At 68.4% G+C, this 56,294-nt stretch carries 52 protein-coding genes and 1 tRNA gene (1 of these 53 running past the window's edge); 19 read left to right on the forward strand and 34 right to left on the reverse strand.

Going from position 1 to position 56,294, the window contains the following annotated elements:
- Window positions 1-143 precede the first annotated feature (143 nt).
- The 7 genes from GIY56_RS13515 (at window position 144) to cysW (ending at window position 8,436) form a co-directional block, all read left to right on the forward strand.
- Entirely contained in the window at window positions 144-1,208 is a 1,065-nt protein-coding gene (locus GIY56_RS13515; protein WP_328288548.1) for a capsular polysaccharide export protein, LipB/KpsS family, read from the forward strand.
- 140 nt (window positions 1,209-1,348) lie between these two features.
- Complete coding sequence (locus GIY56_RS13520) at window positions 1,349-2,449, forward strand: polysaccharide biosynthesis/export family protein (RefSeq protein WP_456238462.1); 1,101 nt, start codon at window positions 1,349-1,351, stop codon at window positions 2,447-2,449.
- A 7-nt stretch (window positions 2,450-2,456) separates the two neighbouring features.
- Window positions 2,457-4,457 (forward strand): capsular polysaccharide biosynthesis protein, encoded by a 2,001-nt coding sequence (locus GIY56_RS13525; protein WP_154765385.1) that lies wholly within the window; start codon window positions 2,457-2,459, stop codon window positions 4,455-4,457.
- 205 nt (window positions 4,458-4,662) lie between these two features.
- Window positions 4,663-5,760: a sulfate/molybdate ABC transporter ATP-binding protein gene (locus GIY56_RS13530; protein ID WP_154765386.1), complete on the forward strand. Its 1,098-nt coding sequence runs from the start codon at window positions 4,663-4,665 to the stop codon at window positions 5,758-5,760.
- A complete protein-coding gene (locus tag GIY56_RS13535; RefSeq protein WP_328288549.1) occupies window positions 5,757-6,752 on the forward strand; it encodes a sulfate ABC transporter substrate-binding protein in 996 nt (331 codons plus the stop codon). The genes GIY56_RS13530 and GIY56_RS13535 overlap by 4 nt, the downstream gene beginning before the upstream one ends.
- A complete protein-coding gene (cysT, locus tag GIY56_RS13540) occupies window positions 6,749-7,606 on the forward strand; it encodes a sulfate ABC transporter permease subunit CysT (protein ID WP_154765387.1) in 858 nt (285 codons plus the stop codon). The genes GIY56_RS13535 and cysT overlap by 4 nt, the downstream gene beginning before the upstream one ends.
- A complete protein-coding gene (cysW, locus tag GIY56_RS13545) occupies window positions 7,603-8,436 on the forward strand; it encodes a sulfate ABC transporter permease subunit CysW (protein ID WP_154765388.1) in 834 nt (277 codons plus the stop codon). Before cysT ends, cysW begins: the two co-directional genes overlap by 4 nt.
- Here cysW and GIY56_RS13550 read toward each other — a convergent pair.
- A complete protein-coding gene (locus GIY56_RS13550; RefSeq protein ID WP_154765389.1) occupies window positions 8,433-9,752 on the reverse strand; it encodes a sigma-54-dependent transcriptional regulator in 1,320 nt (439 codons plus the stop codon). The two genes, cysW and GIY56_RS13550, sit on opposite strands and share 4 nt — an antisense overlap.
- Entirely contained in the window at window positions 9,749-11,413 is a 1,665-nt protein-coding gene (locus tag GIY56_RS13555; protein ID WP_230312530.1) for a sensor histidine kinase, read from the reverse strand. The genes GIY56_RS13550 and GIY56_RS13555 overlap by 4 nt, the downstream gene beginning before the upstream one ends.
- A 227-nt stretch (window positions 11,414-11,640) precedes the next feature.
- Here GIY56_RS13555 and GIY56_RS13560 point away from each other — a divergent pair, with 227 nt between their 5' ends.
- Complete coding sequence (locus GIY56_RS13560; protein ID WP_154765391.1) at window positions 11,641-13,011, forward strand: dicarboxylate/amino acid:cation symporter; 1,371 nt, start codon at window positions 11,641-11,643, stop codon at window positions 13,009-13,011.
- A gap of 54 nt (window positions 13,012-13,065) precedes the next feature.
- Here the strand turns inward: GIY56_RS13560 and GIY56_RS13565 are convergent, their stop codons facing one another.
- From GIY56_RS13565 to GIY56_RS13600, 8 genes are all read right to left on the reverse strand, one after another.
- Window positions 13,066-14,028: a 2-hydroxyacid dehydrogenase gene (locus GIY56_RS13565; RefSeq protein ID WP_230312531.1), complete on the reverse strand. Its 963-nt coding sequence runs from the start codon at window positions 14,026-14,028 to the stop codon at window positions 13,066-13,068.
- A gap of 4 nt (window positions 14,029-14,032) precedes the next feature.
- A complete protein-coding gene (gene ggt / locus GIY56_RS13570; RefSeq protein WP_328288550.1) occupies window positions 14,033-15,631 on the reverse strand; it encodes a gamma-glutamyltransferase in 1,599 nt (532 codons plus the stop codon).
- Entirely contained in the window at window positions 15,628-17,226 is a 1,599-nt protein-coding gene (locus GIY56_RS13575) for a GMC family oxidoreductase (RefSeq protein ID WP_154765392.1), read from the reverse strand. Before GIY56_RS13575 ends, ggt begins: the two co-directional genes overlap by 4 nt.
- A 95-nt stretch (window positions 17,227-17,321) precedes the next feature.
- Window positions 17,322-19,562 (reverse strand): FepA family TonB-dependent siderophore receptor, encoded by a 2,241-nt coding sequence (locus tag GIY56_RS13580; RefSeq protein WP_154765393.1) that lies wholly within the window; start codon window positions 19,560-19,562, stop codon window positions 17,322-17,324.
- A 129-nt stretch (window positions 19,563-19,691) separates the two neighbouring features.
- A complete protein-coding gene (locus GIY56_RS13585; protein ID WP_154765394.1) occupies window positions 19,692-20,477 on the reverse strand; it encodes an ABC transporter ATP-binding protein in 786 nt (261 codons plus the stop codon).
- Window positions 20,474-21,529, reverse strand: coding sequence for a FecCD family ABC transporter permease (locus GIY56_RS13590; RefSeq protein ID WP_328288551.1), 1,056 nt, complete (start codon window positions 21,527-21,529; stop codon window positions 20,474-20,476). The genes GIY56_RS13585 and GIY56_RS13590 overlap by 4 nt, the downstream gene beginning before the upstream one ends.
- On the reverse strand, window positions 21,508-22,602 hold the full coding sequence (locus GIY56_RS13595) for an ABC transporter substrate-binding protein (protein WP_154765395.1): 1,095 nt from the start codon (window positions 22,600-22,602) through the stop codon (window positions 21,508-21,510). Before GIY56_RS13595 ends, GIY56_RS13590 begins: the two co-directional genes overlap by 22 nt.
- Before the next feature lie 25 nt (window positions 22,603-22,627).
- Window positions 22,628-24,010 carry a YncE family protein gene (locus GIY56_RS13600; protein ID WP_154765396.1) on the reverse strand — a complete coding sequence of 461 codons (1,383 nt, stop codon included), beginning with the start codon at window positions 24,008-24,010 and terminating at the stop codon, window positions 22,628-22,630.
- Window positions 24,011-24,126: 116 nt separating this feature from the next.
- Here GIY56_RS13600 and GIY56_RS13605 point away from each other — a divergent pair, with 116 nt between their 5' ends.
- Window positions 24,127-24,984, forward strand: coding sequence for an alpha/beta hydrolase (locus tag GIY56_RS13605; protein ID WP_230312532.1), 858 nt, complete (start codon window positions 24,127-24,129; stop codon window positions 24,982-24,984).
- On the opposite strand, the gene GIY56_RS13610 is transcribed toward GIY56_RS13605, so the two are convergent.
- From GIY56_RS13610 to GIY56_RS13620, 3 genes are read right to left on the reverse strand one after another with little or no spacing between them, the layout of a single operon-like run.
- A complete protein-coding gene (locus GIY56_RS13610) occupies window positions 24,927-28,787 on the reverse strand; it encodes a non-ribosomal peptide synthetase (RefSeq protein ID WP_230312533.1) in 3,861 nt (1,286 codons plus the stop codon). The two genes, GIY56_RS13605 and GIY56_RS13610, sit on opposite strands and share 58 nt — an antisense overlap.
- The gene (locus tag GIY56_RS13615; protein WP_154765398.1) at window positions 28,780-29,016 is read right to left on the reverse strand and encodes a phosphopantetheine-binding protein; all 237 of its coding nucleotides are present in this window, start codon (window positions 29,014-29,016) and stop codon (window positions 28,780-28,782) included. Before GIY56_RS13615 ends, GIY56_RS13610 begins: the two co-directional genes overlap by 8 nt.
- Window positions 29,013-30,635 (reverse strand): (2,3-dihydroxybenzoyl)adenylate synthase, encoded by a 1,623-nt coding sequence (locus tag GIY56_RS13620; protein WP_328288552.1) that lies wholly within the window; start codon window positions 30,633-30,635, stop codon window positions 29,013-29,015. The genes GIY56_RS13615 and GIY56_RS13620 overlap by 4 nt, the downstream gene beginning before the upstream one ends.
- A 182-nt stretch (window positions 30,636-30,817) precedes the next feature.
- Between GIY56_RS13620 and GIY56_RS13625 the strand changes: the two genes are divergently transcribed.
- The 5 genes from GIY56_RS13625 (at window position 30,818) to GIY56_RS13645 (ending at window position 34,725) form a co-directional block, all read left to right on the forward strand.
- The gene (locus tag GIY56_RS13625; protein ID WP_154765399.1) at window positions 30,818-31,384 is read left to right on the forward strand and encodes a cytochrome b; all 567 of its coding nucleotides are present in this window, start codon (window positions 30,818-30,820) and stop codon (window positions 31,382-31,384) included.
- A 4-nt stretch (window positions 31,385-31,388) separates the two neighbouring features.
- On the forward strand, window positions 31,389-31,931 hold the full coding sequence (locus GIY56_RS13630) for a TRAP transporter small permease (protein WP_154765400.1): 543 nt from the start codon (window positions 31,389-31,391) through the stop codon (window positions 31,929-31,931).
- Window positions 31,928-33,187: a TRAP transporter large permease gene (locus tag GIY56_RS13635; RefSeq protein ID WP_154765401.1), complete on the forward strand. Its 1,260-nt coding sequence runs from the start codon at window positions 31,928-31,930 to the stop codon at window positions 33,185-33,187. The genes GIY56_RS13630 and GIY56_RS13635 overlap by 4 nt, the downstream gene beginning before the upstream one ends.
- A 3-nt stretch (window positions 33,188-33,190) precedes the next feature.
- The gene (locus GIY56_RS13640; RefSeq protein WP_154765402.1) at window positions 33,191-34,159 is read left to right on the forward strand and encodes a TRAP transporter substrate-binding protein; all 969 of its coding nucleotides are present in this window, start codon (window positions 33,191-33,193) and stop codon (window positions 34,157-34,159) included.
- Between the two features lie 86 nt (window positions 34,160-34,245).
- A complete protein-coding gene (locus GIY56_RS13645) occupies window positions 34,246-34,725 on the forward strand; it encodes a DUF1236 domain-containing protein (protein ID WP_154765403.1) in 480 nt (159 codons plus the stop codon).
- Between the two features lie 56 nt (window positions 34,726-34,781).
- Here the strand turns inward: GIY56_RS13645 and GIY56_RS13650 are convergent.
- The 8 genes from GIY56_RS13650 to GIY56_RS13685 all read right to left on the reverse strand — a co-directional run bounded on the left by GIY56_RS13650 (window position 34,782) and on the right by GIY56_RS13685 (window position 40,865).
- Window positions 34,782-34,858, reverse strand: a tRNA-Arg gene (locus GIY56_RS13650).
- A gap of 40 nt (window positions 34,859-34,898) precedes the next feature.
- On the reverse strand, window positions 34,899-35,234 hold the full coding sequence (locus GIY56_RS13655; RefSeq protein WP_154765404.1) for an MliC family protein: 336 nt from the start codon (window positions 35,232-35,234) through the stop codon (window positions 34,899-34,901).
- A 7-nt stretch (window positions 35,235-35,241) separates the two neighbouring features.
- Window positions 35,242-35,709, reverse strand: a complete 468-nt coding sequence (locus GIY56_RS13660; RefSeq protein ID WP_328288553.1) for a GNAT family N-acetyltransferase — start codon at window positions 35,707-35,709, stop codon at window positions 35,242-35,244.
- A 105-nt stretch (window positions 35,710-35,814) separates the two neighbouring features.
- A complete protein-coding gene (locus GIY56_RS13665) occupies window positions 35,815-36,324 on the reverse strand; it encodes a CarD family transcriptional regulator (protein ID WP_154765405.1) in 510 nt (169 codons plus the stop codon).
- Window positions 36,325-36,660: 336 nt separating this feature from the next.
- Window positions 36,661-36,999, reverse strand: coding sequence for a ferredoxin FdxA (fdxA, locus tag GIY56_RS13670; protein ID WP_154765406.1), 339 nt, complete (start codon window positions 36,997-36,999; stop codon window positions 36,661-36,663).
- Window positions 37,000-37,155: 156 nt separating this feature from the next.
- On the reverse strand, window positions 37,156-37,434 hold the full coding sequence (locus GIY56_RS13675) for an RNA-binding S4 domain-containing protein (protein ID WP_328288554.1): 279 nt from the start codon (window positions 37,432-37,434) through the stop codon (window positions 37,156-37,158).
- Window positions 37,431-40,394 (reverse strand): helicase-related protein, encoded by a 2,964-nt coding sequence (locus tag GIY56_RS13680; protein ID WP_230312534.1) that lies wholly within the window; start codon window positions 40,392-40,394, stop codon window positions 37,431-37,433. Before GIY56_RS13680 ends, GIY56_RS13675 begins: the two co-directional genes overlap by 4 nt.
- Window positions 40,395-40,397: 3 nt before the next feature.
- A complete protein-coding gene (locus tag GIY56_RS13685) occupies window positions 40,398-40,865 on the reverse strand; it encodes a tetratricopeptide repeat protein (protein WP_230312535.1) in 468 nt (155 codons plus the stop codon).
- Window positions 40,866-41,052: 187 nt separating this feature from the next.
- Between GIY56_RS13685 and GIY56_RS13690 the strand changes: the two genes are divergently transcribed.
- Both GIY56_RS13690 and GIY56_RS13695 read left to right on the forward strand, forming a co-directional pair.
- Entirely contained in the window at window positions 41,053-41,337 is a 285-nt protein-coding gene (locus tag GIY56_RS13690; protein ID WP_154765407.1) for an SCP2 sterol-binding domain-containing protein, read from the forward strand.
- Window positions 41,338-41,343: 6 nt separating this feature from the next.
- Window positions 41,344-42,300 (forward strand): alpha/beta fold hydrolase, encoded by a 957-nt coding sequence (locus GIY56_RS13695; RefSeq protein WP_154765408.1) that lies wholly within the window; start codon window positions 41,344-41,346, stop codon window positions 42,298-42,300.
- Here GIY56_RS13695 and GIY56_RS13700 read toward each other — a convergent pair.
- The 7 genes from GIY56_RS13700 to GIY56_RS13730 all read right to left on the reverse strand — a co-directional run bounded on the left by GIY56_RS13700 (window position 42,297) and on the right by GIY56_RS13730 (window position 48,207).
- Window positions 42,297-43,238, reverse strand: a complete 942-nt coding sequence (locus tag GIY56_RS13700; RefSeq protein WP_154765409.1) for a hemolysin family protein — start codon at window positions 43,236-43,238, stop codon at window positions 42,297-42,299. The genes GIY56_RS13695 and GIY56_RS13700 overlap by 4 nt on opposite strands.
- A complete protein-coding gene (gene ybeY, locus GIY56_RS13705; RefSeq protein WP_154765410.1) occupies window positions 43,238-43,732 on the reverse strand; it encodes an rRNA maturation RNase YbeY in 495 nt (164 codons plus the stop codon). Before ybeY ends, GIY56_RS13700 begins: the two co-directional genes overlap by 1 nt.
- Window positions 43,725-44,801 (reverse strand): PhoH family protein, encoded by a 1,077-nt coding sequence (locus GIY56_RS13710; protein ID WP_196053635.1) that lies wholly within the window; start codon window positions 44,799-44,801, stop codon window positions 43,725-43,727. Before GIY56_RS13710 ends, ybeY begins: the two co-directional genes overlap by 8 nt.
- A 61-nt stretch (window positions 44,802-44,862) precedes the next feature.
- Window positions 44,863-45,576 carry an ABC transporter ATP-binding protein gene (locus GIY56_RS13715; protein WP_154765411.1) on the reverse strand — a complete coding sequence of 238 codons (714 nt, stop codon included), beginning with the start codon at window positions 45,574-45,576 and terminating at the stop codon, window positions 44,863-44,865.
- Window positions 45,573-46,337: an MlaE family ABC transporter permease gene (locus tag GIY56_RS13720; RefSeq protein ID WP_328288555.1), complete on the reverse strand. Its 765-nt coding sequence runs from the start codon at window positions 46,335-46,337 to the stop codon at window positions 45,573-45,575. The genes GIY56_RS13715 and GIY56_RS13720 overlap by 4 nt, the downstream gene beginning before the upstream one ends.
- The gene (alr, locus tag GIY56_RS13725) at window positions 46,334-47,350 is read right to left on the reverse strand and encodes an alanine racemase (RefSeq protein ID WP_154765413.1); all 1,017 of its coding nucleotides are present in this window, start codon (window positions 47,348-47,350) and stop codon (window positions 46,334-46,336) included. Before alr ends, GIY56_RS13720 begins: the two co-directional genes overlap by 4 nt.
- Before the next feature lie 65 nt (window positions 47,351-47,415).
- A complete protein-coding gene (locus tag GIY56_RS13730) occupies window positions 47,416-48,207 on the reverse strand; it encodes an NAD kinase (protein ID WP_328288556.1) in 792 nt (263 codons plus the stop codon).
- Window positions 48,208-48,326: 119 nt separating this feature from the next.
- Between GIY56_RS13730 and glyA the strand changes: the two genes are divergently transcribed.
- A complete protein-coding gene (gene glyA, locus GIY56_RS13735; protein WP_154765415.1) occupies window positions 48,327-49,622 on the forward strand; it encodes a serine hydroxymethyltransferase in 1,296 nt (431 codons plus the stop codon).
- A gap of 50 nt (window positions 49,623-49,672) precedes the next feature.
- Here the strand turns inward: glyA and GIY56_RS13740 are convergent, their stop codons facing one another.
- Window positions 49,673-50,569 (reverse strand): DMT family transporter, encoded by an 897-nt coding sequence (locus tag GIY56_RS13740; protein WP_230312536.1) that lies wholly within the window; start codon window positions 50,567-50,569, stop codon window positions 49,673-49,675.
- A gap of 39 nt (window positions 50,570-50,608) precedes the next feature.
- Window positions 50,609-51,202 carry a LysE/ArgO family amino acid transporter gene (locus GIY56_RS13745; RefSeq protein ID WP_154765416.1) on the reverse strand — a complete coding sequence of 198 codons (594 nt, stop codon included), beginning with the start codon at window positions 51,200-51,202 and terminating at the stop codon, window positions 50,609-50,611.
- Between the two features lie 81 nt (window positions 51,203-51,283).
- Here GIY56_RS13745 and GIY56_RS13750 point away from each other — a divergent pair, with 81 nt between their 5' ends.
- A complete protein-coding gene (locus GIY56_RS13750; protein WP_154765417.1) occupies window positions 51,284-52,141 on the forward strand; it encodes a LysR family transcriptional regulator ArgP in 858 nt (285 codons plus the stop codon).
- A 95-nt stretch (window positions 52,142-52,236) separates the two neighbouring features.
- Here the strand turns inward: GIY56_RS13750 and GIY56_RS13755 are convergent, their stop codons facing one another.
- From GIY56_RS13755 to GIY56_RS13770, 4 genes are all read right to left on the reverse strand, one after another.
- Window positions 52,237-52,980, reverse strand: a complete 744-nt coding sequence (locus GIY56_RS13755; protein ID WP_154765418.1) for a YebC/PmpR family DNA-binding transcriptional regulator — start codon at window positions 52,978-52,980, stop codon at window positions 52,237-52,239.
- A 141-nt stretch (window positions 52,981-53,121) separates the two neighbouring features.
- The gene (locus GIY56_RS13760) at window positions 53,122-53,346 is read right to left on the reverse strand and encodes a DUF1127 domain-containing protein (RefSeq protein ID WP_154765419.1); all 225 of its coding nucleotides are present in this window, start codon (window positions 53,344-53,346) and stop codon (window positions 53,122-53,124) included.
- 108 nt (window positions 53,347-53,454) lie between these two features.
- Window positions 53,455-55,233, reverse strand: coding sequence for an SLC13 family permease (locus GIY56_RS13765; RefSeq protein WP_154765420.1), 1,779 nt, complete (start codon window positions 55,231-55,233; stop codon window positions 53,455-53,457).
- Window positions 55,234-55,324: 91 nt separating this feature from the next.
- Window positions 55,325-56,140, reverse strand: a complete 816-nt coding sequence (locus GIY56_RS13770) for a TIGR00282 family metallophosphoesterase (RefSeq protein WP_154765421.1) — start codon at window positions 56,138-56,140, stop codon at window positions 55,325-55,327.
- 99 nt (window positions 56,141-56,239) lie between these two features.
- Between GIY56_RS13770 and GIY56_RS13775 the strand changes: the two genes are divergently transcribed.
- On the forward strand, window positions 56,240-56,294 hold the beginning of the coding sequence (locus GIY56_RS13775) for a 2-dehydro-3-deoxygalactonokinase (RefSeq protein ID WP_154765422.1). Its footprint extends 746 nt past the window's final position; the window shows 55 of its 801 coding nt (coding positions 1-55); the start codon lies at window positions 56,240-56,242; its stop codon lies beyond the right edge, outside the window.

The raw sequence follows: 56,294 nt of genomic DNA on the forward strand, positions 1-56,294 counted from the left end.
ATGTGCCATGACTGAGCATATCACCCGCATGGATGTCAGGGAATCCTACAGGTGTTTTCACACGGTCTGATCACCTGCTGCGCCATCAGGGCAGCAGCGCGGAATGGCCCGCCCGTCTTCTGAAGATCATAGCGGAACGGGGCGTGACGGATATCGTGCTTTACGGTGACGTGCGCCCGATCCATGCCGCCGCACGATCCGCCGCGCAGGCGCTCAACCTGCGCTTGCACGTGTTCGAGGAAGGCTATCTGCGCCCCTACTGGATCAGCTACGAACGCGGCGGCTCGAACGGCCATTCGGCGCTGCTGGACATTTCCCTGCCCGAGATGCGCGCCACCCTTCGCGACACCCTGTCCGAGGTGCGGCGCCCGCCGGCCCGCTGGGGCGACATGCGCCACCACAAGTTCTATGGCGCCTTCTATCACTTCCTGGTCCTTGTCGCGAACCGGCGCTATCGCAAGTTCGCCAGCCACCGCGCCTTGACGGTCCGGGACGAGTTCCTGCTGAACCTGCGCCGCCTTGTCCTGACGCCATTCCATTCGCTGACGCGCGCGGTCCAATGGCAGCGGTTCCGGCTGTCGGGCAATCCCTATCTTCTGGTGCCGATGCAATTGGAACATGATTCGAGCGTGCAGGGTCATTCGCCCTTCACCCGAAATCGCCAGTTCGTCGAGGAAGTCGTGGCCGAATTCGCCCGGTCCGCCCCCCGGCATCACCACCTGCTGTTCAAGGCTCATCCGCTGGAGGATGGCCGGGCCAGAAACCGCCGTTCCATCCGCGAGGCCGCGGCCCGGCACGGCGTTTCCGATCGCGTGCATTATTTCCGCGGCGGCAAGCTGGCCGACATGCTGGCCCATGCCCGCGCGGTGATCACGGTCAATTCCACCGCCGCGCAGCAGGCCTTGTGGCGCGGCCTGCCGGTCAAGGCCCTGGGCCGCGCGGTTTATTGCAAGCCGGGGCTGGTGTCGGACCAGCCGCTGTCGGACTTCCTGGCCCAGCCGTCCGCGCCCGACATGGCGTCCTATCGGGTGTTCCGCAACTATCTGCTGCAAACCAGCCAGGTGCCCGGGGGCTTCTATTCCCGCCGTTCGCGCGCCCATGCCCTGCGGCTGGCGGCCGACCTGATCCTTGCCCCCGAGGATCCCTATCAGGCCCTGGCGGCCGGCCGCTTCCAGCGGCGGCAACAGATTTGCGAACTTCTGGACTAGGCTTCATGAAGTGGTGGCATCCAGGGGCAGGCCGGGCTACATTGCCGGCACAACCGGACGGCAAGTCCGGGCTAAAGGAATAGGAGTTTCGAGAGGTGACAGTGAAGCTTTCTCCCGCCCGTTCGGCGGCGGGCCTGGCCATGCGCCTTGTCGTGATCGCGGCGATGGCGCTTGTGGCGGCCTGCAGCCTGCCGCGTTCCGGTCCCAGCAAGAACGAAATCTATTCGGGCGCCGTCGAAAAGGGCGGCAACGCGCATGTGATCTATGTGAACGAACATGTGGCGCGGGCCACGAATTTCGTTCCGTCCTATGGTTTCTCGAACGGCTTCCTGCGCGCCGGGCAGGTCGGCGCGGACGAGATCCGGGCAGGCGACGTGCTGGGTCTGGCGATCTGGGAAAACGTCGATGACGGGCTGCTGACCTCGCTGGGGGCCAGCTCGACCGCGCTGCAGGAAATCCAGGTGGACAGCAGCGGCTATATCTTCGTGCCCTATGCGGGCCGGGTGCAGGCGGCGGGCAACACGCCCGACCAGCTGCGCCAGGTCATCACCGAACGGCTGTCCACGCAGACCCCGGACCCGCAGGTCACGGTGGCCCGCGTGGCGGGCGACGGCGCGACCGTGTCCGTCATGGGCAAGGTCTCGGCGCAGGGCGTCTATCCGATCGAGCGGCCGACGCGGACGCTGTCGGCCATGCTGGCCCGTGCCGGCGGCGTGTCGATCGAACCCGAGATCGCGGTGATCACCGTCAAGCGCGGCAATGACACCGGAAAGGTCTGGCTTACCGATCTCTACTCGAACTCCAGCAACGACATCGCCCTGCGGCCCGGCGACGTGATCCTGGTCGAGGAAGACCAGCGCAGCTTCACCGCGCTTGGCGCCCTTGGCGGACAGACCCGCGTTCCCCTGGGCAACGAGATGATCAATGCGGTCGAGGCCGTGGCGATGGTCGGCGGCCTGAACTCGAACCTGGCCGATCCCACGGGCGTCTTCATCCTGCGCGACGAGCCTGAATCGGTGGCCTCGCGCGTGCTGGGCAAGACGGTTTCCGGAACGCAGCGCATCGCCTATGTGCTGGATCTGACGCGGCCCAACGGGCTATTCCTGGCCCGCGATTTCCTGGTCCGGGACGAGGACACGGTTTATGTGACCGAGGCGCCCTATGTTCAGTGGCAAAAGCGCCTGGCCTCGCTGACCGGGCCGATCAGCACCGCGAACACCGTGTCCAACATCGCGCAGTGACGGGCGGATGACCGACGAACAGGAAGCCGCCGGGGGCAAGAACCGGCGGCTTTTCGCATACAGCCGCGGCTTCTGGCACGCCCCCCGCCTGCGGCGCATCCTGCAACTGGCGGGTTGGGACCTGCGCCTTGGCCTGCCCGGACAGGGCGAGGCCGTCGGCATCTGGGGCGCCAGCCCGACGGCCTGGCGCGGCCGGGCCATCGCGTCACGGCGCGGCGCGGGGCTGGTCACGGTCGAGGACGCCTTCCTGCGCTCCGTCCTGCCCGGACGCGCCAGGGGGCGCACGGCCCGGCGCGGTCCCCTTGGCCTGCTGATCGACCCCTTCGGCCTGCACTTCGACCCGTCCCGCCCCTCGCTGATCGAACGGCTGGTCACCCAGGGCGCGACGGCGGGCCATGAACAGCAGGCCCGCGACGGGATCGCCCGGCTGCGGGCGCTGGATCTGTCGAAATACAACGCCCACCGGCCCGGCCTGCCTGCCCTGGATCCGGGCTATGTCATGGTGATCGACCAGACGCGGGGCGACGCCTCGCTGATGGGCGCGGGGCGCAACCGGTTCCTGGCCATGCTGGCTGCCGCGCGCCACGAACACCCCGGCCGTCCCATCCTGCTGCGCAGCCACCCCGAGACGATCCAGGGCCTGCGCCCCGGCCATCTGGTCGCGGACGACCTGCGGCTCGGCGAGATCCTGTGCGACGCGGACATCTCGCCCTGGCGGCTGCTGGAAAACGCCCATGCCGTTTATGCCGTCAGTTCCCAACTGGGATACGAGGCGATCCTGGCAGGCCACAAGCCCCGCCTGTTCGGCCAGCCCTTCCATGCCGGCTGGGGCCTGTCGCAGGACGAAGCCCCTTTGCCGCCGGGCCGCCGCGGCCCTGCCTCGGTCGAGGCGCTGTTTGCCGCCAGCCACCTTCTGGCGCCGGTCTGGTATGATCCCTGCCGCGACCGCCTGACCGATTTCGACGGTGCCGTCGATCAGCTGGAGGCCGAGGTCAAGGCCTTCCGCCAGGACCGCGACGGCCACCTGGCCCATGGGATGCGGCTGTGGAAACGCCCCTTCATCGCGCGCGCCTTCGGCGATGGCCGGGGGGTGCGGTTCACGAACCGGCCATCGGACCAAGTCACGCTGGCCTGGGCAGGCAAGGCGGATGAGGTTCCGCAGGCGATCCGGGTCGAGGACGGGTTCCTGCGGTCCCGGGGGCTTGGCGCGGCACTGACGCCGCCCTTGTCCCTGATCGCGGACGACAAGGGCATCTATTTCGACCCAAGCCGCGAAAGCCGGTTGGAGCGGCTGATCGCCGACGGCCCGCCGCCCGGCGGGGCGGCCCGGACGGCGCGGCTGATCGCGGCAATCCGCGATGCGGGCCTGTCCAAATACAACCTGTCGGGCAACTATCGCCCCGCCCAGACCACCCGCAAACGCATCCTGGTTCCCGGCCAGGTTCAGGACGACGCCTCGATCCGCCTGGGCGCGGGGGCGGAGCGCACCAACCTGGACCTGCTGCGCCGCGTCCGCCGCGACAATCCCGATGCCCATCTGATCTACAAGCCGCATCCCGATGTCGAGGCGGGCCTGCGCCCCGGCGCCATCCCCGCCGCCGACCTGCGGGGTCTTGCGGACGAGGTCGCAACCGCCGCCGACCCCGTCACGCTGCTGGCCCATGTCGATGAGGTCTGGACCATCACCTCGACCCTGGGGTTCGAGGCGCTGCTGCGCGGCGTGCCCGTCACGGTGCTGGGCGCGCCCTTCTATGCAGGCTGGGGGCTGACCCGCGACCTGGGACCGATCCCGCCGCGCCGCCGCGCGCGCCCGGATCTGGCGGCGCTGGTTCATGCCTGCCTGATCGCCTATCCCCGCTATCGCGACCCGCTCAGCGGCCTGCCCTGCCCGGTCGAGGTCGCGGTGGACCGCCTGAAGGACAGCATCGGCCCGCGCGCCCCGGCGCTGCGCCTGCTGGCCAAGGTCCAGGGCCGCCTGGCCGGTCACAGCTGGCTGTGGCGGCGCTGACGGGCGCAAAAAGGAAAATCGTCGCGTGCCTTGTGTTCGGGCCGAACGCCGGCGGCATGGCGCAGGTCCTCATCGGGCCGTCCTCGGACGGAACGGTCCCTGCATGGAACACCGTTCCTCGGGGCAAGCCCCCGCGAACCAGCCGCGTTCCTTGGCAAGCAAGGGACCGATTGCTAACTGTGACGGGCAAACAGGAAGGCCGCCCATGTCGCTTGTGATCTCGCATCTTGCCCGGCGCTTTGGCGCAACCGCCGTCCTGCGCGGGATCCAGCTTGAGGTTGGCAAGGGCGAACTGGTGGCGCTTCTGGGTCCCTCGGGGTCGGGCAAGACCACGCTGCTGCGCATCATCGCGGGGCTTGATTGGCCGGACGCGGGCGGGTTGTCCTTTGACGGCACCGACTGGCTGGGGAAATCGGCGGCCGAACGCCGCATCGGCTTCGTCTTCCAGCACTACGCCCTGTTCCCGCACATGACGGTCCGCGACAACATCGCCTTCGGCCTGACCGTCCTGCCGCGCGCCCAGCGGCCCGGCAAGGCGCAGATCGCGGCCACCGTGGACGGGCTGTTGCGGTTCCTGCAGATCGACGGCCTGTCCGACCGCTATCCGGCGGAACTGTCGGGCGGGCAGCGCCAGCGGGTGGCCCTGGGCCGCGCCATGGCGATCGAACCCCGCGTGCTGCTGCTGGACGAACCCTTCGGCGCGCTGGACGCCCAGGTCCGCCGCGACCTGCGCCGCTGGCTGCGCGGGGTCCATGACAGCGCGGGCACCACCACCATCTTCGTGACCCACGACCAGGAGGAGGCCTTCGAGCTGGCCGACCGCGTGGTGGTGATGAACGGCGGCGTCGTCGAACAGATCGGCCACCCGGACGAGATCTATGACCACCCCGCGACGCCCTTCGTCGCGCGTTTTCTGGGCCTGACGGTCGAGGTTCCGGTGGCGATGCGCGCGGGCCGGGCGCAGGCGGCGGGCCTGGATCTGGCCGCCCTGCCCCGGCGCGCGCTGCCCGATGGTCCCGCCACGCTGTTCCTGCGCCCCGCCGACATCCAGCCGGTTCCCGACCCCGCCGCCCCCTTCCGCGTGACCGAGACCGCGACGACCGGCGCCCTGCTGCGGCTGGTTGCGGAAAGCGAAGCCGGTTGCCGGATCGAGGCCGAGGTGCCGCGCCGCGAGGCTCGCGGCCTGTCGGTCGGCCAGCCCGTCGGGCTGCGCATCGTCGCGGGCCAGATCTTTCCGGGCGGCGCCCCATCCGCTGCCGCCCCCACTGACGCATCCCGACCCCTCAAAGAGGCCCGCCCGTGAAGACCCGCCTGACCACCGCCCTTGCCCTTGCACTTGGCCTCGCCAGTCCCGTGGCCGCGCAGGACGCGATCCTGAACGTGTCCTATGATGTCGCGCGCGAACTGTTCGCCGAACTGAACCCGGTCTTTGCCGAAAAATGGCAAGCGGAAACCGGCCGGACCGTCACCATCGACCAGTCGCATGGCGGATCGTCGAAACAGGCCCGCGCCATCCTGGAAGGCCTGCCCGCCGATGTCGTGACCTTCAACCAGGTGACGGACATCGACGTGCTGGCCGAAGGCGGTCTGGTGGACGAAAACTGGCGCGAGGCTTTCCCGAACCAGGCATCCCCCTATTACTCGCTGCCCGCCTTTCTGGTGCGCGAGGGGAACCCCAAGGGAATCGACGACTGGGACGATCTGGCGCAGGACGGCGTGCAGGTGATCTTCCCCAACCCCAAGACCAGCGGCAACGCGCGCTATACCTATCTGGCGGCCTATGCCTATGCGCTGGACAAGAACAACGGCGACCAGGCGGCGGCGCAGGAGTTCGTGAAGAAGATCTTCGCCAACGTCCCCGTCTTCGACCAGGGCGGGCGCGCGGCCACCGCGACCTTCGCGGAACGCGGCATCGGCGACGTGCTGATCACCTTCGAGGCCGAGACCGGCGGCATCGCTCGCCAATACGCCGACGCCAAGCTGGAACGGGTCACGCCGTCCCTGTCGGTTCTGGCCGAGTTCCCGGTCGCCGTCGTGACCGAGAACGCCGAAAGCAAGGGCACCGCCGAGGTCTCGAAGGCCTATCTCGACTTCCTCTATTCGCCCGACGCGCAGCGCATCCTGGCCCGGAACTTCAACCGCGTGCATGACGAGGCGATCACCGCCGAATTCGCCGCGAACTTCCCCGCCGTGAAGCTGGTCACGGTCGAGGATGTGTTCGGCGGGTGGGACAAGGTGCAGCAAGAACACTTCGCCGAAGGCGGGATCCTCGATTCCGTGTTCGTGAACCAATGAGCGTTGCGGCGGTCACGGGCTTCCCCGCCGGGCGGCAGAAGCGGGTGCTTCCGGGCTTTGGCCTGACGATGGGGCTGACGCTGACCTATGTCGGCATCATCGTCCTGCTGCCCGTGATCGCCCTGGTGCTGAAGGGGGCGGAAATCGGTCCCGTCCGGTTCTGGGAGATCGTGACCGCCCCCCGCACCCTGGCCGCACTGCGCCTGACCATCACCGCCGCCGCGCTGGCGACGGTCTTCAACGCGGCCTACGGGCTGCTGATGGCCTGGGTGCTGGTGCGTTACCGCTTTCCGGGGCGCAGGCTGCTGGACGCGATGATGGACATTCCCTTCGCCCTGCCCACCGCCGTGGCGGGCCTGGCGCTGACGGCGCTGTTTTCGGAAAACGGCTGGTATGGGCAGGTGCTGGCGCCTGCCGGGTTTCCGGTCGTCTATACCATCTGGGGTGTGGCGGTCGCGATGTCCTTCACCTCGATCCCCTTCGTGGTCCGCACCGTCCAGCCGATCCTGGAGGATCTGGAGCCGGGGCAAGAGGAAGCCGCCCGCACCCTGGGCGCGACGCCGTGGCAAATCTTCACGCGGGTGATCTTTCCGGCGATCCTGCCGGCCTATCTGATCGGCACCACCATCGCCTTCGCCCGGTCGCTGGGCGAGTTCGGCGCGGTGATCTTCATCGCCGGGAACCTGCCGATGAAGACGGAAATCGCCTCGCTTCTGGCCGTGATCCGGCTCGAGGAATACGATTACAACGGCGCCGCCGCCATCGCCCTGACCCTGGTCGCCATCGCCCTGGCGCTGCTGGTCGTGTCGAACTGGCTGCAATCGCGCCTGACCCGGCGCAGGGTTCCGGCATGACGCCCGCTATCGCCCCCGCCGCCCTGGCCCCGCGCCAGGACCGCCGCGCCCAGTGGCTGCTGATCGGGCTTGCCGTTGCGCTGACCCTGTTCATCGTCGTGGTGCCGCTGGTCTATATCTTCTGGCGCGCGCTGTCCGAGGGCTTCGCGGTCTTTGCGCAGAACATCATGGCCCCGGACACGCTGCACGCGATCTGGCTGACATCGGTCGTGGCCGTCATCACGCTGCCCGTCAACCTGGCCATCGGCATTGCCGCCGCCTGGCTGATCGCGCGCTTTACCTTTCCGGGCCGCAAGGCGCTGCTGACGCTGATCGAGCTGCCGTTTTCGATTTCCCCCATCATCGCCGGGGTCTGCTATCTGCTGCTTTATGGACGCCAAGGGCTGCTTGGTCCGGTGCTGGCGGCGGGCGATGTGAAGATCCTGTTCGCGCTGCCCGGCATCATCCTGGTGACGCTATTCGTCACCAGCCCCTTTGTCGCGCGCGAAGTCCTGCCGCTGATGCAGGCGCAGGGGTCGGAACAGGAACAGGCGGCGCTGACGCTGGGCGCGTCGGGCTGGCAGATCTTCCGCCGGGTGACGCTGCCCAATATCCGCTGGGCGCTGCTTTACGGCGCGGTGCTGGCGACGGCGCGGGCCGTGGGCGAATTCGGCGCGGTGTCGGTGGTATCCGGCGCGATCCGGGGGCAGACGAACACCCTGCCCTTGCAGATCGAACTGCTGTTCAACGACCTCAACATCGTCGGCGCCTTCGCCGCCGCGTCCACCCTGACGCTGATCGCGCTTGTGGTGCTGGTGCTGAAAACGGTTCTTGAAGGCCGGACCCGCTAGCGGCGGAAGTCGGTCGGCCTGATGCCGTGCCGCGCCAGCTTGTCATAGAATGTCTTGCGCGGCAGGCGCAGCCGGGCCATGGCCGCCGTGGCATTGCCGCCCGCCAGCCGCAGGGCGTCGCGGATCAGTTCGGCCTCGTAAACCGCGACCAGATCCGACAGGCCCGGCGCCTCGCCGCCTTCCTGCGCGTCGAAGGGCGTCACGCCGATGGCCTGGCTTTCGGCGAAGCCGCGCAGTTCGGGCAGGTTGCCCGGCCAGCCATGCCCCGACAGCCGCGCCTTGACTGCGCCGGTCATCGCGGGCGCGGGCCGGTCCAGCCGCGCGCAGGCCGCCAGCAGGAAATGGCGGTACAGCGCCGGAATATCCTCGCGCCGTTCGGCCAGCGGCGGCACCGGCAGGACGGTGCCGGACAGGCGATAGAACAGCCGCGCGTCGAACGCTCCCTGGGCCAAGCGCGCCGGATCGGCGGCGGTCGAGGCCAGAAGCTGCACATCCATCCCGCGCGGGGCAGCGGCCCCCGCAGGCCAGAACTCTCCCGCCTCGAGGATCGCGGACAGCCGCGCCTGCATGGCGGGCGTCAGCGCATCCACGCGGTCCAGGAACAGCACGCCCCGCTGCGCCCGTTCAAGCTGGCCCGCCTTGCGGGTGCCGCGCGGGGCCGCAGCCTCGCTGCCCAGAAGGTCGGCCTCGAACCGCGCGTCGTCCAGGGCGTCGCAGGCCAGATGCACGAAGGCGCGGGCGCGGCGCGGGCCTTGGCGGTGGATGGCGCGGGCAACGGACAGCCTGCCCGACCCGTCGGGACCGGTCAGCAGGGCGTTCCCCTCGGCCTGGGACACACGGTCCAGCGCGGCGCGCAGATGGACCATGACCTCGCTGCTGCCGGAAAGCTCGGGGAAGCTGTCGGATGCGTCGTGGCTGGCCTGCCGCAATTCGCGGTTCTCCAGCACCAGGGCGCGGGCAGTGGCGGCGCGGTTCAGCGCGGCCAGCAGCACGTCGCGCCCCACGGGCTTGGTCAGGAAATCGTAGGCCCCGGCCTTCAGCGCGGCCACCGCCATCGGCACGTCGCCATGCCCGGTCAGCAGGATCACCGGCAGGTCGGGGTCGATGGCGTGGAGGCGCCCGAACAGTTGCAACCCGTCCATGCCGGGCATCCGCACGTCGGACAGCACCACGCCCGGATAGTCGCGCGTCATGCCGGCCAGCGCATCGGCGGCAAGCCCGAAATCCTCGACCCGGAAGCCCGCCAGTTGCAGGGTCTGGACCTGGGCCGCGCGCAGATCCTCGTCGTCCTCGACCAGCCGGACCAGCCCCGTCATGCCGCCCTCGGCAGGGTCAGGCGGAAGGTGGCGCCCTGCCCCGGCACCGGGTCGTCGGCGGTCAGTTCGCCGCCAAGGTCGCGGGCGATGTCGCGGGAAATGACCAGCCCCAGGCCAAGGCCCTGCGGCTTGCTGGTGGCAAAGGGCGCGAAAAGCTGGTCCCTGACCTGCGGCGGCAAACCGGGACCGTTGTCCGAAACGGTCAGCGTGACGCGGTCGGCGCCCGCTTCGACTCCCAGGCGGATGCCGGGATCGGCGCAGCCTTCCTGCGCCTCGAAGGCGTTGGTCAGCAGGTTCACGAGGATCTGTTCCACCCGCACCTGTTCGCCGGTGACGGCAAGCCCGTCAGGGATCCCGGGCAGGTGGACCGGCATGTCGCCGGCCTTGCGGCGGCTGGCGGTCAGCATCAACGAGGCCTCGATCACCGGGCGCAGGGGAACCGGGCCGATCTGGCCCGTGGCCTTGCGGGCAAAGCCGCGAAGCTGGTCGGTGATCTGGCCGATCCGGTCGGCCATGCGACTGATGCGGGCCAGGTTGTCGCCCGCCGGACCGCCGGGCAGCATCGCCTGGCCGTTTTCCGCCAGCAGGCGGATCGCGGCCAGCGGCTGGTTGATCTCGTGCGCGACGCCCGCCGTGATCTGGCCCATGGTCGCCAGCTTGTTGGCCTGCACCAGATCGGACTGCATTTGCGACAGCCGCTGCTGGGCCATCTGGCGTTCGCGCATCTCCTCGGACAAGTCGCGGGTGCGTTCGGCCACGGCGCGCTCCAGGGTGATGCGATAGGCGCGGTCCGCCTGGGCCTTGCGGGTGGCGCGCAGCCGGGCGCGGCGGGCCTGGTCGGCCAGCGCCATCAGCAGCAGCATCGCCAGACCCGCCGTGCCTGCGGCATAGAGGGCCGTCTGCCGCGCTTCCCGCGTCGGGGCGTGCATGGCCAGGGTCCATCCCGTCCCCCGCACCGGCAGGGTGATCCGCAGGCTGGCGGGCACCACCGGCGGGGTAGTCGTGAAGCGAAGGTCGGCGGCGGTGGTGATGATCACCCGGCCATCCGCTTCGGTCACATGGGTCGCGTTCGGGCTGCGCGCCCAGGCGGCCTCCAGCGCGTCGAATTCCACCTTGACAACCACCACCCCCAGAAGCGCCGCGCCGTCCCGCACGTCATGGGACAGATACAGGCCCGGCTGCCGGCTGACGGTGCCAAGCGCGAATTCCATCGCGGTGGGGTCCGCAAGCCGGAAGTAATCGCGAAAACCGTAATCGTGGCCCACGAAGCTGTCGGGCTGGTTCCAGTTCGACGCGGCAACGGTCCGGCCCGTGGCGTCCAGCAGATACAGGACGGTGCTTTGCGTCTCGGACCGCAACCGTTCCAGCTTGGCCGAGACGGCATCGCGCCGGTCGATCGCCTCGCCGCGAAGCGTGGCCTTGACCATGGCGTCGTCGGCCAGGACCGCGACAACCGCGCGCTGCCGGTCCAGGATGCTTTCCAGCGTCAGCGCGCGCGACTGCGCGGCGGCCAGCCCCTCGTCGCGCAGGCCCTGCAGGGCGTTGGACCGGACGCCCCAAAAGGCCGCGGCGGGAACCAGAACCAGCAAGGCCAAGGCAACGGCAAGGGCCAGCCATCCTGCCAGCCGGGACGAGGGCGGCGAATCGCTGGCTGTCCGCAAGGCATCCTGTTCATCCCGCACGAGTCTGGCGTTCCGGCACTGTGTTTCCCTTTCCACACTAGCAGCTTCGGCCTGTGCGGAAAACCACACATGTCCAGGGCGCCATCGGGCGAAAACAGCCATGTTTTCAGCGCATTGCTGCCATGTGGCAAGAATTTCGGGCAGCTCTGCCCGCAGCGTAGGATGCCCGCCATCGCATCGACACTCAGGCAGGAGGAGGCCTTTCCATGCAGCTGGACCCATCCGCGCATCCCGTGGCCCATCAGAAGCGGCCGTTCTATCGTCACCTGTACTTCCAGGTCGTCATCGCCATCGCGGCGGGCGCCCTGCTGGGCCATTTCTATCCCGAAACGGGCGAGGCGCTGAAGCCGCTGGGCGACGGCTTCATCAAGCTGGTCAAGATGATCATCGCGCCCGTCATCTTCCTGACCATCGTCACCGGCCTTGCAGGCATGGGTTCGCTGCGCGGCGTGGGTTCGGTCGTGGGCAAGGCATTCGCCTATTTCCTGACCTTCTCGACGCTGGCGCTGATCGTGGGCCTGATCGTGGCGAACGTGATCCAGCCGGGCCAGGGCATGAACATCGACCCCGCGTCCCTGGATGCGGGCGCCGTGGCGACCTATACCGAAAAGGCGCATGAAACCTCGCTGGTGGGCTTCGTGATGGGGATCATCCCCGACACGCTGGTGTCAGCCTTTGTCGAAGGCAACATCCTGCAGGTGCTGTTCGTGGCGATCCTGTTCGGCATCGGCCTGATCCTGGTCGGCGACAAGGGCAAGCCCGTGCTGACCTTGCTGGAATCCGCCAGCTTCGCGATCTTCCGCGTGGTGGACATCCTGATGAAGGCCGCCCCCATCGGCGCCTTCGGTGCCTTCGCCTTCACCATCGGCAAATACGGCATCGCGTCGATCATGAACCTGGCGATGCTGGTGGGCACGTTCTACCTGACTTCGGCGCTGTTCGTGATCGTGATCCTGGGCACCGTCTGCATGGTCAACGGCTTTTCCATCTTCCGGCTGATCTCGTATCTCAAGGCCGAGATCCTGCTGGTCCTGGGCACCTCGTCGTCCGAATCCGCCCTGCCCTCGCTGATGGAGAAGATGGAAAAGGCGGGCTGCGCGCGCCCCGTGGTGGGCCTGGTCGTGCCGACCGGCTACAGCTTCAACCTGGACGGCACCAACATCTACATGACGCTGGCCGCGCTGTTCATCGCCCAGGCCACGAACACCGACCTGACGCTGCAACAGCAGGTGCTGCTGCTGGCCGTCGCGATGCTGTCGTCCAAGGGCGCGGCGGGCGTGACGGGCGCGGGCTTCATCACGCTGGCCGCCACGCTGTCGGTGGTGCCGACCGTCCCGGTCGCGGGCATGGCGCTGATCCTGGGCGTGGACCGCTTCATGTCGGAATGCCGGTCCATCACCAACTTCATCGGCAACGCGGTCGCCACGGTCGTCGTCAGCCGCTGGCACGGCGCCCTGGATCGCGAGCGGTTCGATGCCGTGATGGGCGGGCGCGAGCCTGAGGGCCTGGCAGCCCCGGTCACCGGGCTGGCCGTTCACCCGGCGGGCCTGCAACTGGGCGAAAGCAGCGCGGACTGAACGTCGGAAAACGGAACCGGGGCACCGCAGCGATGCGGCGCCCTTTTTCATGCGTCAGACCAGAATGTCGCTGTCGCGCGGGGGCGTTCCGTTCCGGATCGCCAGCAGGTTTTCCATCATCCGCGCCACCGTGGGCGCAAAGCTTTCTGCGTCAAGCGCCCCCAGATGAGGGGTCAGCACCACCCGGTCCAGGCCCAGCAGCGGGTTGTCGGGCGCGATAGGTTCGACGGAAAACACGTCGATGCCGGCCCCGCGCAACCGGCCCCCGCGGATCGCTTGAGCCAAATCCGCTTCCACCAGCACCCCGCCCCGCGCGGCGTTGACCAGGATCGCGTCGCCCTTCATCAGCGCCAGACGGCGGGCGTTGATCAGGCCGCGGGTGCTGTCGTTCAACTCGCAGTTCAGCGTCACCACGTCGGACGATGCCAGCAGGTCATCCAGCGGCGCGAAACGGGCGTTCAGGTCCGCTTCCTCGGCCTGTGGCAGGGGGGTGCGCTTGGTGTAGAGGATCGGGCAGCCGAACCCCCGCAGCAGGCGCGCGAGGGCCTTGCCGATATGGCCCATGCCGACGATGCCCACGGTGCGGCCCGACAGGGTGGCGGCGCGCGACGCGACGGCGCCCTTGGGCCAGCCGCCGTCGCGGATGCCCATGTGGCCGCGCACGATGTTGCGGTTGACGGCCAGGATCAGGCCCAGCGTGGTTTCCGCCACCGCCACCGCGTTGGACCCGGTCGTGCGCAGCACCCGCACACCATGCCTGCGCGCAGCCTCCAGGTCGATGCCGTCATAGCCCACACCCCATTTGTGGACCGCCCGCAGCCCCGGGGTGGCGAACATCGCCTCGGTCACGGGCATGTCGCCGGTGATGGCGAAGCTGGCCCTTTCCAGGGCGGCAAGCTGGTCCTGCGGATCGCGCGACTTGGCGGTTGTCAGAAGCCACCCGGGCGGCAGGAAGGGCCGCAGGCGATCCAGCCGTTCGGGGGTCGAGGGGTCCAGCAGGGCAAGGGTGGTCATCATGGCCTCAGATCACGAAGCGGATGCCGGGGCGGGCCAACCCGCCGCCCTGCGCCATCACCGTGCCGTCGGCGCGCCAGCAGGCAGCGCCCGTCATGGTGCCGTCGGGCGCGAAGCCGATGGCGTTCATGCCGCCGCCGATGGTCTTGACGGGCCGCACCTCATGGCCGCGCGCCCGCATCGCGTCGGCCTGGGCGGCATAGGCGGGTTCCAGTTCCAGGTGATGCCCTTCGGTCCACAGGCGCGGGGCCTCGACCGCCTGTTGCAGGCTCATGCCGTGGTCGATCAGGTTCACGATGGCCTGCATGGCCGAGGGAAAGATCCGCACGCCCCCCGGCAGGCCAAGCGCATAGAGCGGCTGCCCGTCCCGCAGCACCATCATCGGCGCCATGGAGGTGGGCACCCGCTTGCCCGGCGCCACTGACAGCGCGCGCCCCGGCCGGGGGTCATAGTTCAGCATGTAGTTGTTGGGGATGATCCCCGTTCCCGGCACCATGAACCGCGCGCCCCACAGGCCGTTGATCGTGTGCGTGGCGCTGACGATGGTTCCGTCCGCATCCGCCACGGTCACATGCGTGGTGTCGCGGCTTTCATGGGCCATCCGTTGCCGGGCATAGTCCTTGGACGTGAAGCGGTCCACCGGCACATCGACGAAATCGGGATCGCCCGAGGCCGCGCGCCGGTCCTGAAACGCCAGGGCCATTGCCCGCGCCATCAGGTCCATCGCATCGGGGTTGGCAAAGCCCATGGCGCGCAGGTCAAAGGGTTCCAGCATGTTCAGCATCTGGACGATGTGGACGCCCGAGGATGCGGGCGGCGGCGGGCCGACGATGGTGTGGCCGCGATAGGTGCCGAAGATCGCCTGCCGCTGGATAGCCTTGGCCGCCGTCAGATCGGCCAGGGTGACGTGCCCCCCGTCAGCCAGCCGATCCGCCAAGGCGCGGCCCAGATCGCCGCCGTGCAGCGCCGCGTCCCCCTGCGCCTGGATCAGGCGCAGGCTTTCGGCGTAATCGCCCATGACCAGCCGCGACCCCGGCGCCAGCGGTGCGCCCTCTGGCAGGAACATGCGCGCGATCTCTGGGTCGGCGCGTAGGTCGTCCTGATGTTCCCGGATCGCGCCGTGCAGATAGGGGCTGACGGTGAAGCCCCGCGCCGCCGCGCGGATCGCGGGTTCGGCCACGTCGGCCCAGGGCAGCCGCCCATACTGGCGCTGCATCAGGAACCAGCCGCGCAGGTTGCCCGGCACTGCCACCGCCGACGGCCCGACCATGTTCCGCCGTCCCTCGGTGTCCATATAGCGGTCCGGCAGATCCGACACCGGCGTGAACATGTCCGCCCGCGCACCCTGCCCCGCCACCGACAGCGCGTCGATCACCACGTGCCGCCCGTCTGCCAGCCGCAGATGCGCGATGCCGCCGCCCGCGATGCCGACCATCATCGGCTCCACCACCGTCAGCGTCAGCAGCGCGGCGACGGCAGCGTCCACGGCATTGCCGCCGACTGCCAGCATCTCGGCCCCCGCCGCCGTGCCCAGGGGCGCGTTGGTCACGACAACGCCCCGCGAGCCGGAGGCAGGGCGCTTTTCGCAGGCAAAGGGCAGGGTCACGCCCGCGCATCCTCCAGCATCATCCGCGCGGCCTTTTCCGCGATCATCATCACCGGGGCGTTGGTGTTGCCGCTGGTGATCGTCGGCATGACCGACGCATCCGCGATCCGCAGCCGTCCCACCGCGCGCATCCGCAGGCGCGGGTCCACCACCGCGCCGTCGTCCGCGCCCATGCGGCAGGTGCCGACCGGATGGAAGATCGTCGTGCCCACCGCGCCTGCCGCCCGGACCAGATCCTCGTCCGTCTGGAAGGCAATGCCGGGCACGTGCTCGCTGGGATCATAGCGGGTGAAGGCGGGCTGCGCCGCGATCTTGCGGGCCAAGCGGATGGCGCGGACGGCCACGTCCCGGTCGCCGGGCGTGGACAGGTAATTCGGGCGAATGGCGGGATGCGCGCGGAAATCCGGGCCGGTCACATGGACCGACCCCCGGCTTTCGGGACGCAGGTTGCAGACGCTGGCGGTCATGGCCGGGAACGGGTGGACGGGATCGCCGAACTTGTCCAGGCTGACCGGCTGGACGTGAAACTCCAGATCCGCCGTGGCCTTGTCCGGTCCCGACCTTGCGAAAATCCCCAACTGGCTGGGCGCCATGGACATCGGCCCGGACCGCTTCAGCAGGTATTCCAACCCGATGGCGGCCTTGCCCAGCAGCCGGGACGCCTTCTCGTTCAGCGTCGGAACGCCCGTCACCTTGTAGACCAGCCGCAATTGCAGGTGATCCTGAAGGTTCTCGCCCACGCCCGCAACCTCGACCTGCGGCGCGATGCCTGCGGCTTGCAGAACGTCGCCGCGCCCGATGCCCGACTGTTCCAGGATCTGCACGGACCCGATGGCCCCTGCCGCCAGAACCGTTTCTCGCGCGGCCCGCACCTCTTGCCGCTGGCCGCGGTGGTGGAAGACGACGCCCGCGACCTCGCCGTTCTCGATCACCAGGCGCTCGACCTCGGCCCCGGTCAGGACGCGCAGGTTGGGGCGGGACAGGACCGGGCGCAGAAAGGCCTTGGCCGCGCTCCACCGCCAGCCGGCGCGTTGGGTCACGTCGAAATAGCCGCTGCCTTCGTTGTCGCCCCGGTTGAAGTCATCCGTGCGCGGGATGCCCGCCTGTTCGGCGGCCTGCATGAAGGCGTCCAGGACCGCCCAGCGGACGCGCGCGGTTTCCACCCGCAATTCGCCGCCCGCGCCGTGGGCGTCGTCGGCGCCGCGATAGAAATCCTCCTGCGCCTTGAACAGCGGCAGCACGTCGTCCCATGCCCAGCCGGTGCAGCCCATCTGCCGCCAGCCGTCATAATCCGCCGCCTGCCCGCGCATGTAGATCATGCCGTTGATCGAGGACGAGCCGCCGATCACCCGCCCGCGCGGATAGAGCAGCGACCGGCCACCCAGGGCTTCCTCGGCCTGGGTCCTGAAGCCCCAGTCGGTGCGCGGGTTGCCGATGCAATACAGATAGCCCACCGGAATGTGGATCCAGTGGTAGTTGTCGCGGCCCCCCGCCTCCAGCAGCAGGACGCGCGCCTTCGGGTCGGCGGACAGGCGGTTCGCCAGCACGCATCCCGCGCTGCCCGCACCGATGACGATGTAATCGCAGTTTTCCATGCGCGAGAGGATGGCCGCAAAGCCCGGACTACACAAGCGGCCGATGCAACGGCCCGGCCAGAAGGCCGGACCGCACAAGGGTTACAGCCCCAGGATCAGAACGACTTGTTCAGGCTGACATAGAAGGCCCGGCCCGGTTCGTTGAAGGTATTGGCGCTGGATCCGGTGCCTGTCCGCACCACCGTCTTGTCCAGCAGGTTGGTGATGCCCGCGGACACCCGCGCCGTGTCGTTGATCTGCCAGGTGCCGCCCAGGTTCACCAGCGTATAGGGATCGCGGCTTTCCGTGTCGGCATAGTCCTCGTTGGTGATCGAGTTCGAGGACGCGGCCTCGATCTTGCCGTAATGGGTGGCCGACAGGGTCACGGTCAGCGCCTCGGTCGCATACCAGTCCAGCGCGGCGTTGATCGTGTAGTCGGGGACCAGGCTCAGCGGTTCGCCATTGTCCTTTTCCGACTTGATCATCCTGGTGAAGTTCGCGTTGAACGCGAAACGCTCGCCCAGGTCGGTCGAGAAGTTGCCTTCCAGACCCGAGATCACGGCCTTGCCCTCGTTTTCCCAGCGATACAGCCGGTCGGTCGTCGCGCCCGTGTTGTACTGGACGAAGCCCGAGCCGATGCGGTTGTCGTAGTCGTTGTGGAAATAGGTCAGGCTGGCATTGATGCCCTGCGCGCCCGCATAGGCGATGCCGATTTCGGAATTGAGGCTCTTTTCCGCCTCCAGATCCGGGTTGCCCACGACAAGGCAGGGACCCTCGACCTGGATGCCGTCGAACCAGGGGCAGCCGTTGCCGCGGGTGCGGTAAACATAGTTCGGGTTCAACTGGAACAGGTTCGGCGTCTTAAAGGCGCGGGCCACGCCCAGCTTCATCGTCCATGCGTCGCTGAATTCATAGGTCGCGTTCAGCCCGGGCGACCAGGCATCCCCGAACGCATCGCTGTAGTCATAGCGCAGCGCGGGCGTCAGGGTCAGGCGTTCGTTCCATTCGATGTTGCTTTCGGCATAGAACCCGACAAGGTTCTGCTCGCTGTCGGTCTCGCGGTCGGCGGGATCGGCGGGGATGCCCAGAAGCTCGGCCAGGTCTTCGGGCAGGTCGTTCAGGATCGAATTCGGGTCATGCATGAATTCGCCCCGGTATTCGGCGCCCAGGGTCAGGCTGCTGGCCTTGCCGCCCAGGTTCATCGGCATGATCCATTCGGTCTTGGCCGTGATGTTGTCCAGGTCGATCGTGTTGAACCGGAAGGCGTCGTCCTCGCCGTCGCCGTCGGTATCGACGCAAGGGACATAGTTGTCCTCGGGACCGCCGGCCAGGCCGGTGCAGAGGCGGGTGTTGTCCGTCTGCTCCCATTGCAGATAGCTCATCGATTCGCCGAAACCGTATTCGCCGCGATGCGTCGTGGACAGCGTGCGGCGATACATGCGGCTGGTTTCCGATCCGACCAGACTGGCCGCATCCTCGCTGACGGCACCGTTGCGGGTATCGCCTGCATAGATGTTGCCCTGGCGGGAAAGGTCGAACTGCAGATCCAGCTCGTGTCCGGGCGCAACATCCCAGGTCAGCAGCGCGCCGAGGTCCTTGTTCACCACGCCCTCGCGCGCGGCATAGGTTTGCAGCTCTCCGTCGTCGTTCAGTTGCGGCGGGTTCAGGTCGGGGTCGTCGCCGCCGGTTTCGTTGTAGTTGCCGAAGACGCGGAAGGTCAGCCGTTCGCCCGCCGGACCCGCAAGCATGAAGTTGGTGCGCTTGGTGACGCCCTCCTTGTCGTTCTCGGGCTGGTTCCAGTGCAGACCCACCTGGCCGGTAAAGGTCTCGGGCCGCTTGGTGATGATGTTGACCACCCCGCCCGAAGCACCGGATCCATAGCGCGCCGCCGCCGGGCCTCGGATGACCTCGACCCGCTCGATCAGTTCGGCGGGCACCCAGTTCGAATCGCCGCGCGTGTCGCGTTCGCCGCCCCGGCTCATCTTGACGGAGTTGCGCGACAGCACCGGCTTGCCGTCGATCAGGATCAGCGTGTTTTCCGGTCCCATGCCGCGAATGTCGATCTGGCGCTGGTTGCCGCGCTGGCCGGTGGCCGTCGATCCGGTCAGGTTCACGCCCGGCTGCTTGCGCACGACCTCCGCGATGTCGTTGACCACGGGCTGCTTTTCCAGGTCCTCGGCGGTCACTTGGGACACGCCGAGCGCCTGCTTGGCCTGCTCCTCGGCGGTCAGGACGATTTCTTCCAGAACGGTGACTTCGCCGGTTTCCTGGGCGTGGGCGGGCGCGCCGACCAGGCCGGCCGACACCAGAAGCGACAGCGACGTGCCCGAGACAAGCCGCGAACGAAAGGCCGCCATGACAAGGCTCCTTATTTTTCAGGATCAAGGATTTCTGGCTGGCGTTCGCGGGCTTCCCGGGCGCTTCAAGCATCTGCGAGCGGCGCTTGCAATATTCCTGATAAAAATAGTTTCAGTGCCGTCGTGATGTCACAGCCGCGGCCCGCCTTGGACCTCGCCGTCGATCAGGACGGTGATGCGGCCTTGCGAGCAACGCTCGACCCGGGCGCGCACGCCATAGACCCGGGCCAGCAGGTCGGGTGTCAGCACGGTCGCGGGCGGGCCGCTGGAATGCAATTCGCCCCGGTGCAGCAGGACGATGCGGTCCGCCCATTGCGCGGCCATCGCCAGGTCGTGCAGCACGGCCACCACGATCCGGCCTTCCCCTGCCAGCGCGCGCAACTCGCCCAGCAGGCGCACCTGCCGGGCCAGATCCAGCGCGCTGGTCGGTTCGTCCAGCAGCAGCACGCGCGGATCGCGGACGATGGCCTGGGCCAGGCTGACCATCTGGCGCTGCCCGCCGGACAACTGGTCCAGCGGCTCCATCGCCAGATCGGCGATGCCGAGCCGGTCCAGCACGGCCATGGCCTGCGCATCGGCCTTGCGCGTGAAACCGTCGCTGCCCGCCCGCAAGGCGGCGATCACGCTTTCCAGAACGACCAGCGACGACCCGGCGGGAAGCGCCTGCGGCATCACCCCGATCAGCCGGGCACGGCGGCGCAGGGGCATCCGGGCTAGATCCTCGCCCTCCAGCGTGATGCGCCCGCGATAAGGCGCAAGCTGGGCGATGGCCCGCAGCAGCGTGGATTTTCCGGCGGCATTGGGACCGGCCAGGACCGTGACCTCGCCCGGGCATAGTTCCGGCAGCGTCAGGTCGCGCAGGATCGGGCGCGCGCCGTAACGCAGGCTGACATTTTCGATCCGAAGCCCGCTCATCGCCGGGCGCGCCCGCGCAGGATCAGCCAGAAGAACACCGGCAGACCGATCAGCGACGTGACAAGCCCCACGGGCAGCAGCACCCCCGGCACGACCATCTTGGACAGGGTGGATGCCAGCGACATGACCAGCGCGCCGGTCAGGATGCTGGCGGGCAGGAAGAAGCGGTGATCCTCGCCCACCAGCATCCGGGCGATATGCGGCCCGGCCAGGCCCACGAAGCCGATCACGCCCACCAGCGACACGGCGGTCGCGGCCAGCAGGCTGACCCGCAGCAGCGTCCAGCGGCGCAGCGCGTCCACATCGACGCCGAAACTGCGGGCCTGATCCTCGCCCATGCGCAGGGCGGTCAACTGCCAGGCGGCGCGCAGGGAAAACGGGATGCAGGCGGCCAGCACCAGGGCCAACGCCGCCACCCCCTGCCAGGTGGCGGATGCCAGGCTGCCCATGGTCCAGAAGACCAGTTGCTGCAACGCGTCCGCCGAGGCCACGAATTGCAGGATCGACAGGAAGGCCCCGGCGGCGAAGTTCAGCGCGATCCCGAACAGGATCAGCACCTCGGGGCCGCCGCCACGCAGCCGGCCCAGCAGTTGCAGCAGCGCCAGCGCGCCCAGGGCGAACAGGAAGGCATTGGCGGAAATCGACCATTGCGCGGGAAGCCACGGCAGGGTCAGGCCCAGGACGATAGCCGTTGCCGCGCCCAATGCGGCGGCGGCGGAGACGCCCAGCGTAAAGGGTTCGGCCAGCGGGTTTTCCAGCACCGTCTGCATTTCCGCCCCGGACAGGGCGAGCGCCGCACCCACCAGCAGCGCCAGGACCGCGACAGGCAGACGGACCTGCCAGACGATGACGGCGGTTCCGCGCGCGACCTCGCCCCCGGTCAGGGCGCGCAGGGTTTCCGACAGCGGCAGCCCCGCAGGCCCGGTCATCAAATCCAGCACGACGCCAAGCGCCGCGATCAGCGCCATGGCCGCCACCAGAACCGCGCGGCGGCGGTTCTGCCGGTGATAACGGTGCAGCAGGACGCCGCCTATTGCCGGTTGTCGATCCACCACGTTCCGTCCACGGCCACCGGGGAAAAGCGGGTCTCGATCTCGGCCAATGTCGCGGCGGGGTCAAGGTCCGCGAACAGGTCCGGGTGAAAGGTTTTCGCCAGGTATTCGATCAAGGCGATGTGGACGGGCGAGTCGTTGAACAGGTGCCACACCCCCGCCGCATGGCCGTTCCGCACCGCCGTCAGCGAAGAAAAGCCCGGCGCGCCCGTCAGCGCGGCGAAGCTGTCGCGGGCCTGATCCGCGTCCACCCCCGACCCCAGCACCAACCCGCCCCGCGCCGCCATGTGCGGACCGCCGGTGGCGATGTAGAAATCCGGATCCGCGCCGATCAGGTATTCCAGGCTGACATTGCCCTGCACACCCGGCGCGACCTCGGCGGCAAGGTTGCGCCCGCCCGCCGTGGCGATGAAGTCGTGAAACACCCCCTGCCCCACGGTGGAACAGCAGTTCTGCGCCGCCGCATGGACGTGGAAGAACACGCCGGGCCGGGGCGCGTCGCTGGTGGCCAGCCGGTCGCGCACGCGGTCCAGGCGCTCATTGTAGAATCGCGCGAATTCCTCGGCCCGATCCTCGGCCCCGGTCAGCTTGCCCAGGATCCGCAGGCTGGGGATGGAATTTTCCTGCGGGTGGGAAAAGAAATCGACATGAACGACCGGAATGCCCGCCGCCTCGATCTGCGCGCGGGCGCGCTGCATGGCGGGATCGTTCGCGTCCATCAGCGACATCACCAGCAGGTCGGGCTGCAAGGCAATCACGCTTTCGGCGGAAATGCCGCGCGCGCCGCCGCCCACGGTCCGGATGGCGTCGATGGCCGGGAATGTCGCGCGCCAGGCCGCCATGGTCGGCTCGTCCAGGGGCCGCTCCAACCGCCAGCCTGCGACCAGCGACACCGGATCGTCATGGATCAGGCCCAGGACGGACAGGTGCCGCCCCTCGCCCAGGACGATCCGGTCGGCGGGTTCGGGGATCGTCACCTGCCGGTCCAGGATGTCGGTCACGGTGATCTGGGCCAAGGCCGGAAAGCCCAGGCAGGCGCAGGCCATGGCCGTGGCAAGGCGACGAAGACGCATGGGCTTTCCTTTCATCGCGGCAGGATCAGTTGGCGTGGATGCGCCAGACGCGGTCGCCGGCCTCGTCATCCTCGCCGCGTGACTTGTTGACGGCATAGACATTGCCCTTGCCATCGGCGCGCAACTGGTTGGGGAAGCTGCCCGCGTCCAGGTTGGCGACGATCCGGCCTTCGGTATCGACCACGGTAATCGTGCCCGATCCGCGGTTGGCGACAAAGGCGTGGCGGCTGACGGGATCGAACGTGACGTTCAGCGGACCCGCCCCGATGTCCACGTCGTGCAGCACCTCGCCCGTGTCGGCCTTGAGGATCAGCAGGTTGTCGGTCTTCTGCGCGGTGACGAACAGCAGACCGTCCCCCGCGTCATAGGCCGCGCCCGCGGTGCCCTGGGCGCCCTTGATCGCGAACACCTTCACCGCGCCGCTGTTCAGGTCGATGACGGCGGCCTCGGGCGTGTTCAGGCTGGCCGTGACCAGCGTGCCGGTCCTGGCGTCCAGATCGAGGGCCATGGTCCCGAACTCCTCGCCCCGGATGGTGGACGGGACGGTGATCGGGTCCAGCTGTTCCATCATCCTGGTGTCGAAGACCAGGATTTCAGGTCCCATGCTGGTGCTGACATAGGCGCGGCCGCGGTCCCCGTCGATCACCACGTCGCGGGGATGGGGCGCGGCGCCGGGTTCGAACTGCTTGACCAGCGACAGGTCGTCCTGGCGATAGACCGCGACCGTATCCTGGCGGGTGTTCGTCACCCACACGGTGCCGTTCGCGTCATCCACGGCAACGCCATAAACGGCAAAGACGCCATCCGCAGGTGCAGCCTCGGGCGTGACCGAGGCGATGGTTTCCAGCGTGTCCGGGTTCACCTTGACCAGCGCCGACTGCCTGACCGGCGGGCGTCCCACGGCGGATGTCACGAACAGCGCGTCCGATTTCGGGCTGTAGGCCACCTGATACAGCCCGCGCGTCACCGGCTGGCTGAGGATGGCGAACTTGTCCTGCCCCGACACCGGGATTTCGGGCGAGACCTTCAGATCCACCACGGTCGCGGCGGCGGGGTTTTCGCCGATCACAACGATGGGGTGCAGGCCGGTCGCGGCGTCTTCATCCACGGTCACGTCCAGGCTGAAGGTGCCGTCCTGCGCCACGGTCAGCGGGCCGTCGGCGTTCAGCACCGTGGTGCCGCGCATCAGCGTGATCTGCTGGCCGGGGGTCAGGCCCTCTCCTTGGATGGCCACCGTTGTCCCTGCGTAAATGGGCGCGCGGTCGGGCGCGGCGGCGCTGACATCCCCGATGAACCCGTCCGAGGTGGGGGTGAAGATGGTATCGGCCAGCAAGGGGCCGCTTGCCAACAAGGCCAGGATGGAAGCGCCGAACAGGGCGCGGGCATGGCGGCGGTTGGGGATTGCCATAAGGATCTCCTTGGGAACTGGATCGCTTTTGCGGCTTGTCCGTCATGCGGGCTGGCTTCGATCGCGTGCAGCAGTATATTCCCGACGAAGTTTGTCAACCATGGCGGGGCGGGAAAATGGCGGGGGATTGCACGGGAATGCAGGGCGCGGGCCGGGTCGGGCCGGATCATGCCCGGAAAGCCGCTGCATTGCGGATTTTCGGCCAGCCAGTGGCGACGCATCGCCTGTCGCAAATGGCCGTGAACGCGGGTCCGGGCCACCGGCTGTTCCTGGCCGTGCCGCGCGGCGCGCCGCCCGTGGCGGGCTGGCCGATCCTGTATCTGCTGGACGGCAACGCGGCCTTCGATTTCCTGACACCCGACCTGCTGGCCCTGGCGCCGGGACTGATGCTGGCGGGCGTGGGCTATGACACCGACCGGCAGTTCGCGCGCGAACAGCGCACGCTGGACTTCACCGCGCCCGAGGGGCCGGGCGACGGCATCCGCCCCGATCCCGTCCATCCGGGCCGCATGGCGGGGGGTGCCGCGCTGTTCCTGGACCGGCTGACCGGGCCTTTGCGCCAGGCAGCCGAGGCTGCCGCGCCGGTCGATCCCGCGCGGCGGACGCTGTGGGGGCATTCCTTCGGCGGGCTGTTCACGCTCTATGCGCTGCTGACGCGGCCCGGTGCCTTTGCGCGTTACGCCGCGATCAGCCCCTCGATCTGGTGGGACGAAGGCCTGATCCGCCGCGTGGCCGACAGCGCGGGCCGGATGGCCGCGCCGCCGCCGCTGCTGGCCGCGCTTGGCGACCGGGAAAAGCGGTCGGGCAGCGACGGCCCGCCGCCCGATGGTCCCGCGCCCGCGACGATGCGGTTCCTGGCCGACCTGAGGGACAGGCCCGGCTTGTCACCGCAGGTCCATGTCCTGCCGGGCCTGGTTCACATCGAAACCATCGCCGGATCCCTGCCGCTGGTTCTGCCCTTCGCCGCCGCCTGATCCATCCGCGTGGCCAGCATCGGCGCGATCAGGGCCGAGGCTTCCGCCGAGGTCATGGCCGGATGCAGGAACGGCACCGACAGTTCCTCGACATGGGCGGCATGGGGGCGCCACAGGCTTGCGCGCAGGTCGCGGTCCCGATGGTCCAGGCCCGCGCGGATATGGGTCAGCGTGCCGGACCAGGGGCGGTGGTGATGGCCGCGCACCAGGCGGTTCGTGTCGGTGACGGTGCGGACCACGCCGTCCAGCACGGCTTCGGGCAGCGCGCCCAAGGCCGTGTCGCCCGCGCGCAGGAAGGCCACGACCTTGGGCCGCGTGTCCAGATCCCGATGCGCGTCGGGGTCATGGCCCGCGATCGCCAGCAGCGCGCGCAGGGCGGCGACGGGATCGGGTTCGGGTTCATTCCGCCAGACATCGGCGGGATAGCTGTCCAGCGCCGCGACAATTCCTGCCTGCCGCCCGAGCGCCGCCAGTTCGATGGCCACGGCCTGCGCCAGGATGCCGCCCACGGACCAGCCTGCCAGATGCACCGGCCCCTCGGGCGCGACCGCCGCGACCCGCGCCGCATAGTCGCGCGCCAGGTCGTCCAGGCTGTCCGGCAGCGGCACCGTCAGGTCAAGGCCCGGATGCTGCACCCCCCAGACCCGCCGCGCGGGCGCGATCAGCCGCGCGAGGTGGCGATAGCCCCAGGCGATGCCGCCCGCCGGGTGGATCAGGAACAGCGGCGCCGCCGCAGGATCGCCGTCCGCCAGCAGGATCAGGGGGTTCAGCCCGTGGTCCTGACGCGTCGTTTGAAGCGCCGCCGCCAGATGCTCCAGCACCGGGTGTTCAAAGATCGTGCCCAGGCCGGGGTCGTGGCCGGTTTCCTCCTCGATCCGCAGGATCAGGCGGACGGCGGACAGGGAATCGCCGCCAAGGGCGAAGAAATCGGCCTGAATGCCGGGTGGCTGCGGCAGGTGCAGAACCTCGGCGTAAAGCCGCGCCAGCAGCCGTTCGGCATCCGTTTCCGCATCCCGCCCGGCAGCCGAGAATTGCGGCGCGGGCAGCGCCTTGCGGTCCAGCTTGCCGTTCGCGGTGACGGGCAGCGCGTCTAGAAGCACCCAAGCCGACGGGACCATATAGGCGGGCAGCTTGACCGACAGATGCTGGGCCAGCAGCCCCTCGGCCCAAGTCTCGGACGGCACCAGATAGGCGACCAGACGGCGGTCCTCGGCCCGATCCTCTCGCGCCAGGACCACGCATTCGCGGGCAAGGCCGGTGGCCATGATGGCGGCCTCGATCTCGCCGAGCTCGATCCGCAGGCCCCGGATCTTCACCTGGTGGTCGGACCGGCCCAGATAGACCACCGCCCCGTCATGCCGCCTGCGCGCCAGGTCGCCGGTGGCGTAAAGCCGCGCGCCATCGGGACCGATGACGAACCGCTGCGCGGTCAGGTCGTCGCGGCCCAGATAGCCGCGCGCAAGCTGCGCGCCGCCCAGATACAGATGCCCTGCCAGACCCGGCGGGACCGGGCGCATCCGGTCGTCCAAAACGTGCAGGGACGTGTTCCAGACCGGCCAGCCGATGGGCAGCGGGTTCGACGCGTCGTCCGGCCCGGCGGGCCAGAAGCTGACATCCACGGCAGCCTCGGTCGGGCCATAAAGGTTGTGCAGTTCCGCCCGGATGCGGCGGTGAAAGCGGGCGCGTTGGTCGGCGGTCAGTTCCTCGCCCGAGCAGAAGACGCGGCGCAGCGCGATCCCTTCGGACGCGGGCGCGGCCAAGAAGGCCGACAGCATCGAGGGCACGAAATGCAGGGTGGTGATCGCATGACGGCGGATCAGCGCGGCGATGACGGAAGGGTCGCGATGCGCGCCGGGCGGGGCCATGACCAGCTCCGCGCCCGCGATCATGGGCAGGAAGAATTCCCAGACCGACACGTCGAAGGTCGCGGGGGTCTTTTGCAGGATGCGGTCGGTGGCGTCGATGCCATAGTGGTCGCGCATCCACAGCAGGCGGTTGACGATGGCGCGATGCTCGATCACCACGCCCTTGGGTTCGCCGGTGGAGCCGGAGGTGTAGATCACATAGGCCATGTCGCCCGACGCGGGCGGGGTCGGCGGGGTGCCCTTGTCGGGCCATTCGGTCAGCAGGGGCGCGTCGGGCGGGAACAGGCCCGCCAAGTCAGGCTGCGTCACGACCGCGACGGGCTGCGCCATTGACAGGATCCGCGCGATCCGTTCGGGCGGATGATCCGGGTCCAGCGGCAGATAGGCCGCCCCCGCGCGCAGGATCGCCAGCAGGACGACGGGCAGGTCCGGCGACCGTTCCAGCGCCACGGCGACGATGCGGCCCGGTCCTGCCCCATGCTGCGCCAGATGCCCCGCCAAGGCCGCGCTGCGCCGGTCGAGTTTCGCGAAGCTGATGGTGGTATTGCCGAAGGTGACGGCGGGCGCGTCGGGGGTCGCGGCCATCCGCGCCTCGATCAGCGCGACCAGCGTCGTGTCGGGGACCGGGTGGTCGGTCGCGTTGATGGCGGCGGCGGCAGTGATCTCGGCCCGGCTGGCCGTCGGCACCTGCGCCAGGGTCGCAGCGTCCAAGGCGGCGGCAATGAAGTCCGGCAGGCGCGCGGCATGGCCCGCCACGTCCTGCGAGGAATAGAGGGTCGGGTTCGCGTCCACCTCGAACAGCATTCCAGCCTGCGGATCGCCCCGGAAGGTCAGGGTCAGGTCGTCCACCGCCCCCGCCCCCAGGATGTGCAGGCCCACCTGCAAGCCCGCGAAGCGCGGCGCGCGGTCGAAGGGTTGGACATTGACCAGCGGGCCGTAAAGCCTGCGCGACCCGCCGATCAGGCCCAGGTCGCGGCGCAGCTGTTCGCTGCGGTAAAGGCCGTGGCGGCGGGCTTGGCTCATGTCGCGCGCCAAGGCCGCCAGCCAGTCGGCCAGGGGCGCATCCTCGTCTAGGGCGACGCGCTGCGGCAGGACGTTCATCGCCATGCAGGGCAGCCGCGCGATCTTGCGGCCCATGCGCGCCATGAAGGGGACGCCGATCACCGCGCAGCCCCCGGTCCAGCGGGCCAGATAGGCGCCCGCAAGCCCTGTCAGCACGTCGGGCCAGCCGAGGTCGTGGGCGTCCGCAAAGGCAGCAAGCCGGGCCAGCAGCGCCGGGTCAAGCCAGCGGCTTTCGTGCAAGAAATAATGCGCGCTGACGGCGGTGCCGGTGGCGGGACCTGTCGCCTCGGGCAGGTCGCGCAGATGGTCGCGCCACCAGGCGGCGTCCGCCGCGCGCTTGTCGGACGCGCGATAGGCTGCGTCCTCATCGTAAGCACGGTCCAAGGGCGGAAAGGGCAAGGGCGTGGCCCCGCCGGTCACGATGGCCGAGTAATGCTCTCCAATCCGGTTGGTCAGCAGCACCATGCCATAGCCGTCGATGGCGAGGTGGTGGATGCGTTCATAGACCAGCACCCGATCGGGGCCGAGGACAAAGATCGTGAACGCCGCCGCCGGATCGCGCGCCAGATCAAGCGCCCGGTCGCTGTCGGCGCGCATCATCGCCAGCGCCTCGGCCTCGGTCGCGTGAAGGACGGCGGGCGTGATGGGCGCGGGGTCCAGCCACTGTTCCGGCCCGTCCGGCCCCTGGCGGAAGCGCAAGCGCAGCGCCTCGGTTTCCGCAAGCGTCCGGGTCAGCGCCTGGCGCAGCGCGTCGGGATCGACCGGGCCGCGCAGGTCCAGATACTGCCCGGTGTTCAGGATCGGGTTGGCGGGGTCGAGGGTCTGGGCATACCACAGCCCCTCCTGCGCCTTGGTCAGGGGGCGGGCGTCAGGCATCGGCGGCGGGGGCGACGACATGGGTCCACCAGTCGCCCAGGGTCTCGTATTCGGCGAACAGGCTGAAATCGGCACGCAGCCCGGCTTCCTCCCACGCCAGGACCAGCCGCATCAGGCGCAGGGAATCAAGGCCCAGGTCGCCCAGGTGGTCGTCGTCTCGGATGTCGGAGGGGTCCATGTGGATCGCCCGTGCGACATCGGCGCGCATCCGGTCCAGCGTCAGGGTCATGCGGTTTCCTTCAGATAGCGGCTGCGCAACTCCGCGCGCAGCCCGTTGCGGCTGATCTTGCCCACGGCGGTGGTCTGGAATTCGGGCACGAAGACGATCTGGTCGGGCACCTTGAAGTCCGCGACCCCTCGCCCGCGCATGAAGGCCTTGAGTTCCGGCGCGCGGGGACTGGTGCCTTCGGCGGCGATGACGAAGGCGCAGGTCCGTTCGCCCAGGAACTCGTCGGGAATGGACACCACGGCGGCGTCGAAGACGGCGGGGTGGGCCAGCAGGTGATCCTCGATCTCCTCGGCGGAAATCTTCTCGCCCGCGCGGTTGATGTGATCGCCCGCCCGGCCCTGCACGACCAGGTATCCGCCGGGCAGCCGTTTCACGATGTCGCCGGTGCGATAAAAGCCGTCGGGCGTGAAGCTGCGGGCGTTGGCCGAGGGGTCGTCGTGATAGGCGCGGATCGTATAGGGGCCGCGCGTCAGCAGGTGGCCGGGTTCGCCCTCGGGGACCGGGTCGCCGGTGTCGTCCAGGATCAGCACCTCGTCATCGGGGCTGATCGGGCGGCCTTGGGTGGTGACGATGATCTCCTCGGGGTCGTCCAGGCGGGTATAGTTCACCAGCCCCTCGGCCATGCCGAAGACCTGTTGCAGGGTGCAGCCCAGCGTCGGGCGGACGCGGGCCGCGGCCTCGGGGATGAACTTGGCGCCGCCGACTTGCAGGACTTGCAGGGTGGACAGGTCGTGCGGCGTCTTGGCCGCCGCCTGCATCCACAGCAGCGCCAGCGGCGGGACCACGCCGGTGATCGTCACGCCTTCGCGCGCGATCAGGGAAAAGGCGGTTTCGGCGGCCGGGTTCGGCGCCATGACCACGCGGGCACCTGCGTACAGCGCGCCGAAGACGCCCGGGGAACTCATCGGGAAGTTGTGGGCCACGGGCAGCGCGGCCAGATAGACGCTGTCGCCCGTCAGCCCGCAGATCCGCGCGCTTTCGCGGAAGCTGTAGATGTAATCGTCATGCGTCCGGGGGATCAGCTTGGACAGGCCCGTGGACCCGCCCGAGATTTGCAGGAAGGCCACCGCCGAGGGATCGACGGCGGGCAGCGCGGGACCGGGGCGCAGGCTGTCGAAGGGGATGTGATCGCCTGCATCGCCGATGACGATGACATGGGCGATGGCGGGAACCTCGGCCCGAACCAGGTCCGCCAGGGGACGATAGTCGAATCCCTCGTGCCGGTCGGCGATCACCATGGCCTTCGCGCCCGAGCGTCGGGCGAAATGGATCAGCTCGGTCTGGCGATGCGCGGGCAGCGCATAGACCGGGACCAGGCCTGCCAGGAACAGCCCGAAGACGGCGGGAAAGAAGGCCGCGATGTTGGGGATCTGCACGATCACCCGGTCCCCCGGTTGCAAGCCAAGCGCCAAGTATCCCCCCGCCGCCGATTCGGCGCGGGCCAGCAGATCGGCATAGGTCCAGCGGTTTTCGGCATCGACAACCGCCAGCCGGTCGGGATGATCCGCCGCGCGGGCGCGCAGAAAATCCCCGAAGGCCTCGCCCCGCCAATAGCCCTTGGCGCGATAGCGCGCGGCAAGATCGTCGGGCCAGATTTGCTTGGGCATGGAATGGGTCACGGTCTTGCCTTCCGGGGGCGGCTTCGGAGAGCGGCATAAGCCAGTTGACGAAAATCGTCAACTTTCCGCGAAGCAGACTTGGACAGGCGCGGCCAACCGGCTAAAGGACGGGAAAGGCCCGTGGAAAGCCAACACTTTCAGCCATCCGCCGGTCGTCCCCGAACAGATGAACAGGTCAAGCCATGATCCATGCCGCCCCCCGGGTGCCGCTCCGCGATACGCCGCAGGTCTATGGCAAGGTGACGCGCCTTCTGCATTGGACAATGGCGGCGCTGATCCTGTGGCAGTTCCTGGGTATGGGGCTGCGAGCGATCTATGGGCGGCAGGACTGGCTGGCGCCCTTCGTGGGCAGCCATGCGCCGGTCGGCACGGCCTTGTTCGGGCTGGTCGTCCTGCGGGCGCTTTGGGCACTGTCGAACCGCCGCAACCGCCCCGCGCATGACGGCGGGCTTCTGGGAACGGCGGCAACGGCGGGACACGCGCTGCTGTATCTGCTGATGCTTGTCATCCCTGGCCTGGCGCTGCTGCGGGCCTGGGGGTCGGATCGAGTCTTCGCGCCCTTCGGGTTCGAGATCTTCTCGGCCAAGACGCCCCCTGTCGAATGGACCGGCACCCTGGCGGGCGCGCTGCACGGGGAACTTGGGTGGTTCCTGCTGGCGCTGGTCGCGGGCCATGTGCTGATGGTCGGGCTGCACCAGGCCCTGTGGCGCGACGGCACGCTGGCGCGCATGGCCGGGCGGCGGGGCTGACGCCTTGACCCCGGGCAGCGCCTTGCAGCGGCTGAGCCGCGCCGTAATGCGGGCCGAGGCGGCCCTGGGCGGCATCCTTGTCGGCGCGATCCTGCTGCTGCTGCTGGCGAATGTCGTCTCGCGCAGCGCCGGACGCCCGCTGATCTGGACCGATGAGCTGGCCGTGCATCTGATGGTGGTGCTGGCCCTTGTCGGCGCCTCGCTGGGCATCGCGATGAAGGGCCACATGGCCATCGGCCTGCTGCCCGACCGGCTCGGGCCGCGCGGCCGGGCCGGGCTGGCGCTGCTGGCCGACCTGTCAATGCTGGGCTTCCTGCTGGTGATGGCGGGGGTCCTGTGGCGGTGGTTCGACCTGCCGGGCCTGCTGCGGGCGGGATCAGGCGCGGCGCTGGCAGCGGAAAGCTTCAACTTCGTTTATACCGATCCGACCAACACCTTGGGCTTGCGCAAGATCTGGTTCTGGCTGGCCCTGCCCCTCACGTGCGCGACCGCGCTGCTCCACTGCCTGGCCGCGCTGCACCAGGACATCGGGGCACTGCGGGCATGACGGCGGGCCTGTCCTTCCTGGTGCTGCTGGGCCTTGGCGCGCCCATCGCCTTCGCCATGATCGCCACGGCGATGATCCTGATCGCCGAGGGCGGCAATACCGCCCTGCTGCAAGGCTTCGCCCAGCAACTGTTCGCGGGCATCGAAAGCTACGGCCTGCTGTCCCTGCCCCTGTTCATCCTGCTGGGCGAGCTGATGGGCGCGGGCGGCATCGGGCGGCGTCTGCTGGCCCTGGCGCAGGCGATGATGGGACCGGTGCGGGCGGGGCTGGCCCATGTGAACCTGCTGGCGAACCTGATGCTGGCGTCCATCCTGGGATCCACCGTGGCGCAGTTGACGGTCATGGCCCGGCTGGCGGTCCCGGAGATGGAGCGCGCGGGCTATCCCCGCGACGTGGCGGCGACGGTCACGGCGGCGGGCGGGTTGCTGGCGCCGGTGGTGCCGCCGTCGATGAACCTGATCGTCTATGCGACCATCGCGCAGGTGCCGGTGGCGGACATCTTCGTGGCCTCGGTCGTCCCCGGCCTGGCCCTGGCCGCGTCCTTCGCCGCCGTGATCGCCTGGCTGGGCTGGCGCCACGATCTGCCCCGCGTGCCGTCGCAACCCGCGCGTGCCCGGCTGCGGGCCATCGTCGATGCGCTGCCCGCGCTTGTTGTGCCCGCCATTGCCGTGGGGTCCATCCTGGGCGGCATCGCCACCCCGACCGAGGCCGCGGCCGTGGCCTCGGTCGCGGCGATTGTCGTGGGCGGGCTGGTTTACCACGAACTGCGCCTGCGCGACCTGCCTGCGGCGCTGGTGCGCACCGCCGCGACGGCGGGCGCGGTGCTGTATCTGGTGGCCGCGGCGCAGGTGCTGGCCTGGGTGCTGACCTTCGGCAACCTGCCCGCCACGGCCGCAGCCTGGGTGCAGGACATGGCCGGATCCCCGCTGATGTTCCTGATCCTGCTGAACCTGCTGCTGCTGGCGCTCGGCACCGTGCTGGAGCCGATCCCCGCCATCATCCTGACCGCCCCGGTCCTGCTGCCCATCGCGACGGACGTTTACGGCATCGACCCGCTGGCCTTCGGCGTGATCCTGTGCGCGAACCTGGCGCTTGGCCTCTTGTCGCCGCCGGTGGGCGCGGGGCTGTTCACGGCATCCCTGCTGACGGGCGTGCGCGCGGAACGGCTGTCCTGGCTGCTGTTCCCCTTCTTCATCGCCATGCTGGCCGTCCTGGCGGGCATGTCCATCATCGCCGCCCTTCACGCAGGAACCTGACCCATGACTATCCTGAAAGCCGCCGCCTGCCTGCTGTTCCTGGCAAGCCCCCTGTCCGCCGAAACGCTGCGCATCGGCATGGTCACGCCGCCCTCGCACCAGTGGACGCAATCGGCGCAGCACCTGGCCAAAGCCCTGGCTGACGAAACCGAGGGCCGGCTGGACCTGAGCGTCTTCCCCTCGGGCCAGTTGGGCAACGAGGCGCAGATGCTGCAACAGCTGCAATCGGGCGCGCTGGATTTCGCCTTCCTGACCGTGGGCGAACTTGCGAACCGCAACCCCGATTTCGGCATCCTTGTCGCGCCCTATCTGGTGCCCGACGCCGAAACCGCCGCCAAGCTGCTGGAGGGCAAGACCGCCACCGCATTGCAGGACAAGCTGGGCGGGCTTGGGCTGAAGGGACTTGGGCTTGGCATGGCGGGGATGCGGATCGTCCTGGTGTCCGATCCCGTCGCCGAGGGGCAGACCCTGGCGGGCCGCAAGATCCGCACCGTGCCGCTGGCGCAGGAACTGGACTTCTGGACCCGGGCCGGGACGGCGCCGACGCCCCTGCCGCTGCCGGACCTGTTCGACGCCTATGCCAACGGCCAGATCGACGGGATGCAGATCGACCTGGAGGGCACCTGGAACAACCGCTTCCACGACCATTCGGCCGCGATCCTCGACACGCAGCACATGATCTTTCCCATGTTCGCCGTCGCGTCAGGGCGCAAGTGGCAGACCTATAACGACGAGGACCGCGCCCTGATCACCCGCCTGATGGCCGAGACCACAGCCGAGATCCGCGCCGCCTATCCCCGGATCGACGCGGACTATCGCGCCCGGCTGGCCGAGGCGGGTGCGCCGCTGGAAAAGGCCGGTCCCGAGGTCTTCGGGAATGCCGTGGAAAGCTGGTATCGCGAATGGCGCAACCGCACACCACTTCTGGTTGAACTTGAAGCCGAGCGTAACAGCCTGCTGGTGAAGCAATAGGTTACGGGCGATCACCGGTCCGGGCATCGGGGAACTTCCGGGTGCCCTTGGCGCTTGTCTCCCCATATCATGACTGGAGACATCCCATGAAGACGATCATTGGCCTGACCACCGCCGCCACCCTGGCCGCCGGTGCAGCCTTTGCCCAGACGACCGTCATCACGAACCCCGATCCGGTTGTCGTGACGACACCCTCGACCACCGTGCAGCAGGTCCAGACGCAAGACCCCGCCACCACCGGCGGCGGCGCCATGGGCGGGGCGGCCTCGGGCGCGATTGCCGGTGCCGTCGTGGGCGGACCCATCGGCGCGGCGGTCGGCGGGCTTGCCGGTGCCGTCATGGGCGACGTGTCCGAGGACGCGATGACCCCCGAGACCCGCACCTATGTGCTGGAGCATCGGACCGAATCCGTGATACTGGACGGCGGGCCTGCCGTGGGCACGGTGATCCCGGAAACCGCCCCGGTGCAGACCCTGCCGAACACGCAATACCAGTATGTCTATGTGAACGACCGGCCGGTCCTGGTCGAACCCGGCAGCCGCAAGATCATCCATATCTACGAATAAGCCCTGCGTCCCCGGGACGACCGACAGGCTGGCCCTTGCGCCAGCCTGTCGCGTTTTGGCGATCCCGGAAGGAATCGAACCCTCAACCTGCCGATTAGAAGTCGGCTGCTCTATCCAGTTGAGCTACGGGACCACGCGCCGTGTTTTTGCGGGATCGCGCGGCGATGCGCAAGTCACTCGCGCGCCCGGCAGTCCTGGAAAAGCGTCTGGTCCTGCCCGTCCGCCCCGAACGAGATGAACGCCCCGTCGCCCTTGGACCACAACTGATAGGCGTCCGCGCCGTCGCCGCTGCGATAGCGCGCGCCCGAGGCCGAAACGACGTTGCGCATTCCCAGCAGCTTGCCGTCGATCTGCGCCACCGCATAGGCCTGGCCACCATCGGGGTTCACGAAGACCACCGGAACCTCGGCCCCGCGTTCGCAGACATAGGTCACGGGGATCAGGTCGCCGGTTTGCGCAAGCGCCATCGTGGCGGCGCCCGCGAAGGCCGGGATCAGGATGCGGATCATCGTTTCCTCACAAGGCCAGGGTCATGAAGACGCTGTTCGGATCGGGGCGATAGCTGCCGAAGGGCGGGCATTCGGCAAAGCCGCCCCGCGCATAAAGACCCCGCGCGGCGGCAAAGCCCGGCTGCGCCCCGGTTTCCAGCGACAGGCGCGTCAGGCCCAAGCCGCGCGCGTGGTCGATCAGCCGGTCCAGCATCAGGCGCGACAGGCCCGCGCCGCGTGCCTCGGCCAGGACATGCATGGACTTCACCTCTCCATGCGTGCCGTCCAGGCGCTTCAGGGCGGCCATCCCGACCGGCTGGCCCGACCGGCGCAGCACGAAAAAGGCGATGTCGGGCGAGATCAGCGCCTCGCGCGGCATCATGTGGATCGATTCGGGCGGGGTGTCGGCGTGCATCTCGGCGGTGTGGCGCTGGAACAGCAGCGCCAGATCGTCGGTCAGCGGGGATTCGGGGGCAAAGGAAAGGGGTTCCGTCACGGCGACCTCGAGGCAAATGCTGCCGCATCGCTAGCAAGGATCGCGCGGACCGGCAACCGGATGCAAAAAGGGCGGCCGCCGGGCCGCCCTTGCCGGGAAAAGCGATCAGGCCGCGCGCGACAGCAGGACTTCCTCGACGCGCTTCTGGGCCGCGCCTTCGTCCAGGCCGCTGACGGCGGCGACTTCGCGGGTCAGGCGGTCCAGCGCGGCTTCGTAAAGCTGGCGTTCGGAATAGGACTGTTCGCGCTGGTCGTCGTTGCGGTGCAGGTCGCGCACGACCTCGGCGATGGACATCAGGTCGCCCGAGTTGATCTTCTGGTCGTATTCCTGCGCACGGCGCGACCACATGGCGCGCTTGACGCGGGCCTTGCCCTTCAGCGTTTCCAGCGCGCGGTCGATCAGGTCGGGCGTGGACAGGCTGCGCATCCCGATCTCGGACGCGCGGGCGGTCGGGACGCGCAGGGTCATCTTGTCCTTCTCGAACGAGATGACGAACATTTCCAGGCGCAGCCCCGCGACTTCCTGCTCTTCGATCGACACGATCCGGCCCACGCCATGGGCCGGATAGACGACGAAGTCATCGGGGCGGAATTCGTTTTTCTTGGTCTTGGACATCTGGCTTCCTCTGGGTGGTGCCTTCCGGGAAGGACACAAAAGAACCGCAAGCAGCGAAGCCGCCTCCGGTCCATATATCGGTCATGTTGGTGTTCCCGCCCGGCAGAGGGCAAGGAAACGGCAGTGGGGGCGCACATCCTCTGGGCCTCTGACTCCCATCAGATGCGAATGTGACCGGAAGATAGCACAAAAACGGCTTCGGAAAAAGCAATTCGATCGTCGCAGCCATGCGACCGGACGAAAGGCTGATATGCAGCCAGATCAAGGACGTGCGTTCGGGCGCCGGACAGGCCGGTATAACCCGCCCGCTGCAACGTCACGTCACCCAGGACGGGATCAGTCGCCCTCGCCCGGCGCTTCCGAGAAATACTTGTCAAGCTTGCCGGGCACGCCGTCCATTTCGGCAGCGGTCGGCAGCGGGTCCTTCTTCTGGGTGATGACCGGCCAGATTTCCGAATACTTGCGATTGAACTCGACCCAGGGTTCCATCGCCGGTTCGGTATCGGGGCGGATCGCGTCGGCGGGGCATTCGGGTTCGCAGACGCCGCAGTCGATGCATTCGTCGGGATGGATGACCAGCGTGTTCTCGCCCTCGTAGAAGCAGTCCACCGGACAGACCTCGACGCAGTCGGTATATTTGCACATGATGCAATTATCGGTCACGACATAGGTCATCGCACGCTCCACTTCCGTCCGAGGCGCTAGTTACGCCCGGCATCAGGATCATTCAAGGCTGCGGCGGCGGAAAAGACCGCCATCGCGGCAAATCGAGGGGACGGAAAACGGCCGTTCGGGAGGCTTGCCCGCAGCCTGAACGGCAGTCCGGCGCGCCTAACCTTCGGAGCCAAGCTCGTGATACAGGCCCTGCGCCTCGGTGGCGGGACCTCGACGCTGGCCAAGCGCGGTGACTTCCAGCGCCCGGACCTGGCCGAAGGCCGAGACGACCACCCGGTCGCCGGCCCTGACCAGCTTGCCGGGCTTGTTGCAGGGCTGGTCGTTCACCCGCACGCCCCCGGCCTCGATCCGTTCGACGGCAATCGCGCGGGACTTGAAGACCCGCGCGAAGAACAGCCACTTGTCCAGACGCAGCGCGCCCGGGGGTTCGGTCACTTCTTGTCCTTCAAGGCCGCGAGGATTGCGAAGGGGCTGTCGGGATCGGCCTTCTTCTCGGGGCGGGACGAGAAGGTCGCGGGCTTGTTGTGCTGCGGCTTGCCGCCGCCCTTCTTGAAGCCGTCCTTGCCGCGCGGCTTGCCCCCGTCGCCGCGGTCCCGGCCTTCCTGCTTTTCGCGGCGTTCCCGGTTGGGACGGCCGCCGTCCGGGCGGTCCTGGCGTTCTCCCTGGGCAGGGCGTTCGCCGCGGTCAGGCCGTTCGGCACGGGCTTCGCGCGGGGCCTCCTGCGGCGCGGCACCATCGCGGCGCGGGCCGTTGCTGGTGCGGCGGTTCTGCCCGTCGCCCTGGGGACGGCGGTTCGGACGGGGCTTCGGCGCCCAGCGGAAGGTATAGAACACCTCCATCTCGGGCGCGGCTTCCTCGACCGGCTCGCCCGCGGCCTCGGCTTCGGCGCGGCGCTTTTCGGCCTGCTCGGCTTCCCAGCGGGCGCGGGTCTCGGCGGCCAGGACGCTTTCCTCCTCGGTCAGGGGGGCGTCGGATGCCTCGCCCTCGGGGGCGGGCACCACCGCTGGCACCTCGGCCTTGACCTTGGCCCGCTCGCCCTTTTCGGCGGCATAGCCCAGGCCTTCCATCAGGCGCGAGAACTGTTCCAGCGTCATGCCGGTGATCGACAGCATGTCGGGGTTCGCCTCGAACCCGCCGCGCGTGTCCTGGGTGCGCAGCAGATCGGCCAGCCGTTCCAGCATGTCGATGCGGATCGCCCGTTCGCCGGCGGGGCGGTATCCCGACAGGGTGTAGTGCTGTTCCGGCACCTCGGCGATATGCGGGATCGTGACCAGCCCGGGGGGCGGGCTTTCGGGGAAGGTGTCCAGGCCTTCGGCCAGTGACCACAGGACCAGCCGCAGCCGGGTCGGCGCGGGTTTCAGCAGCGCGGGCATGAAGATCGTGAACTGGCCGAAGCGGACGCCATGCTTGCGCAGCGCGCCGCGGGCGTCCTGGTCCAGCTCCTTCACCTCGTTCGCGATGCCTTCGCGCGGCAGGACGCCAAGTGCCTCGACCAGGCGGAAGGCGAAGCCGCGCGCCAGGCCCGTCAGCGCCTCGTCCTTTTGCAGGGTCAGCAGGGGTTCGAACAGCGCCGCGACCTTGCGGTCGATGAAGTGCTGCAAGCGGCGCTTGACCTTCTCGGCGATCTCGGGACCGGCTTCCTCGTCCACGAAGACCTCGACGCCGGGATGCAGGGCATCGGACCCGCGCACCAGCTTGCCGATGGCGGCGGTGCCCCACATCAGCCCGCCCTGCTCGGTATAGTCCAGTTCCGTGTCGGGCGCGTTGTAGAAGCGGTCGGCGCGCAGGTGGAACTCGGGGCGCAGCGCCTCGTAGCTGGCGCGGTTCAGCATCCGGGCCTCGTCCGCCGATCCGGTCTGGTCGGGGCGAAAGCGGAAACCCTCCAGGCGGCCGGCGAATTCGCCCTCGACCATCACTTCGCCCTTGTCGTTCACTTCGGCCACCAGGCTCTCCTTCTGCTTGAGCCGGCGCAGCAGCACCGAGGTGCGCCGGTCCACAAATCGTTGGGTCAGCGCCGCGTGCAACGCGTCCGACAAGCGGTCTTCTACCGCGCGCGTCTCGCCGCGCCAATGGCTTTCGTCCTGCACCCAGCCAGATCGTTGCGCGACATAGGTCCAGGTGCGGATATAGGCCAGCCGCTTGGACAGCGCGTCGATGTCGCCTTGCGTCAGGTCGATCCGCTTGATGGCATTGCCCAGCCAGTCCGACGGGATCGCCCCATCCTGCAGAAAGCCGAAGATTCGCGCCAGCAGCGTCGTGTGTTCGGCGGGCGAGATGCCGCGGAAATCCGGCACGCGGCAGACATCCCACAAAAGCCGCACATCCTGCCCACCCTGCACGCGGTCGCGGATTTCCGGGATCTCGCGCAGGGTTTTGAGCGCCTGCACGTCGTCGGCATCGCGTCCCCGGCCCAGCAGGGCGTGGCCCGAGGGCGCTTCCAGGCTTTCGACCAGCCGGTCCATGGTGCCGAATTGCAAATCCGTGTTGCGCCAGGTCAGCCGCTGGATGGGGGCAAAGCGGTGGTTCTCGATCGCGTCGATCAGGCCCTCGTCCAGGATCTCGGCCTCTCCGGTCACGCCGAAGGTGCCGGATTCGGTGTGCCGCCCGGCCCGGCCCGCGATCTGGCCCATCTCGTGCGGGAACAGGGGGCGGACGCGGCGGCCGTCGAACTTGTGGGTGGCGGAAAAGGCCACGTGCCGGATGTCCAGGTTCAGGCCCATGCCGATGGCGTCGGTGGCGACCAGGTAATCGACCTCGCCCGCCTGATACATGGCGACCTGGGCGTTGCGGGTGCGGGGCGACAGCGCGCCCATGACCACCGCGCAGCCGCCCTTTTGCCGCCGGATCAGCTCGGCCATGGCATAAACGTCATCGACGCTGAACCCCACGATGGCCGACCGCGCGGGCATCCGCGACAGCTTCTTGGACCCCGACCAGGACAGTTGCGACAGCCGGTCGCGCCGCTGGAACTGCACGCCGGGGATCAGTTGGGCGATGGCCGGGCGCATCGTGTCGCTGCCCAGGAACAGCGTTTCGTGCAACCCCCGCATCTTCAGCAGGCGGTCGGTGAAGACATGGCCGCGTTCGGGATCGGCGCAGAGCTGGATCTCGTCGATGGCCACGAAATCGGCGGCGATGTCGGGCATGGCCTCGGTCGTGGCGACCCAGTATTGCACGCGGTCGGGGACGATGCGCTCCTCGCCCGTGACCAGGGCCACGACGGACGGGCCGCGCGCCTTGACGATGCGGTCATACACCTCTCGCGCCAGCAGGCGCAGGGGCAGGCCGATGACGCCGGTGCGGTGCGCCAGCATCCGCTCGATCGCGTAATGCGTTTTCCCGGTGTTGGTCGGGCCAAGGATGGCCGTTACCCGGCCGCGTTCATGGATTGTCATGGCCTAGATATCGGTGCCGCCTTGCTGCCGTTCCAGACGGGCGACACCATCGATCGCCTCTTGCTGGTGGGGATGGATGGTCAGGCTTTCGCGATAGGCCTGAAGCGCGCGTTCGGTTTCGCCCGTTTCCTCCAGCATCACCCCCAGTTGGGTCAGCGCGGGAAAATGGCGGGGTTCCAGTTGCAAGGCACGCGCCAAGTCCTGGAAGGCGGGGCCGAACTGCCCGGCGCTCGCATAGGCGGCGGCACGGGTGTAAAAGCCCGTGGCAAAGTCGGGCGCGTGATCGGTCAGCGCCGTCAGGTGGCCGATGGCCCCGGGGATGTCGCCCCCGTCCAGCGCGTCTTCGCCCCGTTGCAGCAGCAGGTCCATCGCGGCGGATCCGGATTTCGACCATTCGCGCAGGATGTCCGATTCGGCGATGCGCCAGGCTTCGCCCTGGGGTTCGGCCAGGCGGCGGAACAGCGCGTCCATGTCGGGGCCGTCTTGCGCACCCGCCCCGGTTGCCAGGACGAAAGCCGGGACAATCAGGAAAATCGTAATTATTCGGTGGCGGATTGCCGCAACGACATTATGGATAATGTGGCGGACCAGACGCATATCCTGGATCTTAATCAGCCCGGCCGCCGGGCGCCAGTCCCATCGGAAGGGGAAAAAGCGAATGAGCGATGTTGTGAATGCCGCCGTCGAGAAACTGAGCGCGAAGATCGACAGCTTCGGTTCGACCGCGAAATTCGTGATCGAGAACGAAGGCGCGATCATGATCGACGAGAACGGCGTTCGCGCGGGCGACGAGGAGGCCGAGGTGACGCTGTTCGCCAGCCGCGACACGTTTGAAGGCATCCTGAACGGCAGCGTGAACCCCGCCACCGCCTTCATGATGGGCAAGCTGAAGATCGACGGATCCATGGGCGTCGCCATGCAGCTGGGTCAGGCCCTGTCCTGATCCCCGATGCAGGCGCGGCCCGCCCCCTTCAGGCAGTTGCCGGGCGATCCGTCCCGCCCGGCGCAAGCGTTCCGGGTTCAGGCCGATGACGGCGTGACATTGCGGCTGGCCCATTGGGCCGCCAGCGCGGACAGCCGGGGCAGCGTCCTGCTGTTCCCCGGCCGCACCGAATATGTGGAAAAATATGCAGGGATCGCGCAGGCGCTGACCGCTGCGGGTTATGACGTGCTGGCGATCGACTGGCGCGGCCAGGGGCTGTCGGACCGCCTGCTGCCCGATGCGCGGGTTGGCCATGTCGGGCAGTTTGCCGATTATCAGCGCGACGTGGCTCGGATGGTGGAAGCTGCGACGAACATGGGCCTGCCCCGGCCCTGGCACCTGCTGGCCCATTCGATGGGCGGCTGCATCGGGCTGGCGGCGCTGCACGGGGGCTTGCCGGTCGCGTCCGCGGCCTTTTCCGCGCCCATGTGGGGGATCAACCTGCGGCAGATGCCGCATGGCGTGGCCGTGGGCATGGCCTATCTTGCGGGCCGTTTGGGCCGGGGCGCGCGGCCCGCGCCGGGCAGCGGCGGCGCCCTTGGCACCTATGTCCTGGACGAAAGCTTCAGCGCCAACCTGTTGACGACCGATGCCGACGCATGGTGCCGCATGGTGCGCGAGGCTGCCGCCTGGCCCGACCTGACGCTGGGCGGGGCCAGCTTCGACTGGGTGGGCAAGGCGTTGAACGAATGCCTGCGCCTGTCGCGGCTGGACTCGCCCGCCGTTCCCGCGCTGGTCAGTCTGGGCGGTCAGGAAAAGGTCGTCTCGGCCACGGCGATCCGCGACCGGGTGGCCCGCTGGCCGGGTGCCACCCTGCTGGAAATCCCCGAGGTGCGGCACGAGATCATGATGTGCGCCCCCGGCCATCGCGCCGCCTTCCTGTCGGCGGCGCTGTCCCTGTTCGGGGGCGCTGTGGGGCCTTAGGCCTTCCTGTCGGGCAGCACCCGGGGGATATGCATCGGCTCGATCTTCGCGGCCGCGGCTGCTGCGGGCAGGCGCAGGCGCACGGTCTTGATGCGGCGCGGATCGGCATCCACCACCTCGAATTCCGCGCCCGAGGCATGGGGGATCACCTCGCCCTGCGCAGGCAGGTGGCCCGCCAGCACGAAGATCAGCCCGCCAAGGGTGTCGATGTCGTCGTCCTCGTCCTCGCCGGTCAGGGTCAGCCCGGTTTCGGCCTCGACATCGCTGACGGAGGCACGGGCCTGGATCAGCCATTGGCCGGGCTTTTCCAGGACCCACAGGCTGCCCTCGGCCTCGTCATGCTCGTCCTCGATCTCGCCGATGACCTGCTCGATCAGATCCTCGATGGTGACAAGGCCGTCCACGCCGCCATATTCGTCGATGACCAGCGCCATGTGGATGCGTTTCTGCTGCATCTGCTGCAAGAGGACGCCGATGGACATCGACGGCGGCACATACAGCAAGGGCCGCAGCATGGGCCGAAGCTGGAATTCGCCGTTCGCGCCAAAGCCGTGCTTCAACGCCAGATCCTTGAGGTGGATCATGCCCAGGGGGCTGTCCAGCGTCTCGTCATAGACCGGCAGGCGGGAAAAGCCGTGTTCGCGGAACAGCGCGACCAGATCGTCCAGGCTGCTGGTTTCGGGCGCGGCGATCATTTCGGCCTTGGGAACGGCCACGTCGTCCACGCGCATCCGCCGCAGGTTGACCATGCCGGGCACGAGCGTGGCAGGTCTGTCGCTGTCGTCCGCGTCGTCATCCGCGCCCTTCAGGGCATCGAAGAACCGCCCCAGGAAACCGCGCGAACTGGGAAGATCCCGTCCTTCCCCGCCAGTGCCATCCGCCTCGGAGGCGGCATCGGCACCAAGGGGGTGGCCAGGTAATCGGGACTCGGAGTTCATCAGACCTTCTCGTGATAAGGATCGGGGATATTCAGCCGCGCCAGGATCGAACGCTCGGCGGCCTCCATGGTTTCCGCGTCGGCGTCGTTCATGTGGTCATAGCCCAGCAGATGCAGGGTCGCATGGACCAGAAGATGCGTGACATGATTGGCGACCGGCTTGCCCTGCGCCTCGGCCTCGGCCAGGCAGGTGTCATAGGCGATGGCGATGTCGCCCAGTTCATCCTCGTCCGGCAGTTCCGGGGTTTCGCCGGGTTCATGCGGCACATGCTCGACCGAGGGCCAGGACAGCACGTTCGTCGCGCGCGGCTTGCCGCGGAAATCGGCGTTCAGGGCCGCGATGCGGGCGTCGTCGCAGCCCATGACCACGACCTCTCCACTGACGCCGTGCCAGGTCAGCGCGGCCCCGACAGCGCGTTCGGCCAGGGCCTCAAGCCCCAGCCTCTCCCATCGGTCATCCTCGATGACGCAATCGGTGGATATGTCGTCAGGCATCGCCTCGCATCGCCCGGCGGGGGACGTATTGCCCGCGCGGTTCCTCTGATTCGCCGCGCGCCAGGGCCGCGGCATCCTCGGCGTCATACGCCGTGATGATGCGCGCGACAAGCGGGTGGCGCACGACATCCTTGGCGGTGAAATAGCTGAAGCTGATCCCCTTGACCCCGTCCAGGATGCGTTCGGCATCGACAAGGCCCGACAGCATCCCGCGCGGCAGGTCGATCTGGGTGCGGTCGCCGGTGATCACCATGCGCGAACCCTCGCCCAAGCGGGTCAGGAACATTTTCATCTGCATCGAGGTGGCGTTCTGCGCCTCGTCCAGCACCACGAAGGCGTTGGACAGGGTGCGGCCGCGCATGAAGGCCAGGGGCGCGATCTCGATCCGCTTTTCCTCCATCAGCTTCTGCATCTGTTTGGCGGGCAGGAAGTCGTTCAGCGCGTCGTAAAGCGGCTGCATGTAGGGATCGACCTTTTCCTTCATGTCGCCGGGAAGGAAGCCCAGGCGTTCGCCTGCCTCGACCGCCGGGCGCGACAGGATGATCTTGTCCACATGCCCGCCGATCAGCATGGTCACGCCGACCGCGACGGCCAGATAGGTCTTGCCGGTGCCCGCAGGCCCGATGCCGAAGGCCAGTTCGTTCTGGAACAGCGACCGGACATAGGCCTTTTGCGCGTCCGTGCGGGGTTCGACCGACTTCTTGCGGGTGCGCAGTTCGTAATCGCCCGCCGCGAACATCTCGATCTGTTCGGCGGGTGTCGTGGGGGCGGTATCGTCCACGCCCATGCGCAAGGCGGCCTCGACCTCGGCCAGGGACACGGGGCGGCCCTGTTCCAGCCGCGCGTAAAGCCCGCGCAGCAGCAGCGCGGCCTCGGCCTGCGCCTCGGGACCGCCGACCACGGCGACCTGATTGCCGCGCCGCAGGATATGGACGCCAAGCGCCTCCTCGATCCGGGCAAGGTGGCGGTCGTTGGCACCGCACAGGTCGATCAGCAGCCGGTTGTCGGGAAATTCCAGCAGGGTTTCGGTCGAAGGGGTCGCGACGGGGGGCGTAGGCGTAAGGCCCAAATCTTTCTCCTGCTCAGGCGTCTTGATCCAATGGTGGCCCTCCAAGAGGATTCGCACAAGGTCATAGTGGCGGGGTGTTGCCAAGAAACCCCGCCAGGGGCGCGGCGTGATCCATTCCGGAAACCGGACCGTCCCAGACGATGCGGCCGTTTTCCAGCAGCGCCACCCGGTCGCCGATGGCGCGGACCGAATCCATGTCGTGCGTGATGGTGATCGCGGTCGCGCCGGTTTCCCTGACGATCCCCCGGATCAGGCCGTTGATCCGCCGCGCCCGGATGGGGTCCAGGCCGGTGGTCGGCTCGTCGAAAAAGATCACCGCCGGGTCGTCGGCGATGGCGCGGGCCAGCCCCGCGCGCTTGGCCATGCCGCCCGACAGTTCGGCGGGCATCAGGTCGGCGGTTTCCGGCCCCAGGCCGACGCGCGCCAGCTTTTCCACCGCAATGGCGCGGGCCTGCGCGTCGGGCATCCGCTGGCGCAGGCGGAAGGCCACGTTCTGCCAGACGGTCAGGCTGTCGAACAGCGCGGCCCCCTGGAACAGCATCCCGAAGCGGGACAGGAAGGCCGGGCGGGTGGCCGCGTCCAGCGGGCGGCCCTGCCACAGGATCTGCCCGGCATCCGGCGTGGTCAGGCCCAGGATGCATTTCAGCAGGACCGACTTGCCCGTGCCCGACTGGCCGATCACGCACAGGCTTTCGCCCTGCCCCACCGCCAGATCGACGCCGGCCAGCACGGACTTGCCGCCGAAGGATTTGCGCAGCCCCGCAACTTGGATCATTCGAAGAACAGCCCCGTCAGCACGAAGTTCGCGGCCAGGATCCCCACGGCGGCGGCAACCACGGCGGATTTGGTGGCCCGGCCCACGCCCGCCGCGCCGCGCCCGGAATGGATGCCGAACCAGCAGCCGCAGACCGCGACGATCAGCCCGAAGACCGCGCCCTTCAACAGGCCCGACACCACGTCCCAGCGTTCCAGATAGGCCGCCGAGTTCGCCAGATAAGCGGCCGAGTTGAAGCCCAGCGACTGCGTGCCGACCAGCCAGCCGCCCGCGATGCCGATGATGTCGCCCACGCCGACCAGCACGGGCACGGTCAGCACCGCCGCCCACAGGCGCGGCGTGACCAGCCAGCGCATCGGGTCGGTGGACAGCGTGACAAGCGCGTCGATCTGTTCGGTCACCTTCATGGTGCCGATTTCCGCCGCGATGGAACTGGCCACGCGCGCCGCGACCATCAGCCCGCCCAGGACGGGGCCGAGTTCCCGCACCATGCCGATGGCGACGATGGCGGGCACCACGTCGCCGGCCTGGAACCGCGCGCCGCCCGAATGGATCTGCAAGGCCAGCGCCGCGCCGGTGAACAGCGCGGTCAGGCCCACCACCGGCAGCGACAGCCAGCCGATCTGGACCAGTTGCGCCGCGAAGGCGCGGGCATGAAAGGGCCGCAGCCGGAACAGCCCGCGCCCAGTGAACAGCGCCACGGCGCCGATGCCGCGCGTCAGCGACAGGGCGGCGCGGCCGATCAGGCGGACTGGCTTCACCGATAGATCCGGTCGTAGCGGGGACCAAGCGAGGTGAGGATCTCGTATCCGATGGTGCCCGCATGGTCCGCCAGCCGATCCACCGGCTGTTCGGGGCAGATCAGGTCCAGTTCACCCGGCACATCGGCCAGGCCCGTCACATCGGCGGTGATCAGGTCCATGGACACGCGCCCCACGATGGGACAGGCCGTGCCCGCCGCATAAAGGCTGGCCCCCTTGGACGAGATCGAGCGCAGGATCCCGTCGGCATAGCCCGCCGCGACCGTGGCGATGCGGCGCGGGGCGTCAGCCGTCCATGTCGCGCTGTAGCCCACGAACTCGCCCGGCTGCACGGTCCGCGTCTGGATCACCGGCAGGGACAGGCGCAGCACCGACTGGGCATCCGCAAAGGGCAGCGCACCATACAGGCCGATGCCGGGACGGATCAGGTCGAAGTGGTAATCCGGCCCCAGCAGGATCCCTCCGGTGGCGGACAGCGAACGGGGCACGCCGCAATCATCGGTCATGGCGCGGAAGGCCGCCAGTTGCGCGGCATTGGCGGGGTGGCCCGGTTCGTCCGCGCAGGCGAGGTGCGACATGATGAAATCGGGCCTGGCGGCCAGAACCTCGGCCCGGATGGCGGACCATTCGCCGGGTTCCATCCCCAGGCGGTTCATGCCGGTATCCAGCTGGATCGCGAAGGGCTTGCCCGGACGCATGGCGCGGTCGCGGAAGAACTGCTCGGGGCTGTTCAGGACGGGGACCAGGCCCGCCAGATCCGCGCCCTCCATATGCCCGGACAGGACGTTGATGCGGGCGTCGTCCGGCAGATGCGGGCGCAGGGCGCGGCCCTCGCTGGCCAAGGCCACGAAGAAATCACGCGCCCCGGCCTCATACAGCGCGGGCGCCACGCGGGCGGCGCCCAGGCCATAGGCGTCGGCCTTGACCACGGCGCCGGGCCGCGCGCCGGGGGCCTTGGCGGCAAGCGCGGTCCAGTTGGCGACGATGGCTTGCAGGTCGATATGCAGGGTCATGGCGGGCCGGTCCTGAAAGGGTCGCGCCCCTCAAACCAGAAATCGCCCCGCGCTTCCAGCCCGGATCACACGAACTGTTCGCGCAGCAACCGTTCCTCAAGCCCGTGGCCGTTGTCGAACAGCAGCCGGTGGCGCACGTCCTGCGCGCTGCGGATCTGGACGCGCACGACATGGCGAACTGAACGAGAATCCGCGTCGGCCATGACCGGGCGGCGTTCGGGGGTCAGCACCTCGATCTCGACCTCGGCCTTCTTGGGCAGCAGCGCGCCGCGCCAGCGGCGGGGGCGGAAGGGGGCGATGGCGGTCAGGGCCAGAACCTCGGAATCGATCGGCAGGATGGGACCATGCGCGGAATAGTTATAGGCCGTGGACCCCGCCGGCGTGGCGATCAGCGCGCCGTCGCAGACCAGTTCCTCCATCCGCATCCGGCCGTCCACATGGATGCGCAGCTTGGCGGCCTGGGGACCCTCGCGCAAAAGGCTGACCTCGTTGATCGCCAGCGCCTCCTGCACGGACCCGTCGGCGCGGGTCGCGCACATGCGCAGGGGGTTGATGACCGTCTCCTCGGCCGCAGCCAGCCGTTCGGGCAGGCCGTCTTCGACATAGCCGTTCATCAGGAAGCCCACGGTGCCCCGGTTCATCCCATAGACCGGCAGGTCGCGGCCGGTCAGGGCGTGCAGGGTCTGCAGCATGAAGCCGTCGCCGCCAAGCGCCACCACCACATCGCAGCGGTCCAGATCCACCGCGCCATAGCGGTCCGACAGCACCGTCAGCGCCTGTTGCGCGGTCTCGGCCTCGCTGGCGGTGAAGTGGATCCGTGTCGTCATGATGCCCCTGCCCCCATGCGCGGGCAGCATCCGACGCGCCACCGGGCATTGCAAGCCCCGTTGCATTTGTGACTTTTCGCATTGTCACCCTTGGAGTATGAGGGCGCCAAACCGCCGCCCCTTGGCCCGATGATAAGGACGCGAGACCCATGAACGCCCCGACCCGCGAAACCGGATTCTTCACCGAAACGCTGGCCAGCAGCGATCCCGAGATCGCCAAGGCCATCACCCAGGAACTTGGCCGCCAGCGTGACGAGATCGAGCTGATCGCGTCCGAGAACATCGTGTCCAAGGCCGTGCTCGAGGCGCAGGGTTCCGTCCTGACCAACAAATACGCCGAGGGCTATCCGGGCAAGCGCTACTATGGCGGCTGCCAGTATGTCGATATTGCCGAGACCCTGGCGATCGAGCGCGCGAAGAAGCTGTTCGACTGCGACTTTGCCAACGTCCAGCCGAACAGCGGCAGCCAGATGAACCAGGCCGTGTTCCTGGCGCTGCTGCAGCCGGGCGACACCTTCATGGGCCTGGACCTGAACTCGGGCGGGCACCTGACGCATGGCTCGCCCGTGAACATGTCGGGCAAGTGGTTCAACGTGGTCAGCTATGGCGTGCGCCAGCAGGACCAGCTGCTGGACATGGAGGACATTCGTCAGAAGGCCCTGGAAAACAAGCCCAAGCTGATCGTCGCGGGCGGCACGGCATACAGCCGCGTGTGGGACTGGGCCGCCTTCCGCAAGATCGCGGACGAGGTGGGCGCATACCTGATGGTGGACATGGCCCATATCGCGGGCCTGGTCGCGGGCGGGCAGCACCCCTCTCCCCTGCCCCACGCGCATGTCGTGACCACGACGACGCACAAGTCCCTGCGCGGCCCGCGCGGCGGGATGATCCTGACCAACGACGCCGACATCGCGAAAAAGATCAACAGCGCAGTCTTCCCCGGCCTTCAGGGCGGCCCGCTGATGCACGTGATCGCCGCCAAGGCCGTGGCCTTCGGCGAGGCGCTGCAACCCTCGTTCAAGGCCTATGCCGCGCAGGTTGTGAAGAACGCGCAGGCCATGGCGGACGAGTTGATGAAGGGCGGCATCGACATCGTGTCGGGCGGCACCGACAACCACCTGTGCCTGGCCGACCTGCGCCCGAAGGGCGTGACCGGCAAGGCGACCGAGGCAGCCCTGGGCCGCGCCCACATCACCTGCAACAAGAACGGCGTGCCCTTCGATCCCGAAAAGCCCTTCGTCACCTCGGGCATCCGCCTGGGCGCCCCTGCGGGCACCACGCGCGGCTTCGGCGAGGACGAATTCCGCCAGATCGCCCGCTGGATCGTCGAGGTCGTCGATGGCCTGGCCGCCAATGGCGAGGAAGGCAATGCAGAAGTCGAGGCCAAGGTAAAGGCCGAGGTTGCCCAGATGTGCGCACGCTTCCCGCTTTACGCCGGGATGTGACCTGCTGACAGGACCGATGCCCCGCCGCGCACCCGTCGCGGCGGGGTTTTCTATTCGGCGGCGGCAGGGATGGCGGCAACCCGCAGCCGCGCCTCGCGCCAGGTGATATAGGTGATGGCGCCGATCATCATCCCGCCGCCCAGGATCACCCAGCCATCCAGCGGCTCGTGGAAGACGAAGATGCCCAGCAGGCTGGCCCAGATCAGTTGCAGGAAGGTCACGGGCTGCGTCACCGTCAAGGGTGCGGCGGCAAAGGCGCGCGTCATGGTGTAATGACCCGCCGTCGCAAAGACCGCGACCAGCCCCAGCCAGCCGACCTGCCCCCATGTGGGCGGCACCCAGACCGCCCAGGCCAGCGGCGCCAGCCCGACCGACACCGTCAGCGACATCATCGCCACGACCACCGAGGCCGGGACATGCTCGGAAATGCGCTTGGCCACCAGATAGGACGCGCCAAAGGCCAGCGAGGCGACGATCTGCGACAGATGCCCCGGATCCAGGTCGCGCAGCCCGGGCCGCAGCACCACAAGCGCGCCCGCCAGCGCCACGCCAACCGCCGCGACGCGCCGCAGGGCCAGCCTTTCGCCCATGAACAGCGCCGCGCCCACCGTCACGACGATGGGGTTCAGGAAGCCGATGGCCGTCGCCTCGGCCACGGGGATGCGCGACATGGCATAGAACCAGGCGATCACCGCCAGCACATGCAGCGCCCCGCGCAGGCTCAGCAGCCGCCAGATGCGCGGCGAAAAGCCGGACCGCAGTCCCGGGACCAGGACCGGCCCCAGGAAGACCAGCCCGAAGACGAAGCGGATAAAGGCCGACTGCGGCGCGGGCAAAGCGCCGCCCAGCCAGCGGACGATGCCATTCACGGCGACAAAGCACAGACCCGTCGCCAGCATCCAGCCCATGCCCGCAAGGTCGCGGCGCGTTTGCGTGTCGATCTGCATGGCGTGCAGTTGGACCGCTTCACGGGGCGGGTGCAAGGCTCAATCGACGATCAATGTCAGGGCGATGATCCACATGACCATGCCGATCAGAACCTCCAGCACCTGCCAGGCGCGGGGGCGGGCAAAGACCGGGGCAAGCAATCGCGCACCATAGCCAAGCGCGAAGAAGAACAGGAACGATCCCGTCACGGCCCCAAGCCCGAACACCCCCGGCCGGGGCCACTGGGCCGAGATCGCGCCGACCAGCACCACGGTATCCAGCCACACATGCGGGTTGAGCCAGGTCAGCGCCGCGATCACCGCCAGCGTCCTGGGCAGGCTGACAGCGCCGCCTTCGGGCCGCAACGCGCCGCCGCCCTGCCAGGCCGCGCGAAAGGACCGGGCGCCATACCAGATCAGGAAGGCGGCGCCCGCCCATTTCAACCCTGCCAGCAGCCATGGGGCCGCCGATCCGATCCGGGCGATGCCGTTGACGCCCAACAGGATCAGGGCCGCATCGGACAAGGCGCAGAACAGGCAGACCCAAAAGACGTGATGCCGGATCAGCCCCTGCTTCAGCACGAAGGCATTCTGCGCGCCGATGGCGACGATCAGGGACAATCCGGTTCCAAGACCGGCGGCATAGGACATCATGGCGGCACCTCCGGCCACCGCTTTTGCATGATGCAAGGATAAGATAAACTGAAACGGTCTTAACCTGGTGAAGGCGTGCTCATGCTGGACTATCCCGCCCTTGCCGCCGTTGCCGAGATCATCCGGTCCGGCTCTTTCGAGGGTGCGGCTGCTGCCCTGCGCGTGACGCCTTCGGCCATCTCGCAGCGCGTCCGCGCGCTCGAGGATCGCATGGGCACCGTCCTGATCGACCGCGGCCCGCCTGTCGCGGCGACCGCGCAGGGCCTGCGGCTGGCCGCGCATCTGGACCAGGTCCGGCTGCTGGAATCCGGCCTGGCGCTGTCGCAGGACCGCCCGGTGCTGCGCCTGGCGGTCAACGCCGACAGCCTGGCAAGCTGGGCAATGCCCGCGCTGGCCGCCGCGCCGGGCCTTCTGGACCTGACCATCGACGACCAGGACCATGCGCTCGACTGGCTCAAGGGCGGCAGGGTCGTGGCCGCGCTGACCAGCGACAGCCGCGCCGTGACGGGCTGCGACAGCCTGCGGCTTGGCATCCTGCGCTATCGGGCTGTGGCAAGCCCCGGCTTCGTGGCTCGCCATTTCCCGAACGGCGTGACGGCGGAATCCCTGGCCCTCGCCCCCTCGCTTTGCTTCGATGCCAAGGATGCGCTGCAAACCCGCTGGGTCCAGGCGCTGACCGGCAGGCGCGTCGTCCTGCCGATGCACCGCATCCCGACAGCGCATGGCTTTGCCGCGGCGGCGCGCCTTGGCATCGGCTGGGGCATGAACCCCGAACCGATGATCCGCGACGACCTGGACGGCGGCCGCCTGATCGACCTCGCGCCCGGCCTGCCGCTGGACGTGCCGCTTTTCTGGCAGTTCAGCCGCATCACCGCCCCGGCCCTCGCCCCCCTGACCCAGGCCATCATGAAGGCCGCCCGGGCAGCCCTCCTGCCCTGACGGCCCTTTCACCTTTGTCCAAATATCCCGGGGGGAGTCCCGCAGGGACCGGGGGGCTGGCCCCCCGCCACCGTCCCCGACAGGAACCGGCCAGCTTACAGCTGGGCGGCCACCGCGTCGGAGATGTCGAAATTGCCGGTGACGTTCTGCACGTCGTCGTCGTCCTCCAGCGTGTCGATCAGCTTCATCAGCTTCTGCGCCGTTTCCAGATCCGCGATCTCGGTCGGGGCCTGCGGCTTCCAGATCAGCTTCGCGGTCTCGGATTCGCCCAGGGTCGCCTCAAGCGCCTGCGACACCTCGTTCAGCGCGGTGTCGGCGCAATAGATCCAGTGGCCTTCCTCGTCGGTCTCGACATCGTCGGCGCCCGCCTCGATCGCGGCCAGCATCACGGTGTCGGCATCGCCCGCGGACAGCGGATACAGGATCTCGCCCACGCGGTCGAACATGAAGCTGACCGAGCCGGTCTGGCCCAGGTCGCCCCCTGCCTTGGTGAAATAGCTACGCACGTTCGACGCGGTGCGGTTGCGGTTGTCGGTCATCGCCTCGACCACCAGGGCGATGCCGTTGGGACCATAGCCCTCGTACCGGATCTCCTCATAGCTTTCGGCATCGCCGCCCTGGGACTTCTTGATGGCGCGGTCGATCACGTCCTTGGGGACGGAATTCGACTTCGCTTCCTTGACTGCCAGGCGCAGGCGCGGGTTCTTGTCGGGATCGGGATCGCCCATCTTGGCGGCCACGGTAATTTCCTTCGACAGCTTGGAAAACAGCTTCGCCCGGATCTTGTCCTGCCGGCCCTTGCGATGCTGGATGTTGGCCCATTTGGAATGGCCTGCCATGGTTCGGTCGTCCTTCGCGGTTCGTAAGCGGATGGGGGCGCTTTTAGTCCAGCCCGGCGGCGCATCGCAAGGCGCGCCGCACAGAAGAAAGGCGCCCTGTCCGACCGGACGGGCGCCTTGGGCAGATCGGCCGCAGCAGGGTCAGATCGCGGCGGCGGCACCCAGGATCCGGCGGATTTCGCCATCGCGGGTCAAACCGCGGCGTGCCAGTTCCGCATCGCTGATGCCGTTCAGGCGCTCGATCGCGCGGACCCTGGGGCTGGCCCGGGCTATCAGGATCGCGATATTGCCGAAGGCAACGAACGGCGCCGCGAGAAGTCCCCTGAGGGACAGGCGGGGTTTGTCGAAAGTGGACGTGCTGGCCATCTGGAAACTCCTTTGCAACACAAGGCCGTTCCCCCTCTTGCCATGCAATATCGGGGGGAAGCCCGGCCGGAACAATGGCCGATGCTGCATGGCAGCATTGCAGGGGCGTCACAGGGGCCAGAAGAGGGGAATGACCAGGCAGGCGACGATCCCGCACAGGATGTCCAGCGGCACCCCCACGCGCACGAAATCGCTGAACTTGTAGCCGCCGGGACCATAGACCATCATGTGCGTCTGGTATCCGATGGGCGTGGCAAAGGCCACCGTGGCCGAGAACATGACCGCCACCACATAGGGGCGCGGATCGTGGCCCAGCGACTGCGCAAGGGCGATGGCGATGGGCGTCAGCAGCACGGCGACCGCGTTGTTCGACAGGATCTCGGTCATCACCAGGCCCAAGAAATAGATGGCGATCAGCGTGGCGAAGGGCGGCAGGTTGCGCAGGGTCGGGGACACGAAATCCACGATCAGCTGGACGGTGCCGGTATGTTCCAGCGCCTCGCCCACGGCCAGCATGGCAAAGATCATCGCCATGAGGCGGCCATCGACAAAGGAAAAGGCTTCCTCGGCGTCGATGCAGCGCGTCAGCAGGATCACGGCGGCGGCCAGGAAGGACAGCACCTGGATCGGCGCGACATCCAGCGCGGCCAGCGTCACCACCGACAGCAGGCAGACGATAGCGATCGGCGCGCGTTCCCGGCGATAGGCCCGGACCGAGGGGCGCGAGACATCGACCAGCCCCATGTCGGCGGCAAGCCGCGCGATGTCCTCGGGCGCGCCTTCCAGCAGCAGCGTGTCGCCCACGCGGACCACCAGGTCGTCCAGCTGGCGGCCCATGTTCTGGTCGCGCCGGTGCGCCGCCAGCACATAGATGCCGTAACGGCGGCGCAACCGCATGTCGCCCAGGCGGCGCCCGATCAGCTGCGCACCGGGCGAGATCAGCACCTCGACCGTCTCGGTCGCGACCGAACTGAGCTTGTCCACCACCTGCAGGTTCTTGTTGCCCAGGAATTCCAGCAGGTCGGCCATTTCGGACCGCAGCACCACGCGGTCGCCGGGTTCCAGCACGACCTCGGCCAGGTTGCGCCGCAGGGACGCGTCGCCGCGCAGCACGTCGATCAGGCGCACGGCGTCGCGCCGGAACAGGGTGACCTCGACGGCCCTCTGGCCGACAAGGCTCGAATCCTCGGGGATGGCCAGTTCCGTGAAATACTTCATCTCGCGCCGGGACCCCAGGAAGCCCGCCAGCGAGGTCCGGTCGGGCAGCAGCCGTCGTCCCAGCAGCGCGAAATAGGCAACGCCCGCCAGGGTGATGGCGATCCCCACGGGCGCGATCTCGAAGATGGTGAAGGGGGCCAGGCCCTGTTCGCGGGCCACGCCATCGACCAAGAGGTTGGTCGAGGTTCCGATCAGCGTCATCATGCCGCCCAGGATCGTGAAATAGCTGAGCGGGATCAGCAATTTCGACGGGGACAGCTTCAGCCGGCCCGCAAGCTGGATGCAGATGGGGATCATCACCGCCACGACCGGCGTGTTGTTCATCACGGCCGAGGCCATGATGACAAAGGCGAACAGCGCGCAGATCGTGAAGGCGGGATTGGTGACGGCGCGCGCGGTCACGATGCGGGACATGATCTCCAGCGCGCCGGTGCGCAGCAGGCCGCCCATGATCAGGAACATGAAGGCGATGGTCCAGGGGGCCGCGTTCGACAGCACGCCCGCCGCATCCTCGGCGGGAAGCAGGCCCAGGGCCAGCATGGTGGCGGCCGATCCGATGGCCACGACCTCGGGCGGCTGCTTTTCCCGGATGAACTGGACAAAGGTGATCGCGACGATGACCAGCATCGCGACCGCCGCATTCGTTCCGGTCAATTCAAATCCAAGCATGAAGCCCCTGTCGAACGGCGCCGGTCACCGGCAAATCGTCGCGGTCATAGAATTGTTTTCCCCGCAACCGCAAGCGAAAGCGGGATCCGTTTCACACGGGATGCGCTTGCGCCAACCGACCGCCCTCGCGCACGGGTTCGATCCCGGTGGCCAGGCCGCTGCGGTCGTCGGTCACGATCAGGACCCCGGACAGGGTTGCATCCCCCTCGGCCGGGGTGAAGCGGTCGCGGGTCATGCCGGTGATGAAGCGGCGCAAAGGCTCGGTCTTCTCCATGCCGATGACGCTGTCGTAATCGCCGCACATCCCGGCATCCGACTGATAGGCCGTCCCGCGCGGCAGGATCTGCGCGTCCGCCGTGGGCACATGGGTATGGGTGCCCACCACGGCGCTGGCGCGGCCGTCGCAGAAATGCCCGGCCGCCATCTTCTCGCTGGTGGCCTCGGCGTGGAAATCGACAAGGGCGGCCTGGACCATGCCGCCCGGGGGATGGGCGCGCAGGACGGCGTCCAGCGCCGAGAACGGATCGTCATAGGGCCGCGACATGAACACCTGCCCAAGCGCCTGCGTCACCAGCAGCTTGCGCCCGCGCGCGTCTGCGATGATGGCGCTGCCCCGGCCCGGAGCCTCTTTGGCGAAGTTCAGGGGGCGGACGATTCGCGCTTCGCGCTCGATGAAGGTCAGCATGTCCTTCTGGTCGAAGGCGTGGTCGCCCAGCGTCAGGCAATCGGCGCCCGCATCCAGCAGCAGTTGCGCGTGTCCCGCCGTGCAGCCGCGCCCGCCGCTGGCGTTTTCGGCATTCACCACCACCAGGTCGGCCTTCAGCCGCGCGCGCAGCGGCGCCAGCCGCTCGGTTATCGCACGCCGTCCGGCGCGGCCCATCACATCGCCAAGAAAGAGTATCCGCATGAGGGGCTGGTTACGCGTGAAGCCGCCGCGCTTCAAGCGCCGTCTCTGGACAGGGCGGCAGGGCGCGGCCATCTTGCCGCCGCATGACAGGGGGCAGCAATGGATTGGGCAGCGGCAGAACTGGTGACGGGCGAGTTGCGGCTGTGGCTGTTTC

This window comes from Paracoccus lichenicola, from assembly GCF_009708075.1.
Taxonomy (GTDB): Bacteria; Pseudomonadota; Alphaproteobacteria; order Rhodobacterales; family Rhodobacteraceae; genus Paracoccus; species Paracoccus lichenicola.

Excerpts from the sequence above, each read along its gene's own strand:
- GIY56_RS13520 (WP_456238462.1), top strand. The coding sequence starts at position 1,349 with ATGCGCCTTGTCGTGATCGCGGCGATGGCGCTTGTGGCGGCCTGCAGC.
- GIY56_RS13525 (WP_154765385.1), top strand. The coding sequence starts at position 2,457 with ATGACCGACGAACAGGAAGCCGCCGGGGGCAAGAACCGGCGGCTTTTC.
- GIY56_RS13530 (WP_154765386.1), top strand. The coding sequence starts at position 4,663 with ATGTCGCTTGTGATCTCGCATCTTGCCCGGCGCTTTGGCGCAACCGCC.
- cysT (WP_154765387.1), top strand. The coding sequence starts at position 6,749 with ATGAGCGTTGCGGCGGTCACGGGCTTCCCCGCCGGGCGGCAGAAGCGG.
- cysW (WP_154765388.1), top strand. The coding sequence starts at position 7,603 with ATGACGCCCGCTATCGCCCCCGCCGCCCTGGCCCCGCGCCAGGACCGC.
- GIY56_RS13550 (WP_154765389.1), bottom strand. The coding sequence starts at position 9,752 with ATGACGGGGCTGGTCCGGCTGGTCGAGGACGACGAGGATCTGCGCGCG.
- GIY56_RS13560 (WP_154765391.1), top strand. The coding sequence starts at position 11,641 with ATGCAGCTGGACCCATCCGCGCATCCCGTGGCCCATCAGAAGCGGCCG.
- GIY56_RS13565 (WP_230312531.1), bottom strand. The coding sequence starts at position 14,028 with ATGATGACCACCCTTGCCCTGCTGGACCCCTCGACCCCCGAACGGCTG.
- GIY56_RS13575 (WP_154765392.1), bottom strand. The coding sequence starts at position 17,226 with ATGGAAAACTGCGATTACATCGTCATCGGTGCGGGCAGCGCGGGATGC.
- GIY56_RS13580 (WP_154765393.1), bottom strand. The coding sequence starts at position 19,562 with ATGGCGGCCTTTCGTTCGCGGCTTGTCTCGGGCACGTCGCTGTCGCTT.
- GIY56_RS13585 (WP_154765394.1), bottom strand. The coding sequence starts at position 20,477 with ATGAGCGGGCTTCGGATCGAAAATGTCAGCCTGCGTTACGGCGCGCGC.
- GIY56_RS13595 (WP_154765395.1), bottom strand. The coding sequence starts at position 22,602 with ATGCGTCTTCGTCGCCTTGCCACGGCCATGGCCTGCGCCTGCCTGGGC.
- GIY56_RS13600 (WP_154765396.1), bottom strand. The coding sequence starts at position 24,010 with ATGGCAATCCCCAACCGCCGCCATGCCCGCGCCCTGTTCGGCGCTTCC.
- GIY56_RS13605 (WP_230312532.1), top strand. The coding sequence starts at position 24,127 with ATGGCGGGGGATTGCACGGGAATGCAGGGCGCGGGCCGGGTCGGGCCG.
- GIY56_RS13610 (WP_230312533.1), bottom strand. The coding sequence starts at position 28,787 with ATGCCTGACGCCCGCCCCCTGACCAAGGCGCAGGAGGGGCTGTGGTAT.
- GIY56_RS13615 (WP_154765398.1), bottom strand. The coding sequence starts at position 29,016 with ATGACCCTGACGCTGGACCGGATGCGCGCCGATGTCGCACGGGCGATC.
- GIY56_RS13625 (WP_154765399.1), top strand. The coding sequence starts at position 30,818 with ATGATCCATGCCGCCCCCCGGGTGCCGCTCCGCGATACGCCGCAGGTC.
- GIY56_RS13635 (WP_154765401.1), top strand. The coding sequence starts at position 31,928 with ATGACGGCGGGCCTGTCCTTCCTGGTGCTGCTGGGCCTTGGCGCGCCC.
- GIY56_RS13640 (WP_154765402.1), top strand. The coding sequence starts at position 33,191 with ATGACTATCCTGAAAGCCGCCGCCTGCCTGCTGTTCCTGGCAAGCCCC.
- GIY56_RS13645 (WP_154765403.1), top strand. The coding sequence starts at position 34,246 with ATGAAGACGATCATTGGCCTGACCACCGCCGCCACCCTGGCCGCCGGT.
- GIY56_RS13655 (WP_154765404.1), bottom strand. The coding sequence starts at position 35,234 with ATGATCCGCATCCTGATCCCGGCCTTCGCGGGCGCCGCCACGATGGCG.
- GIY56_RS13665 (WP_154765405.1), bottom strand. The coding sequence starts at position 36,324 with ATGTCCAAGACCAAGAAAAACGAATTCCGCCCCGATGACTTCGTCGTC.
- fdxA (WP_154765406.1), bottom strand. The coding sequence starts at position 36,999 with ATGACCTATGTCGTGACCGATAATTGCATCATGTGCAAATATACCGAC.
- GIY56_RS13680 (WP_230312534.1), bottom strand. The coding sequence starts at position 40,394 with ATGACAATCCATGAACGCGGCCGGGTAACGGCCATCCTTGGCCCGACC.
- GIY56_RS13685 (WP_230312535.1), bottom strand. The coding sequence starts at position 40,865 with ATGGACGCGCTGTTCCGCCGCCTGGCCGAACCCCAGGGCGAAGCCTGG.
- GIY56_RS13690 (WP_154765407.1), top strand. The coding sequence starts at position 41,053 with ATGAGCGATGTTGTGAATGCCGCCGTCGAGAAACTGAGCGCGAAGATC.
- GIY56_RS13695 (WP_154765408.1), top strand. The coding sequence starts at position 41,344 with ATGCAGGCGCGGCCCGCCCCCTTCAGGCAGTTGCCGGGCGATCCGTCC.
- GIY56_RS13700 (WP_154765409.1), bottom strand. The coding sequence starts at position 43,238 with ATGAACTCCGAGTCCCGATTACCTGGCCACCCCCTTGGTGCCGATGCC.
- ybeY (WP_154765410.1), bottom strand. The coding sequence starts at position 43,732 with ATGCCTGACGACATATCCACCGATTGCGTCATCGAGGATGACCGATGG.
- GIY56_RS13715 (WP_154765411.1), bottom strand. The coding sequence starts at position 45,576 with ATGATCCAAGTTGCGGGGCTGCGCAAATCCTTCGGCGGCAAGTCCGTG.
- alr (WP_154765413.1), bottom strand. The coding sequence starts at position 47,350 with ATGACCCTGCATATCGACCTGCAAGCCATCGTCGCCAACTGGACCGCG.
- GIY56_RS13730 (WP_328288556.1), bottom strand. The coding sequence starts at position 48,207 with ATGCTGCCCGCGCATGGGGGCAGGGGCATCATGACGACACGGATCCAC.
- glyA (WP_154765415.1), top strand. The coding sequence starts at position 48,327 with ATGAACGCCCCGACCCGCGAAACCGGATTCTTCACCGAAACGCTGGCC.
- GIY56_RS13740 (WP_230312536.1), bottom strand. The coding sequence starts at position 50,569 with ATGCAGATCGACACGCAAACGCGCCGCGACCTTGCGGGCATGGGCTGG.
- GIY56_RS13745 (WP_154765416.1), bottom strand. The coding sequence starts at position 51,202 with ATGATGTCCTATGCCGCCGGTCTTGGAACCGGATTGTCCCTGATCGTC.
- GIY56_RS13750 (WP_154765417.1), top strand. The coding sequence starts at position 51,284 with ATGCTGGACTATCCCGCCCTTGCCGCCGTTGCCGAGATCATCCGGTCC.
- GIY56_RS13755 (WP_154765418.1), bottom strand. The coding sequence starts at position 52,980 with ATGGCAGGCCATTCCAAATGGGCCAACATCCAGCATCGCAAGGGCCGG.
- GIY56_RS13760 (WP_154765419.1), bottom strand. The coding sequence starts at position 53,346 with ATGGCCAGCACGTCCACTTTCGACAAACCCCGCCTGTCCCTCAGGGGA.
- GIY56_RS13765 (WP_154765420.1), bottom strand. The coding sequence starts at position 55,233 with ATGCTTGGATTTGAATTGACCGGAACGAATGCGGCGGTCGCGATGCTG.
- GIY56_RS13770 (WP_154765421.1), bottom strand. The coding sequence starts at position 56,140 with ATGCGGATACTCTTTCTTGGCGATGTGATGGGCCGCGCCGGACGGCGT.